Origin of the sequence: Nonomuraea sp. 3N208 (assembly GCF_052245935.1) — a bacterium.
Classification (GTDB): domain Bacteria; phylum Actinomycetota; class Actinomycetes; order Streptosporangiales; family Streptosporangiaceae; genus Nonomuraea.
In genome coordinates, this window is record NZ_JBQQBR010000056.1 from 1 (window position 1) to 55,743 (window position 55,743).

The following is a 55,743-nucleotide window of genomic DNA, read 5'->3' on the forward strand; positions in this document are numbered from 1 at the left end:
ACGGTAAGCGGCACGGGTGTGCCTTCCCGACCGACGTTGGCGCGTCGGCCTTATCTCGAAACCACATCGGATGATCCGGGAAGGTACACCCCTTCCCGGCAGATCCACAGGTTTCGATCATTGCTCCACCTCTCCCGCTGGTTCGGCAAGCCCGCCAACTGATTTCGCCCGAGCAACCGAAGTAGCCCGACGAGAGCAACGTCCATCTGCTGCCTGCCGGTACTGAGGTCGCAGGCAACGCACCCGCCCCACTCGCTCAGGAACAGCGGCAGGTGCCAGATGCCCCAGAGCGGGCCGGGTCCACGGCGCTGGCCATCTCCAGGAACGACACCCGCTCTGGTGGCCTTCCTCCCCGGCCTGCTGCTCCAGATGGTCACTACGCTCGCGCCCTCACCGAACCGGTCGTAGAAGCAGACGAGCGCGGCCATGGTGCCCGGGAGCAGGGTGACGCGGGATGCCCTGTGCGGCCTGCTGGTAGCGCTCGTCGGCCCATACGTCGCGGTCTGTCACGCGCGCCCGGTCGTGTGCGATGGTTTCCAGCGCCGGTACGGCCGCGGCCGCCGCCGCGCCCATCATGCCCAGCGCCTCCACCGCGAGTAGTTCGGATGCGGGCCGCCGATGTCCCCAATCGGGTAGCGGCCTGGCAGTGATGGCCTCCAGCAGCGGTGTGACGAGCCCGTCGCTGTCGCGGGTGATCGCCCAGAGCGTTCGCGCGATCGCTACCCGGTCGTACAGGTGGCCATGCTCGGCGTCGTGGAAGTGCTCGCGCAGCACCGGGACGGCGATGGCGGCGGCGGGACCGAGCTCTTCGAGCATCGGGGCGGCGTCGCGCGCCGCATGGCCGCCGTTGCGTGCGAGGTGCTCGGCAAGCAGCGCCGGGGCCTGGCCCGGCTCGCCGGTGATCCGCCACAGCGTCCAGGCCGCCTCGTGGCCGTCTTGCTCATCGTCGAGCAGGGCACGTACCTGCGACTCGACGTCGGCGGCGGCCGGACCGATTGCCCCGAACAGCGGCAGCGCGACCGAAAGGAACCGCTGGGACACGCGGGCGGCGATCGCCGGCACCAAGGGTGCCGCCGCCGCTCCCCACGAGACCAGCGCGTCCAGGCAGTCGACAATCTTCATGCCGTCGTACCGCTGGGAGGGGTCGAGATAAGTCCGCAAGGCGGGCATCAGCGCGTTCGCGTGCTCCACCAGGGCCGGAATCATGTCTCGGACGTTGAGATGCTTGACGTGGCCGTATTCGTCAAGGAAGGCGGCGGCAAACTACGGGACGCAACGGCCGTCACCGAGCCGTGCCAGCCCTTCCACCGCGGGAGCGGCCACGTCCGGCCACGGCTCGGCGGGGTCCCCGGTCAGCATCGCGGCCAGCAGGTCGGCGTACGCCGAGGCGGCCTGCCCGGAGTCGGCGATCAGGCTGACCGCGCTCACCAGCGGGTCCTGATGGCCGAGCCTGCGCCTGCGTCGTGGTGATGGTGAGGGCTTCGTCGATCTTATGCTGCCCGGGACGGGTCAGCAGGTCCCGAGCCAGCGCCCGCTGCCAGTGCTCGGCCCGCAGCAAAGCCGAACTGGGGGGCGCGGAAGAGGAGGGCCAGGCTTGCCAAATGCAGGAGGAGAATGACGATGCCTGTGGTTGATACCGCGGGCTGGTTCCACCAGGGTGTTTCGATCTCCGTGGCCACGTAATTGTGGAACCCGCTTGTGTCGCTGTAATGCAGGGCGGACTCCAGCAAGGCCAGTGTGTAGGGCAATCCGAAGAATCCAGCGATCAAGCCGGCCCATGCCCGTGCGCGCCCGTGGCTGAGCAGCAGGATCAGGCCGCCCACCACGACAGCGATGGCCGGGATCGCAAGGTACTTGACGTGGACCTGCATGTCGAGGAGAAAGGCGCTGGGGAGGAGCTCTGGTTCGCCGCGCTCGTTGATCAGACCGGCCAGGCAGCCGACATAGTTCACTGCGGCGTAGATCAGGAGCAAGGCCGGGGTGAGCAACATCAGCACGGTTGCCTGGCGGGACGGGCTCGCCCACAGGGGTGGGGATTCCTGCTCGACGGGTTGCTTCTGATGTCTGGTCAACCATGATGTGGACGCTCACGTAATTCCCCCGGGGTCGGCTCACGTAATTCCCCCACCCCTTGTCTCGTGGGCGAGTCGATGAGGTATCACGGCCTTGTCGACGGCGGGACGAGCGGGCGGTTGTTCGGTGGCAAGGTGACCCGGACCGCAGGCGCTCCAAGCGCCGAGGACCGGAAGCACCGCGGCAGTCATTCCCCGTAGCTGCGGTGCTCCCGGAGTCAGAATGACGCGAGCCCTACGTGGTGGCGTTGGTCGCCTTGGGTCGCTTGTTCGGCCGGTAGGACGGGCCGTTCATGAACACCTGATGACTGGTATTGATCAGCCTGTCCAGCAGCGACTCTGCGACGACCGGGTTCGGAAACAGTGGATACCAGTCCTGAGGCGCGCGATTGGCGGTGATCGCCAGTGAGCGGCCTTCGGCGATGCGCTGGGAGATGAGCTCATAGAGGTCGTCAGCCTGGGTGGGAGTGAACTCGCGCATGGCGAAGTCGTCGAGGATGAGCAGGTCGGTCTTGACGTGTCCGGCCAGGCGCTTGGCGAAGGTGTTGTCGGCGTGGCCGCCCGCCAAGTCGGCCAGGATGCGGCTGGTCTTGTGGAAGCGGATCTCGGCGCCGGCGCGGATCGCCAGGTGGCCAAGAGCTTGGGCGACATGGGTCTTGCCGACACCGACGGCGCCGTAGAGGATGATCGACTCTCCGGCTTGCAGCCAGCGCAGCGCGGCCAGGTCGCGGATCTGGGCGGCGGGCAGCTTGGGGGAGGCGGTGAAATCGAAGGCCTCCAGGGTGGTCTCGGTGTCGAAGCGGGCGCGGCGCAAACGGCGGGCCATGCCCTGCTGCTCGCGGCGGGTGATCTCGTCGTCGCAGAGGATCTGGAGGAACTCCAGGTAGCCCAGGTCACCGCCTTGGGCCTGGGCCAGGCGGGCGTCCAGGGTTTCCAGCATCCCGGATAGTTTCAGGGCTCGTAGGCTGTCGGCCAGGCCGGGGCGCAGGATGGTCATGGTGTGTCAACCTTCTGTGGTGGAGTGGGGGCTGCTGGTCAGGAGGGCATCCAGGCGGTCGGCGTGGATGGCCAGGGCGGCGCTGAAGGATTCGGCGACGGGGTGGAAACCGAAGTAGTCGTCCAAGGCGTCGGCGACGGTCTCGTCGCAGTCATCGAGGAAACGTTCAAGCTCACGAAGCAGCCCGGCCAGGGCGACAGCGTCCGTGCGGCGCAGATGGACCGCGCTGTCGTTGTCGGTGTCGGGAGTCACGAGGCGGCGTTGGTCGGCTCGTCGTCGCCGGGTTCGCCGTCCTGTTCGTCCGCCGTATCGACCTCGGGGCCGGGGAACGGGATCACGTCGGCGAACAGGGCGTCCGGGCCGTGCAGGAACGCTGGAGCTCCAGCGTCCCCGGTGGGCCGCTGCTGATCGATGTCCTCCAGGCCGGCGACCAGAATGTTGCGGATGGTGCGATAGGAGGGGTCGCCTGCGGTGGCGGCCTTATGACAAGCCGCCTCCAGTCGCACGTCGGAGTGCTTGGTGGCCAGCCCCAGGATTGATTGCGCGGAGCGTAGCCGGTGCAGCGCTGGGCCGTCCAACAACTCGGCAATGATGCCCGCAGTGGCCGGGCCGATCTGCTCGGCCCGCTCATGGCACCATGCCGGGGTGCGCATCGCGAAGGCGATCTTCTCCGGCGGGTAGTCGGCGACATCGGTGCGCCTGCCCTGGCCGGTGCGGACGTGGGTCTTGACCAGTTCGCCGCGGTGGAAGATCTGCACCATCGTGGGCGTGGCGCGGATGTCGACGTGCTCCCCGATCAGCCGCCACGGCACCGAGTAGAACGCCTTGCCGCACTTGACGTGAACGTCCGGAGCAACCTTGGCCCGTGTCCACTCCGCCAGCGTGAACGCTGCGGCTGGAAGCGGGATCAGGCATCCGGCCTCGGCCTGCTCGAACACCTCGGCCGGGGTCCGCCCGTCCAGGCTGCGGTGCTTGCGCAACCCCGCGACCTGGCGGCACCAGTGCAGCGCCGAGGCCTGCATCCCCGCCACGGAGGAGAACTCCCGGCCCCGCCACCAGGAGTCCCGGATATACGGCATCTGCCGCTCCACCCGCGGTTTATCCCGAGGCTTGCGTGAGCGCGCCGGGTCGATCAGGACGCCGTAGTGTGCCGCCAGCTCCGCATACGCCCGGTTGATTTTCGGGTCGTAGAGGTCAGGCTTGTCCACCCCGGTCTTCAAGTTGTCCGGCACCAGCCGCGCCGGAGCGCCGCCGAAGAACGCGAACGCCTCCACGTGGCTGGCCGTCCACGAGGCCTGATCCATCGACACCACCGGACGGACGAACATGTGCCGGGAGTGCGACAACACCATGACGAACGCCCAGATGCGTTGCGAGCGGCCGGTGCGTGGGTCTGTCCAGGAGCCCAGCAGCCCATAGTCCACCTGCGCCTCGAACCCCGGCTCGGGGTCCGGCCGCAGCACCGTCACCTTCTCCCGTGCCGCATCCTCGGCCAGGTTCGCGGCCACATACCGCTTGAGCGAGGCCAGCGAGCCGCTCACACCGTGTTCATCCCGCAGCCGCTGGTGGATCGTCGCCTTGGTCACCCCGGCGCGCAGCATCTCGACGATGTAATCGCGGTGCTTGTCGAACTCCGGCCAGGTCACTTGCCGCAGCCGGGTATCGCTCAACTGCGGGAACCACTCCTTGACCAGCCTCGCCCACTCTTCCGGGCTCACCGGCGGGCCGCCAGGCACAAACCCCGCGACGATCGCCGGCTCCACGTACCGGCGGATCGTCTTGCGGTCCACTCCCAGCGAGCCGGCTACCTCGTGCTGGGACCGGCCCGCATACCAGTGCACCAAGATCTCGGTTATGTCGATCACGTAGAAGGTCCTCCTCGCCATCTGCTCCCCAGACGTCTGGGCGCCTGGAGGGCGATCATCGATGGGAGAGGTCCGAGCCAGGACAATGCCGCCGGAACGTTCGTCATCCCCTGGACGAACATCACGAGCGACATCCGTGGTCCATGACGAGCGGGCAGTGGGGGAATTACGTGAGCGAATCACACCCCGATGGGGGAATTACGTGAGCGCTGACAACCATGACACTCCGTGGCTGCTGGTGAGCAGGGCGAGGCCCTGTACTTGTGCGACTGTGCCGGCAACGAGCAGGGTTCCGCGGAGGGGGGCGTACCAACCGGGCTGACTCCGCTTGATGACGTGCGTCAGTTCCCTGCCGTTGGTCACGATAAAGAAGGAGGACGGCTGCTTGAGGAATATCCAGAGCATGGCCACGTAGATGGCGGTCAGTCCGGCGGCCACCGCGAGGAGGAGCGTGGGCCGGCGTGTGCCACGCCATAACTTCCATGCTGTCATGCCGAACGCGACGGTGGCCACCGCGGTGAGTATTCCCAGCCCGAGTAGCTGGTCACGGATGTCCGTGCTGGACTGGCTTGCCGCGGAGTGCCACATCGCTGCCGAGATCTCCCGCGGGTCCTCGTAGTACGGCAGGGTGAGTGAGCTCTGCGCGTGGGCGAGCAGCGTGATCAGTGCCAGCACGGTTCCGGCCGGGGCCGGGGAAAGGATCAAGGCGATCGCGATTTTGATCCTTCGTGGGGTAGCCTCCATGTGATCTTCGACGTGAGGGGCTCACCCGGCGTTCCTCCCGTAGTAATGGATCGCCACCAATTCCACCAACCCTTCAGCGGGCGTGCGAGGCAAGGCGCTGAGTTCTCGCGGCGCGGTCAACCACGCCCTGGCCTCTGCCGTACAGCACACGGGTACCGCAACGCCCCCCTCGCACAGGCTCCTCACTCCGTACCCCTTCACACGCCTGACCAGCGCGGCGACCCTTCGGCCACTGCTCTGCCGTTGACTCGTAATGAAGTGCTCCGGGCGTAGATGCCGTTCCGGGCCGGGGGATCTGCGTCTTGTGCTCCTACCGGGTCGGCGTGAAGGACGAGACGACCAGGCAGACGGCGCCGGCCACGATCACAATCGCCATGGTGAGATCCCTCGTCCGTCTGGAGATCACGCCTTTCAACTGTCCGCGGATCATGTTTCGCGCCAGGTGGACGGTGCCGGCCCAGGAGATCCGTACCCGGGGGTGCCAAGCGGCCGAGGCGACGAGGACGGCCGCGAGAAGCAGGCGCCAGCGCACCGAACCGGCGAAAAGCAGCCCGAAGGCGTCGCTCTCCAGGCTGGTGTACGTCACGATGTCGAGCAGTATGAAGGAAAGAAGAGCCGCTGCGGCCGCGATGCCGGCTATGCGTTTCCACCGTGTTGGAGCGGTGGCTGTCGCGGCCGCCGCCAGTGCAACGATGACGACCGGCAGGCCGATCATGTCGGCGTCACCGGACCACCACGCGAGGCCGTCCCAGGAGGACGCCTTGGTCACGTAGACGACGCCGGCCACGAACATGTCGTATGTGGCCGGAAGGCGGTGGAACATGGCCGCCCATGCTGCCGCGACGGCGGCGCCTGCCCAAAGGATCATCCCGTACTTCCTGCGGGGCAGGGGTGATCGGGCCGCCAGGAGCAGCCCCCCGCGGCCATCGGATAGCAGATGATCAGGAGCCAGGGCGGTGCGACCGCATGTTCCCGCCCGGTGCATGGATCGGGGCCCTGCAGGAGAAACGCGACGACGAGCCCGTACGCGAGCACTGCGGCGATCGCGGCGACGGCCGTGAGCGTGGCTCGGCGTGAGCCGTTCAGGACAAGGCCGGCTGCGACGATCGGCAGCAGGAGAACGCCCCAGAACAGTAGCTCTCCCGGCAGGTTGTCCGGCGCGTACGAACCCAGCCCGTACGGACCCGCCAGCGCATACGGACCTTCCACGAATGAATAGGGAGCGGGGGCCGCCGAGGAACAGAACCAGCCGACGCTCTGCCTGCCAGCCCCGAAGGTCGTCAGGATCACCGGTCCAGACGCGGCCGCAACCGCACCGAAGCGCAACACCGCCGCCACCGGGGACAGCGCTTCTGCCGCGGGCTCCTGCATCACCGCACCTTTTCCCGCAAATGATCAATCCAAGTCAGGATAGTGGATGACCGTCCGCTGAGCGGGGCCGCTTTCAGGGGTTGGACACGTCTGCTCCAGGTCTAAGGGAAGTCTCCGAATTACCTGACTACGGTCGGTCCAGGTGGGGGTTGCCCCAAGGCTCACATACCTGGGTCCACTTCACGTCCACCACCGAAGCTGGCGCCCGCCGGGCGAGCAGTCCGGCCACTGGGATCGCCACAGAGCCGACAGTTCGGGGAAGACTGGATCAGGTCGTTCGCGGGTGGACGTGCGTTCTAAGGTAGATCCTCAACACCCGCACTACGATCTTCCTGATGCGCATGACGACAACGGCCTCGAATGATCTCGCCCCCTTGGGGGTAGATCCGCCCGTCACGCCAATCGGGTTTGGCTCAAGCGGGCCCTTCGGCGGGGATGCCGAGCCTGCCTCGGTACGGGTGCGACCGCTTGGCAGCCTCCTCCCATGACAGCAACTCGGCCCAGGCCCAGGGCAGGTCGGGACGGTAGAGATACGTAACCCCGGGCGGGCGATAATTGCGGTGGGCCAGGAGAAGCTCCCAGTACGTTTCTGCGGCGTCCTTTAGCAGTGACACCGGGCGGAACTTCCGCTTGGTCTTCTTCCAGAAGGTTTTCCTGAAGATGGCGCGCTCGCGAGAGATCTCGATCGTGTACGAGCCGAACTCGAAATCCGCTCCGGACGACCGGCAGGACAGCGTGTCGTCTATCGCTGCGAGGACGCTCAGAGCGCCGTCGACCCTCCCATCTCGCGGGTCAGGAGGATCCCTATGGCGGCTTCGATCTCGTCGTCCGCCTCGTAGGTGACATCGTCATCGGTCGCCACAAAACGCATGCGCCTCATGCTAGTAAGTGACGGCAGCAGGGGATCTTGATCTCGGTGGTGTCGGCGTAATGGTCACCGACGATCTACGGGGTGCGGCGGACCGCCAGACAACGCATCAAGTGCACCGCTGCTGAAGATGAAGATCGGGCTGGCAGTAGCGGTGACAGCAACGTCGGGCACCAGAGGCATCCCCCGAGCGCCGCCGACCACCGTCTGGCCAGGCCTTGCCGTACGCGATCTGAGTGGTTGTGCGGCCTGAAAATCGGACGGTCGGCGGTTCGCCCTCGCCCGTGACCGCAGCAACTGACCAGCCAAGATGTCCCGAAAGCGAAGATCGCTCCGGGGCGTTTTGCGTCCGCTGACGGCAACGTTTGGCGGACGGTCGTCACCTCCCAGGCCTTGCGGCTGGGAGCACGGTTTTGCTCGGCGGCCATTCGAGCGCGTGTGGGATCAGATAATCTGATTACATGAAGGTGATGACTGCCACTGAAGCGTCACGAAGCTTCGCAGCGGTTCTCGATGAGGCCGAGCGAGGCGAGACCATCATGGTCACCCGTGGTGGGAAGCGGATCGCGATGATCGGCCCCGCGCCTACCGCGCCCGGTCGTATGGTCAAGGCGTTTCTCGCTAGAAGTGCGGGAACGCTGGATGCCGATTTCGAGGCTGACATCGAGGCGGCTCGGGAGTCGGTCGAGGATGAGATGAGGGGCACGTGGCCCGACGCCTGATCCTGGACACTGGTGTGCTCATCGCTGCCGAACGGGGCAAGGCGTCCGTGGGCGCGGTGATCGGGGATGCCGATGATGTGGCCATCGCCGCGATCAGTGTTGCGGAGTTGCTCGTCGGGGTGGAGCTGGCCGATGACGCACGCCGCCCTAACCGCCAAGCTTTTGTGGACGAGGTCCTGGCCTTGGTTCCAGTTGAGGAGTACACCACGGACGTCGCCAGGGTTCATGCTCGGCTCATGGCATATGTCCGGCGCGAGGGCAAGGCGAGGGGAGCGTATGACCTCTTGATCGCCGCTACGGCTGCCACTACCGCGAGAACCATTCTCACTATGGACTCATCGGCGGCTTTCGATGATCTTCCGGGCGTGCGGGCTCAGGTCGTTCCCCGCTGATCGGTGACGGCAACCTTGACGGCAACGTCCACTACCACGCTCGTACGTGAGGCGCCTTGGGCATCACCATTTGTCGTGTCCCAGACGAACGAGCGGGACGATCGTCACACCTGAAAAGCGGGAGGTCGGCAGTTGGACCCTGCCCCTGACCACCAGGCTTGAACAGCCGAGATGCCCCGAAGCGAAGGCCGCTCCGGGGCGTTTTGTTGTTCTGACGACAGTCACAGCAGTCTGACAGGGAGGTCATGGAGATACTTCCTAGTGGCATCCGACCCGCATCGGCGAATCCCTCCGTGCTCAGCACGGTTATAGCTGACACACTGATGGCGGTGGCGGATGAGATCGAGAAGGTAGCGACCGCCTCACACGTGACCAGGGAGGCGTGACACCTTGAGCGCCCACCAGTGCGTCCGTCCCACCTCCGAGAACGACAAGTCGTGGAGGTGCCCTGACTGCGCTCTGTTATGGGAGCCGCTCCGGCTGACGCCGGTAAAGCAGGCCGGAAGAACAACCAGGGCGCGGGCGAAAACCTCAGCCTGGGCGGTCCTGTTATGCACAGGGTCATTCATGCTGGCGTTCGATGGCGGCGTCCCCGCTCGTTGTGCTCGGCTTGTGCGTGTTCTCGCTGGCGAGTCTCGCCTGGTGGCATCGCCGGCATCGCAGATCATGAGGTTGCTTCGGCAGAGCCTGCAGGACTCCGTGGCAGCGACCAGGCCACACCCACGGGTATGCCGAGCTGGACCTCGAGGAGCTCGCGCCTTTCGAGATCACTGAGTAGGAGTTCCGCGGCGATCTTGTTGAGTTGGCGCTAATCAACCGATGAGCTCTGAGTGACAAACTGGCGCAGTGACGATCGACACGTACACCTACGGACGTTCGCGGACCTCACCTGACTGTTCGCGCAGGTCAAGCTAATTTATGTGCCTGATCAGGCTGAGGATCCAGTGGCTTCGCATCGAAGAGGTCCGCCGCAGCGGAGGTGCTGTACAGCAACGCCGTCTCACACAGTCAGGCACCACCGGCCTGGTCCACCGCATCACCAGGGTGGCAGGTTACTGACGAGGCGCCCGCCCTTCACTACGGATCGTCAGAAGGTAGGGATTCGAGTTCACCCGGCCGCGCACCTGATCAAAGGTCCTCTGGGAACAGCCCGGAGGACCTGGTCCTTGAGTGATAAAGGAGTGTCGGCGCTGCTCGGCTGGTCCGTGGAGGCGGTTCTTGGGATTCAGGCCAGGGAGTTGGGTGGCAGGGCGAAGGGGTCCTCGGGGAGGAAGCAGCCGTAATCCTGCAGCGGCATTTGGTCCTCGAGCACGATCCGCTGGAGTTCGCCGGCGGGGGACAAACCGTCCGGGCGGTCCAAAACGCGTTGGCCCGGCTGTAGGCCGCCGTGGCCGCATCTGATCACGGCCTCCGGTGCATCGGCTGCTAGCCGACCGAAGCGGTTCAGCAGAATGTGTACCGCGTCGTACAGGTCGCGGACGTTTTCGGCGGCGCATTCCTCGCTGGCCTCCGGATAGAGATCACGGTACGCCGCGCGGGCCGACGCCAGGAAACGCTCCGGATCCACGATCACCACGTCCCGGCGCGTGCGGACGCTGATCGTCATTCCCGCCGTTGGAGCCGTCTGCTCATCCACCGTCTGAAGGTAGCCCACCCCGCCAAAGGTCGACCCCAGGGCTTTGGAACGGCCTTTCGCGTTGCTGGGTGACTACGTACGTGCCGCCCTGGAGATTGAGTCCATGGCCTCTGTGCCCTGTAGACACCGAGAATAGATGGAACCAAGGCGCATGGAGATATTTCCTAGCGCAGGTGTGTCCCTCGCCAAGGTCGGCGATCAGCGAAGTGAAGTTGAGAGTCGGATCGGCGGCCCAGTGCATGAACGCCCGAGTAGCAGGGACAGTCTACGACACTGCACCCATGCTGGTACTGCACTACGACCCGGATGACAAGGTTGAACTGGTGGAGATCGGCTACTCCGGCAACGGTGGCGAGGAGGTGTTCCTTGATGGCGTCCAGCTGACGCCCGTGATCATTACTGGCCTATGCGTCCGTCGATCCGCTCGCGCAACAGGTCGACGTGACCCATGTGGCGGCCATACTCCCAGATCATCCCGACCAGCACCTCGCGCAGCGACATCGACCCTCCACCGCTGCCATGCAGATTCAAGGGATCGTCGCCGGTGGTGTCGAGACTGGGCGCCTCGGCCACAAACCGCTCGGCGAAGTCCACCTCCGCACGCCATGCGTCCCACGCCTCCCTAAGCACCTGAGGGTCGGGAACAGCACCATCGAAATCACCGTCACGGTCGGTCTCGGAGGTGAACAGCCGGGGCACGTCCTGTCCCGCCATCATCACCCGGAACGTCGCACGCTCCCCCTCGGCCAGGTGTCGCACCAGCCCCAGGAGCGACATCGTCGACGGCTCAACGGAACGCCGCGCCATATCCTCCGCATCAAGACCTGAGCATTTCATCTCCAACGTGAGGCGTGCACAGCGCAGGGCTTCGACCAGCGTGGTGCGCTCGTCGCCCAACGTTGGTCCGTTCTCACGCGGGTCGTCGTCCGACGGCTTGCCGTCCGCGGTGAACATGTCAGCTCGTCGTGTCGTAGCCATGGCCGCAATCATCGGCGATGCGCATAGCGGCGACAACTGATTAACGAGACCGGCACTCACGGTCTCTCCGGGGCCGGTCCCGCCCGACAGCCCGCCCGCCCGCCGCATCATCGAACGCCGTCGGCATGATGTACAGAATTCCCTGCACGCGTCCAGTTCGCGGCAATGCCGCCAGCGTGGATAATGGCCGCCGTTGATCATACGGGAAAGGGAGGCCATGCTCCCGTGGCGCTATCTGCGATGGTGGTTAGCCGCACTGGCGGCGTGCGTCCTGAGTTTCCTGTCCCTGTGGCTGCCGAGGTTCTTTCCCGATGATGCGGGCGTGTTTTGCGCCGGCCCGCTCTCGCTCCACCCGGTCGAGAAGTACTCCGATTTCCAACGGACGTGGGAGCGTCTGCGCGAGCCCATTACGTCCACGCTCGAGCAGATTCTGATCCTGAACGCCCTGCCATCCATGAGCGCTCTGCTGTCAGGCGCGGTCGCCGCTTGGGCAGGGCGGCGGCTCAGCACGGCGGTGGGAGCGCTGGCTATTTCGGTCATGCTGGTGGTCGCACTTGACTGGGTGTTCCTCGCACTCTCCTACTCCATGCTGCTCGACTGTGCGGGATGGGGCGGAAAGCTCCCGTGGTTGCTGTGGCATCTTCTGCCGGTGCTTGGCAACGGCAGCGCGGCCGTTCTGCTGATCTCGGGAATTCGGGCCCGCTGGAAGATAGGGCAGGGCAGCAACTCCGGTCCGGAGCAAACAGTCGACCGTTCCTGATGCCTCCTCGTTTCGCCTCGGGCTGATCCTCCGCTGCCGGCTTCACCCGACCGGGCGCCATCGCATACCTCCCTCCGCCCCGCGAACGACGTTCCCCGCCGATGGGAAAGACGTCGATCCCGTACCCATAGGTCCGCCGGTTCAGGGTCTCGTCGTCTACACGAAGGGGAATGGCCCAGATCGACACCCTCGCCAAGCCGCCCACATCGGGTCTGGCCCCCGACATCGCGGCCGCCATCGACCGCTACCGCGCCTTCCGTCAGGAGTGGTCGTTGCGCAGGACCGTCCGCCGGCCGTCGTCGCCCGGGATGGTCACGATGAGGCGGCGCGCCATAGCGGTGGCGTCCTCCTTCGTGAGGCTCGCCCCCATGGCAGTCGCCTCGTCGTACGCCTCCGGCGAGAGGGTGGCGCGCACGGCGGCCACGTTCCGGGGGCCGTCCAGCGGGTCCATGAGCTCGGGGGAGTAGCCCACCCGGGTGCCGATGGCCGAGACCGTGCCGAGGAGCACCGCGCCGTCCACTGCCCGGCCGGCCATGCCGAGGGCGCCGGCGAGCACGTGGGCACAGGCAAGCCAGGAGGTCACGTCCTGCACGCGGTCGAGGTGCACGACCAGCCGGGCCGCCTGCTGCACCGCCCGGTGGGCGTCGCCCAGGTCCATGGCGACCTTCGCCCCGATCCAGCCGGAGGAGCAGTACGCCCAGTCGTGGCCGCAGGCCTTGGCGATGTCGGCGGCCTGCACGAGCTGCCCGGCGGCGAGCTGCGGATCGCCCGCCACCCTGGTGATCTGTCCGCGCACCATCATCAGCTCGGCCTCGACCCACGGCAGCCCCGCCGCCCGTACATGCGTCCAGCCTTCGGCGAGCGTGAGCTGCGCCTGGTCCGGGTCGCCGCTGAGCTGGAGGAAGTACGCCCGGTACGGCAGGGCGCGGGCCATGACCTCGACGTCGCCGATGGCCTCGGCCTGCCGCAGCGCCAGCTCGACGTCGTCGTTCCCGGAGAACGGGTCGCCCGCGAGGTAGCGGAGCAATGCCCGCCCGATCAGCGCCTGCCCTCGCCCGGGGTGGTCGGCGCCTGCGCGGTCGAGTGCCTCGGACAGTCGCGCGATGCCTTCGTGCACGTCACCGTTGCGATACCAGAACCACGACAGCGCGGTGGCGATGCGCAGCGCGGCGTCCCCGTCGCCCGTGGCCAGGGCGTGACTGAGAGCGGCACGCGTGTTCGCCTGCTCGTGCCGGAGCCTGCGCAACCACAGCTCCCCGTCGAAGGTGCGCAGGCGCCGTTCGGCCGTCTCGGCCAGCTCCACCGCCCACGCGAGATGGCGGCCGGCCCATCGGGCCCGTTCGTCGCCGGACAGGGTGCGAAGGGCGTACTGCCGGATGCTCTCCAGCATCCGGTAACGCCGAGGCATGGCGGTGCCGTCCACAGTGACCAGCGACTTGGCGACGAGGCCACCCATTCTGTGCAGCACCGCCGGAGGTCCCGCCACCCGTTCGGCCGCTTCCAGGTCGAACGCGCCCTCGAAGAGGCTCAGGCAGCCGAGCAGTTCCCTCTCCGGCGGGGTGAGCAGGCGCACGCTCGACGCGATGGCCGCCTCCAGGCTCCGATGGCGCTCCGGGGCGGTACGGGAGCCGGTGGCCAGCAACGCGAACCGATCGTGGAGCCCGTCGGCGATCTGCTCGAGGGTCAGGACTCGGGTCTGGGCCGCCGCGAGCTCGATCGCCAGGGGGAGGCCGTCCAGCTCCCGGCAGATCCGGGCGATCAGCTGCCGCTCGTCGTACCGTGGAGTCCGGCCCGGACGGACCGCGAGGGACCGCTCCACGAAGAGCTCCGCGGCCGCCCCATCGGCGTCCAGTGGCGGCAGATCCCAGGTCGCCTCTCCCGCGACGGCCAACTGCTCCCGGCTCGTGGCGAGTAGCCGCAGGCCGGGGCAGCGGGACAGCAACGTCTCCGCCAGCGGGGCGACCGCGTCCACCAGATGCTCGCAATTGTCGAGGACCAGCAGCGTCTCCCGGTCGCCGATCGACGCGGCGAGGTGGTCGGTGCTGCCCGTGATGGCCGTGCCCATCGCCGCGCCGACCGTGGCCGGCAGCAGCTCCGCGACTGTCACGTCGGCGAGGAGGGCCAGCCACGGGCCGTCCCCGTGCTCGTGCTCCCGGGCGATCTCCAGGGCCATGCGGCTCTTGCCCGCGCCGCCGGGGCCGGTGATCGTCACCAGCCGGTGGACGGTGAGCAGGTCCTTCACCGCGCGCACGGCGGCATCACGCCCGATGAGGCGGGTCAGCGGCGCCGGAAGCCGCGGGCGGGCGGGCCCGCTCGGCTCGGGAGGCTCGATGATCGCCGCCGTTTCCTTCGGGGTCTGCCAGTCCAGGGCGGGGTCCTGCCGGAGCACCGCGGCCTCCACGGCGCGCAGGGAGGGGCCGGGGTCCACGCCGAGTTCCTCGATCAGCCGCTCGCGCGCCGTGCGGAGTGCGGCCAGGGCGTCTCCTTGCCGCCCGGTCCGGTACAGGGCGAGCGCGAGCAACTCCCAGGACCGCTCCGCCAGGGGGTGCTCGCGGACCAGCGACTCCAGTTCGCCCACCGCCTGGACGGCCGTGCCCATCGAGAGGCGGGCCGCCGCATGGTCCTGGCGGGCGGCCAGCTGGGCGTTCTCCAGGCGAGCGATCTCGGCGCCGGCCACGTCGGAGTCGCCGAGGTCGGCGTACGCGGGGCCGCGCCACAGTGCGAGCGCGGTCGCGAGGCTTTCCGCCGCCGCCGATGGATCGCCGGGCAGCAGTCTCGCGCCGCGCTCCGCCAGGGCGGCGAAGCGTTCGGAGTCCACCGATTCCGGCCTGACGCGCAGGACGTAGCCCGGACCCTGGCGGTCGAGGAGGCCCGTGGCCGCACGTGGGGGCCGGTCTGGTTCGAGGGCCCTTCTCAACCTGGTGATGTACGAATACAGGGTGGCCATGGCGCTGTTCGGAGCCTGTTCGCCCCATACCGCGTCGATGATGCGGTCGGTGGTCACCACCTTGCCCTGCGCGATGAGCAGTGTCGCCAGCAGGGCTTTGACGCGGGTGCCCCCGAGGTCGAGTGGTTCCCCCGCGCGCGTTACCGCCAGCGGACCCAAGACGGAGAACTGGAGCACGGCTGGTTCAGAGCTCACTTATGGACCGTTCCCTCTGTATCCACCTCCGCCCAAATGCGGACATGCGGCTGTTATACCCCAAAGCATATTTTTCGCCAATCGAACACCACTACGCACGATATGAGCTAGCGGTTCAGCGGGAGCTGGGCAGCGGTGTGGTGTGGAGGTGGCCGATGCGGAGGGACGCGTACGGTCCGCTGATCGCGGCGAAGGCTGCGGCCACAGCGAGAATAATGATCACGTGGGCGCCTCGGCCGCATTCGATGATCTTCCAAGCGTTCGCGCTCAGGTGGTTCCTGGCTGAGCGCCAACGGCAACCCCGCCGGTTCGGGCCCGTCTCATCGCTGACGGCGGCTTTCCTCTTGATGACAGCAGGGCTGGTTCGGCAGAGTTGGCCACTGTCTGCGTACTGATTGTCAATCGCGAATCGATTTGGAGAGCACATGGTCGCAGCGGGATGGCGGATAGGAGGTTTGCTGGCGGCGCTCCTGGCTATTGTCGCCCTGACTGGGTGCACCACAACCCCGGAATCTCCGAAGATCCCGCGGTCGCAGCCGTCATGGTATCCCCATGCCGATAGCGAAGCACGTGCCGCGGACGCTCTCTGCCCCGAGGGGAATGGGCCGAGGGGATTGGATTGCCGGTCGGAAGCTCCAGGATATAAGGCTTGCGTCAAGCGTCATCAGGCGAAAAACGCGGCCACGTTATGTCAACAAGCGTTGATTGTCCGAATCGAATGTAAGTTTGGCCAGCGGGGCGCTCATCATAACGACGCGGGCTGTGCCGCGTCGACCGAATCATATTTGTCGTGCCGGACCGGGAGTCCCAGCCGGTCTGACGACGTGTGCGCGGCGGGTGAGAGAGAATACTGGCGTTGTCCGGATAACCTGGATCCGGCCAGCGATTTCGACTGTGTGAAGGCGCGAGGCGCCTACTATGAGTGCCGCGACGACGCTCGAGGCGATGACGCGTTCTGCCCGACATACCTCGAGGTGCTCGGTCTGTGTCACACGCTGAGGGTGAGCTGCTCCGACCTCCTCGACAAATATCTTGTGTGCCAGCCCGAGGGCCTTTCCCCGAATGAGTGCGCATTCGGGTTCAACATGAGAATCAATTGTTTGCGGGATCTCTCGGACGGCGTCTTCCAGAAGATCGCGACATGTGACTCTATGTGGCAAAATGTTATTAGAAATTGTAACGGCAAGCAGGGGCTCAATGCGGACGGCCCTACACCTTGTACGGGCGGCGCAAATTGGGATGCGGCGAGCTACTCGATCTGCGAAAAACAGGGCGACCCCGCTGAAGTGGTCGGTACGGCCTACGTGTATTCATCGAGTGGATTCTTTGACCGAATGCCTGCCTGCTGGGCGTCCGAGGATGAGAAACGTCGTATGGCCGAGGAGGCCATGGAGGCCTCGGGCGCATGGGGTGTTCGCGTCGTACACCGTCATGGCGAAACCACCTATGAGCCCTTGTGACCCTCGCAACTCCGATCCTGACCGAGTAACCGTCGGGTCAGGCGGTGCCGGTTCGCATGGCGGTTACCACCACGGCGGTGTAATGCACCATGAAGCCGCCTTTCGACGCGTCGATCGCGGCCCCGATGCCCGCCAGTAGTTCTTCCAGCTTGGCCGGCGGGAGCCGGCTGAGGCCGCCGTGAGTGGGCACCTGGTCCAGCCACTCGTCCCGGGTGTAGGACCGCTCCCACTCGAACCGCCACTGCTCCGGCTCGCTGAACGCGCCCGACTCTTGTATGCCGTCGGCTGCCTTGGTGAACAACACCGAGTACCCCTCCATGGGCGACATCGTCAGGCTGTACGTCGGCACGTCGGGCACCACCTGGCGATAGACGGCGGCGAAGGCGTCGGAGACTTCGGGCGGCGGCTGGGCCACGTTCCAGAAAAGCGCCAGCCGGCCACCTGGCCGCAGCACGTCAGCCGCCTTGGCCGCTCCTGCGGCCGGGTCCACCCAGTGCCAGGTCTGCCCGGCGATGACAGCGTCGAAGGTCCGGCCGGCAGGGTCCCAGGCTTCGAACGCGGCCACCTCGACCTCGAGCCCGCTCTGCCGGGCCCAGTCCGCCATCCGGGCGTCGACGTCGACTCCTAGCACCCTGCAGCCGGCCGCTTGGAACTGCCGGGCGGAGATGCCGGTGCCGCAGCCGACGTCGAGGACGTCGGGCCCAGGGCTCGCGGTGACGATGCGGGACACCATGGCGTCGGGATACCGGGGGCGGGTCCGGTCGTAACGTTCGGCGTCCACGCCGAAGGACTCCGCGATCTGCCGGTGTTGATGGGGCTGCTGCTCGGAAAGCCGCTCTCGTTCAGGAGGTAGAGTGGGCATGTGCCCACCATAGTGGGCAAGTGCCCACTCGTCAACGAGCGGGACCCGGCGAGGGAATGGGAGGATGCGCGTTATGCCGACTGGGGTGGCCATGCGTGACGCGCGGACGCAGCTGTTCGACGCCGCCGAGCGCGTGCTGCTCAGGGACGGACCGAACGCGCTGACCAGCCGGGCGGTCACCACGGAGGCAGGCTGCGCCAAGGGCGTCCTGCACCGGCGCTTCGCCGACTTCGACGCCTTCCTCGCCGAGCTCGTGCTGGACCGCATCGCCCGGATCGACGATCAGGCTGCCGCCCTGCGCGAGTCCGCCGGGACCGGCACCGTCGACGGCAACCTCACCGGCGCGCTGATGGATCTGTTCGGGTCGGTCGCTGTGGCGATCGTCGGTCTCATCATCTCCCGGGATGAGCTGCGTGCCCGGCTGCGCCAGGTCAGGCCGGCCGGTGTCCCGGTCCTGGCGGAAGCCGCGGCCATGATCGCCTCCTACCTGGCGAGTGAGCGCGAGTTCGGCCGCATCGCGGCCGACGCGGACGTCGACACGCTCGCGCTCACTCTGATAGGGGCCGGGCACTTGCTCTTCGCCGATCGCAAAGGCGCTCCGCCGGAGGCTGAGGCCGTCGGCAAGGTCGTGACCACAGTCATGGCCGACGTCCTGCAGAGACGGCTGCTGTGAACTAGAGAGACGGCTGCCGTGAACTGCATAGAGACGGCTGCTGTGAACTGCAGAGACGGCTGCTGTGAAACGGCAGCCCCTGCTCGCCGGGACGGACTCGATTTGTGCTGGAGACCACATCGCGATCTCCGGCTGCCATCGTCTGGCCTCGTGATCCGTCACCCACTCGCGGTCGTGTGCCTGGCGGGCGCACTGCTCGGCTGCGGCGCCTCCTTCGCCGGTTCCGGCGAGCCGGCGTCCTCCACCGTGACGTCTCCGCCCGGCCCTTCGGGGGAGACCATGCACCCCGCCGCGGAGCGATTTCACGCCACAGAACTGCGGCCCGGTGACTGCATCGAACCGCTGCCCGTGGACCTCATCGTGACGGTGGTGCCCTGTACGGTGCCGCATTCGGCGGAGTTCGCCACCACGTACGTGGTTCCAGAAGGCCCATGGCCGGGGGTCGCCGAGGTGCGGCGGCTGAGCCGGAACGGGTGCCGGCCCATGATGCGGTACGTGCCGTCAAGGAGAGACGAGGTAGGAATCGGCGTGCTCGCCCCGGCGGCGGAGGACTGGCCGAGGTCCAGGACGTCGTACTGCCTGGCTGTCCCGTTGGACGGTGGGAAGCTCGCCGGGCGGGTCATCTTGTGATCGCGGCCCGGCCTGCCCGGCCGGGCCGCGCGTTTGCTAGGTGAGCCCGCAGACGGTTCCGTTGAGAGTGAAGACGGTGGGAAGGACGTTCGGACCGCTGTAGTTGCCGACGAAGCCGATCGTGGTGGACCCGCCGGTGGCGAGTGAGCCGTTGCCGGACTCGTTGACGACCTTGACGTCCGACCCGGTCTGCGTCCAGACGGCGCTCCAGCCGCTGCCGAGGCTCTGCCACGGCCTGGGCCAGGTGAAGTTCAGGGTCCAGCCGTTGATCGGCGCGCCGTTGTTGGTGATCTCGATGGCGCCGACGTAGCCGCTGCCCCAGTCGTTCTGGTTGGTGAGTTTCACGGCGCAGGAGCTGGCGGCCGGGGTGCCCGTGGTGAAGGTCAGCGGTGCGGAGGACCACGAGAGGCCGCCGCCGCTGTCGCGGGCGATCACGTTGACCGTGTAACGGGTGCCCGGCTTCAGGTTGTGCACAGTGAACGACGTGCCGGTCGTCTCGCCGAGTTGTTCGCTGATGACTCCGTTCTGGCGGTGGATCTCGTACTTGGCGATCGGGCGGGCGCCTGGGGAGGCGGCGGGCCAGGAGATCGTGGCGGTCTTGTCCGTGATGTTCGAGGCGGCCGGCTGCCCGGGCGCGGCCGGGAGGCCGGTTGGGGAGGAGGCGGGGCGCAGGACGAGCGTGGTCAGGGAGAGCGGGGGCAGCGTCGGGCTTTCCGCGGTCGAGGTGGTGATGCTTGTGGCGCCGTTGGTGTGGGTCAGTACGGTGGCCGCATCCGACGCCGGGCGGAAGCCGGAGTAGTCGACCGCGATCGGGTACGACGTGTCGGACGAGGTGTTGATCAGCATGACCGCCAGGTCGCCGTTGGGGCGGCGGGCGGCGTGCGCGGTGACCTTCGGCTGGTCGGTCGCGGCGCGGACGAACTGGTCCCCTGGGCGGGCGAACCTGCTCATCATCTGGAGCGCGTAGTACGGCGCGAAGGGCGTGTTCAGCGCGGGTTCGCAGACCGTGCCGTCGGAGCTGCACGTCGCGCTCGACAGCAGGCCGAAGTCGCCGTAGTCGGTGTGCCCTTCGACCTCCTTGACGGGGCCGATGCCGTTGTGCACGTTCCACCAGTCGACCGTGAACACCCCGTTCGCCAGCAGCGTCGCGTACGCGTCGGCGGCGGCCAGGGCACCGGGCTGGGTGGTCGTGCCTGCGCTGCTGCTTCCGGTGTTGAACTCGGTCATCGCGATGCCGATCCGCTCGGAGCCGGGTCCGGCGTACTTCGCGATCTGCTCGCGGGTGAGGTGGATCATGTCGGGTACGTGGCCCGCCTTGTCCAGCGAGCCCGGATACCAGTGCACGATCACGAAGTCGATCTTCGGACCCGCCATGGACAGGACGACCTTGTTCCAGGTTCCGGCGTCCCCTTCGCCGACGAGCCCGTCGGGCCAGTTGGCCGAGGTCGTCAGCACCGCGCCGATCTTGATGGTCGGGTCGACCGCCTTCATGGCGTCGGAGTAGGCCACGACATGGCGGGCGTACTCGGCCGGGCTCTTGTCGGCATGATCGTCCGCCTCCCAGGCGGAGCCGTAATGGCCGTTGCCGTAGTTCTCGTTGCCGATCTCCCAGTACTTGATGCCGTAGCCCTTGGTGACGTTGGCGTGCCGTACCCAGGCCGCGGCCTCCTCGGCGGTCCCCGTGCCGTAGTTGGCGGTCACCATCGCCTGGGCGCCGGTGCGGCGCACGCCGCTCATGAAGGTGTCGAAGTCGGTGTTCGGCGCCACATAGCCGCCGGGGGCGGTGTGGTCGGCCCAGTGGTAAATGTCGGAGTAGGAGCCGCCCGGATACCGCAGCACCTTCGTGCCCATGTCCTTGAGCAGGTCGGCGGTCTCGTTGGTACCCAGGTTCGTGTCCCAGATCGCATGGTTCGTACCGATGCCCGTTTCGGGGACGGTGGCGAGGGCGGCGCGGGCGTTGACGGTCACCGCGACGGGCGCGATCTCGTCGTCGGCGTACGCAGCGGGGGCGGACATTGCGGTCAGCGACAACAGGATCGCGGACGCGGCTCGTAACAGGGTCTTCGGCATCGGCGCTCCTCGCCATGGACAGCGGTCACCTCGACGCCCCCTCCTGACCAGGAGGCACGATGATCATGAGGGGAGGGCGCCGGACCCGTCAACCAGACGTGAAACTTTCACCGCCCGGGCTGCAGGAGCACGGATCTCAGCGCGATCCACGCTCGCGACTCGGCGTACGCCTATGATCGCGGTCGGACCGCTAACCGGACGTAAGGACAGCATGCCGTTCAACCACAACGATCACTACCACCGCACGCTCCTGCGCCGGGTGCCGAAGGGCTGCCGGACCGCGCTGGATGTGGGCTGCGGGACCGGCCGGTTCGCGCGGCGGCTCGCCGGCCTCGGGATCGAGGTCGACGCGGTGGACCCGGCGGCGGAGGTGATCGAGGCCGCCGTGGCCGAGGGTGGGGGCCCGCGGTTCCACCACGCGGACATCACCAGGATGGAGCTGCCCGAGAGCCGCTACGACTACATCTCCTGCCTGGCGAGCATCCACCACGTGCCGTTCGGCACCGTCGCCGCGCTGCGTGACGCGCTCACCACCGGAGGCGTGCTGGCCATCCTGGGTTGCTATCCGGAGCGTTCGGCCGTGGACTACGCCTGGAGCCTGGCCGCCATCCCGGCCAACGCGACCGCCCGGCTCGCCGTCACCGCCACGGAGCCGCGGGAGCGGGCGGAGGCAACGCAGGCGCCGGTCAAGCACCCCGAGATGTCGTTGGAGGAGGTCCGGAGGGAGGCGGCTACGCTGCTGCCCGGGGCCACCATCCGGCGGTTGCTCTTCTGGCGGTACCTGCTCGTCTACCGGAGGCCGAGCTGATGGATCCGTTACTCGCACGGCTGCGCGCAGCCGGATTCGAAGCCGTCTCCGCCGACCCGGCCCCCGGCGGGGTGGTGGCCATGGCGGGCATGGCGACGCTGCGGGACGGCTCCCGGGTGTTCGCGAAGACGCTGCCCGGCGCCGGGGCCGACCTCTTCGAGATCGAGGCCGAGGGGCTGCGTGTGTTGCGCGGTGCCGGCGGCGGCACCCCCGAGGTGCTGGCGGTGACACCCGACCTGCTCGTCCTGGAGCCGCTGCGTCCGCGTCCGGACGACGACGAGCGGTTCTGGGAGGAACTCGCCCATACGCTCGCCGCCGTGCACACCGTCACCGGTGAGCGATTCGGCTGGCACCGGGACGGCTGGCTCGGGCGGCTGCGCCAGGACAACACCTGGGACGAGGACGGGCACGCCTTCTTCGCCCAGCGCCGCATCCTGCGCTGGCTGCCGGAGCCGCTGGTGGAGGCGGCCTTCGACAGCGAGGAGCGCCGATCGCTCGAACGGCTCTGCGCGGCGCTGCCCGACCTCCTGCCGCCCCAGCGCCCGGTCCTGACGCACGGCGACCTGTGGCGCGAGAACATCCTCGCCGACCGCGCGGGTGGCCCCGCGCTGATCGACCCCGCCGTCTCCTACAGCTGGGCCGAGGCCGACCTGAGCATGCTCTGGTGCTCGCCCCGCCCACCTGCCTCCGATCGTTTCTTCGCGGCGTACGCCGAGGCGGCGTCCCTGGCCGATGGCTGGCAGCAGCGCATGCGGGTGTTCCACCTCCGGGAGCTGCTGAGCGACATCGCCCACGACGACAACGGCTGGGGCGCCGCACAGGAGGTACGCGAGATCATCGCGCCCTTCCGGCCACGTTAGTTGTACTTGTAGAGCTGGTCGGCGATCCGGCGGTTCTGGTCGAACACCGCGGCGCGGTACATGCTGATGGCGAGCTCGCCGTGCTCGGCCTTGCCGCAGGTGTTGACGCCGGCCAGCTGATGGATCTCGAAACGCGCGGTCGGGTCGCCGGCCACGAAGTATTCGGCGCGGGCCTGGTATTTGTCGGCCCGTGTGTCGCACGCGAAGATGTACGTGTTCCGCTCGGCGAAGCAGGTCACGGCGCCTCTCGTCGAGGTGCAGATCTTGGCCCGGGCGCGAGCGGAGGCCGGGGTGACACGCGTCTCCCGCTTGACCGGATATTTGGCGATATTCTGCACGGTCTTCCAGCGGCCGAAGCGCACCCGGTGGTTCCCCTTGTACACCGCCACGCGGAAGGTCACGACCTTCCCGATCTCCCGGCTGCCGCGGACCTCGCCCTCGCGGGCCAGGTTGTGGATGACGTACTGGGTGCCGAGGTAACCGTTCAGGTAGTACTCGACGGCGGGATGGAGCTTGTCACTCGCCGTGTCCTCGATCGTGATGCCTGGCCGATCGCTCTCGTCCGGCCCCACGCACGCCTCCGCCCCCTTGATCCGGACGCACACGGGCTCCTCGTCGGCATCATCGCTCACCGACGTGGGGGCGACCTGTGTAGGAGCGACCTGAGCGGGGACGGCCTGCGCGGGGGCGACCTGAGCGAGGGCGGCCTGAGCGGGGGCGGCCTGCGCGACCACACGAGGCTCCGCCGTCGCCGCGGCCCCGTCGGCGCTGAAGGCGACGGCGATCGTCGCGACCGCCGCGAAGAATGTACGACCTAACGCCACTAGAACCTCACCAGTCTCAGAAGTCACATGGGTTGTCTGAATGTGACGCAGAGAACAGCAGATAAGTTCGATTTGGGATAGATCGCGTTCAGCAGACGTTCAAAGTCATGTGTGTCACGGGCGCCGTGCGGACCGGCGTGGCGCCGTGACAGCTCAGGTGCCGAGTCCGGCTGGTTCCCGCCTCTTCGGCGTCAGGGAGGCCAGCAGGAGCATGAGCGCGCTCTGGGCGAGCATGCCGGGCGCGAGTGGCGGGGCGAAGCCGACGGTCTTGGTGGCCGCGTACCACCACTGGGTGAGCGGCGAGAGCGTGCTCCACTCGCCGTCGGACCCGCCCGCGCCGTGGTTGACCGAGATGTGCACGAAGACGCCGTACGCCGCCGTGAACAGCACGACCAGGGCCAGGACCCGGACCACGGTGACCGTGCGCGGGGAGTCGCCGAAGGCGGCCATGACCAGAGCGAGCGCGAGGAGCGCGAGCGCCGCCCAGGGGATCAGCTGGGTCAGGCTTCCCCAGTGGCGTTCGAAGGCGAGCTCGAAGGCGGCGCCCGCGATGCCGATCGCGACCAGTGCCAAGAGTCCGAGACGCAGCGAGATCGTGCCTGCTTGGGCGAGCCTGCGGTGGCCTGGCGCCCGCTCCGTGGTTGAGGTCATGCCACTGACCCTTACCCGGCTGATTCAGAGGATCCTGTGCGCTTTCTGAAGAACTGGTAAGAACCTCGATCAGCTGGCCGCACGCCGCAGAACCTGTTCGAAGATCCGAGCCAGCTCGACCGCGTCCTCTCCCGCGTGATGCGTGTGAGGCAGCCCTCCGAGGCCCAGCTCACGCTTGATGTCCCCACTGTGGGTCCCGGCCCACTCGCGGCCGGTCAGGCCCATCCAGTAGCTCCTCAGATCGACCCCGGACCCGGTCGCCCCGAACGGGCTCTTGCCTGTGAAACGGGTGAAGTACCAGTGCACGAACATGCCGTCCCACACCGCGGGCGCGGCCAGGAACACGGGCCGCCCGATCTTCCGCAGCCCGTCAACCCACCGGGCGGCCGCCGCCATCGCCTCCTCTGGCGGGGGCGCCTCGCGCAGCAGCCGGTCGCGGTCGAGCCCGGAGACGGCCAGCGCCTCGGGCACGTACTCGTCGGAGATCGGCCGCAGCTCCGTGTAGAACGTCAGATCCGCCCGCCCGGCCACGGCCATGCCCAGGGAGATCATGCTGTACGGGCCGGGAATGGGCCCGTCGGCCTCCACGTCGACGGCGACGTACAACTCGGGAAGTCGGGACACGGCCCCCAAGGATAGCTGCACGACATCTTCACGACATCCGCACACCAGCCTGGTGGATCGGCCCGTCCCGGCGCGGTGTGCTCGAAGGGCGTCGCGGGTCGTGCCTGGGGTGGGCGCGACCTGCCCCGGTGTCCCACCCGACGGAGGTGCCGCCCATGGGCGACTGGATCAATGAGCCGATCGTGGATCCGACGCTTCCCAAGCGGGACCGCGCGCGCCGCCTCAACACGCCGTCGCCGCTGGTCGGGACGCCTGACCGCGACCCGCCGCCATGGGTCCGGTGGTTCTTCCGCGCCGGCATGGTGGTCACCGGCGCGGGGGGAGCCCTGTTCACCGCGGCGGTCTACCGGACCGACCACGAGGCGGCCGCGCTGTCGGCCGTGATGGTCCTGATCATCACGATGCTCTTAGCCGGCGTCGCCCGGCCCGGCATGGGACACCGCCAGCCCTGGACCTACGCCGGCCGCTACGTCGTACCGGCCAAGCTGGACGGCGCCGCGCTCGACCTGCTGGCCAGGGCGCGGCAGGCCGTCATGGACGTGTCCGGCTCCCGGGTGCACCGCTTGGGCCTCCTCGACGCCATCGCCAACGACGTCGTGCTGCCCGAACGGCTGTGGGAGATCGCCTGCCTCCTGCGTACCCACACCGAGCTGCGGGCCGAGCAGGCCGCGGCGCTGGCCGAGGTGATGACGCCCGAGCTCGCCGCCGTGCTGGAGGCCCAGCGGGAAGCGCTCGACCTGTCGGTGGCGGCGGTCGCGGGACGGGTGCGGGAGCTGGAGGCGTACGCGAGCCGCGTCCGGGAGGCGGACGCGGCGCTGCGCGTGCAGGAGCTCCAGAAGAGCAATGAACGATACCGGGACCTGCTGGCCCAGACCGGCGACACGGAGGGACTGCGTCACCTGATCGACCAGGCCGACGCCCTGACCAAGAGCCTGCGCGAAGCGATCGCCGCCGGCCAGACGCTCGACTCGGAGATCGCCGTCGGCGACACGAACCGCACACCCGGGGCCGCGTCCCCTGAGCCCGGAAGTCACATGTTGATCATGTGGCCGGCCAGGCCGTGGATCGCCTCCTTGACCGCCTCGCCGAGCGTCGGGTGCGCGTGGACGTTGCGCGCCACCTCGTGCACGGTCAGGTCCCACTGCTGCGCCAGGGTCAGCTCCGGCAGCAGCTCGGTGACCTCGGGCCCGATCAGGTGGGCGCCGAGCAGCTCGCCGTGCGTGTCATCGCTGATGATCTTGACGAACCCGACCGCGTCGCCCAGGCCGTGCGCCTTGCCGTTCGCGGTGAACGGGAACTTCACCACCTTCACGTCATAGCCCAGGTCCCGGGCCTGCGCCTCGGTGTAGCCGAAGCTGGCCACCTGCGGCTGGCAGTACGTCGCGCGCGGGATCATCACGTAGTCCAGCTCCATGGTCTCCGCGCCCGCGATCGTCTCGGCGGCGATGATGCCCATGGACTCCGCGGCGTGCGCCAGCATCAGCTTGGCGGTGACGTCGCCGATGGCGAAGATGTGCGGCACGTTCGTCCGGAGGCGCCCGTCCACCGCGATCGCGCCCCGGTCGGTCAGCGCCACGCCGGTCTTCTCCAGGCCGTAGCCGTCCACCCGCGGCTGGAACCCGATGGCCTGCAGGACCTTGTCCGCCTCGAGCACCTGCTGCTGCCCGTTCTTGGTGACGGTGACCTTGACCGAGGCACCGGTGTCGTCGATGCCGTCCACCCGGGTGGAGGTCATCACCTCGATGCCGAGCCGCTTGTAGCGCTTGGCCAGCTCCGCCGAGACCTCCTCGTCCTCCAGCGGCACGATCCGGTCCAGGAACTCCACGATCGTCACCTTGACGCCGTAGTTGTGCAGCACGTACGCGAACTCCACCCCGATGGCGCCGGCGCCCGCGATGATGATGCTGCGCGGCAGCTCCTCGGTGAGAATCTGCTCCTCGTACGTCACCACCCGCTCGGACAGCTGCGTGCCAGGGATCAACCGAGTGGTCGCGCCGGCCGCGATGATGCAGTGGGAGAAGGTGATCGTCTCGCCGTTCACCTGGATGGTGTTCGCGTCCAGGAACGTGCCGCGGCCGTCGTACTCCGTGATGGCGTTCTTCTTCATCAGGTAATGAACGCCCTTGACCCGTCCGTCGGCCACCTTGCGGCTGCGCTGGAAGGCCGCTCCGTAGTCGAAGGTGACCTCGCCGCTGATGCCGAAGGTCTTGGCCTCGTTGTGGAAGATGTGGGCCAGCTCGGCGTTGCGCAGCAGTGCCTTGGACGGGATGCAGCCCACGTTCAGGCAGACGCCTCCCCAGTACTTCTCCTCGACGACCGCGGCGCGCAGCCCGAGCTGGGCGGCGCGGACCGCGGCCGTGTATCCTCCCGGACCCGCGCCGAGAACGACGACGTCATAGTGAGTGCTCATGAGTCGGACCATATCGTCCGCCCGAAGTCAGCTCTTCGCTAGACCTCCACCTTGTACGACAGGGTGAGCTCATCAGCGGGAACGCCGCGAATTCCCCAGTTGACCTTGGGCATCTCGATGATCGTGATCTCCAAGTCCTCGGGGTCGTGCGGCCACTTGTCGTAGAGCTCCCGGATCAGCGCCCGTTTGGCGTCGTCGCTGCGCCCGGTGAAGCAGACCACCTCGACGATCAGATAATGCTCGCCCCGCTGCGGGCACACGAAGTCGTCGGGGTCCAGCAGCAGGAACCGGTGGAACCGCTTGTCCTCGGGCAAGCCCCACGCGCTCACCAGGCAAGACTGCATCAGGTCCGAGATCTCCCGCTGCCGCCCGGACCACACGTCCCTGCGGCCGTACATTTTCACCTGCGCCATGTCGGCCACTATAGAGTAGTGACCCGTATTCTCCTCGCCGACGACGAGGCCATGATCCGCGCCGGGATACGCGCGATCCTCGCGACCGACCCGTCGCTCGACGTGGTCGCCGAGGCGGGCGACGGCAGGCAGGCCGTCGACCTGGCCATCGGCCACCGCCCGGACGTGGCGCTGCTCGACATCCGCATGCCGAGGCTCGACGGTCTCGGCGCCGCGGCCGAGATCCGCAGGGTGGCGCCCGCGACGGCCGTGGTGATGCTGACCACCTTCGGGGAGGACGACTACATCGCCAAGGCGCTCGACGTCGGGGCCGCGGGTTTCCTGCTGAAGTCGGGGGACCCGCGCGAGCTGATCGCCGGAATCCACGCGGTGGCCCAGGGGGCGGCGTACCTGTCGCCGAAGGTCGCGCAGCGGGTCATCGCGCAGTTCTCCGGCGGCAGGATGGCCAGGGGCGCGCGGGCGCGCGACCGCGTCGAGGCGCTCACCGAGCGCGAACGCGAAGTGCTCGCCCTGCTCGGCGCCGGACTGTCCAACGCCGAGATCGCGGCCAGGCTGCACATCGTGGAGGGGACCGTGAAGGCGTACGTGAGCGCCATACTCACCCGGCTCGGCGTACGCAACCGCGTCCAGGCCGCGATCGTCGCCCACGAAGCGGGGTTGGTAGCCTGACCCGTGATGTATCGCCTCGTGTTCACGCAGGTCTTGCGGCGTTTCGACGCCGAGGCCGTGCACCATCTGACGGTGAGCGCCCTCGCGCTCCTCGTGCGGCTGCCGCTGCTCAAGCGGCTGCTGCACCGCGTGCTCGCGCCGCACGACCCGGTCCTGCGCCTGACCGCGTTCGGCGTGCACTTCCCCGGGCCGCTGGGGCTGGCCGCCGGGTTCGACAAGGACGCGGCCTGCGCGGAGGCGATCGCGGCGCTCGGCTTCGGGCACGTGGAGGTCGGCACCATCACTGCCCACGCCCAGCCGGGCAACCCGCGCCCGCGCCTGTTCCGCCTCGTCAAAGAGCACGCGGTGATCAACAGGATGGGCTTCAACAACGCCGGCGCCGCGGCCGCCGCCCGCCGCCTGCGCCGCACCCGGGGCGTGCCCGTCGTGGTCGGGGTGAACATCGGCAAGACCAAGGTGGTCCCCGAGTCCGAGGCCGCGGCCGACTACGTGGCCAGTGCCAAGGAGTTGGCCACACTGGCCGACTACCTGGTGGTCAACGTCAGCTCGCCCAACACGCCCGGGCTGCGCAACCTGCAGGCCGTGTCGCTGCTGCGGCCGCTGCTCACCGCGGTCAAGGAGGTCGCGGACGACACGCCCCGCCGCACTCCGCTGCTGGTGAAGATCGCCCCCGACCTCGCCGACGAGGACGTGGACGCGGTCGCCGATCTGGCCCTGGAGCTGGGGCTGGACGGGATCATCGCGACCAACACCACGATCAAGCACGGCGGCGAGACCGGCGGCCTGTCAGGACGCCCGCTCAAGGGCCGCTCGCTGGAGGTGCTGCGCCGCCTGCGCGCGCGGGTCGGCGACCGCCTCACGCTGGTGTCGGCCGGTGGGGTTGAGGACGAGGACGACGTCTGGGAGCGCCTACTGGCGGGCGCGACTCTGGTCCAGGGCTACACGGGCTGGATCTACGGCGGCCCGCTCTGGGCCGCTCGCATCCACCGCCGGCTTGCCAAACGCGTACGCCGCCACGGACTGAAGTCGATCACAGAGGCCATCGGCCGCACCGCCTAGCCCACTATCGTGGGACGGTGATCGAAGCGGTGTCACTCACAGACGACGTCGTCCTGCGCCTGGCCACCGAAAAGGACTCCGAGGCGTTGCATCGGGCCTACGTGCGCAACCGCGACCACCTCCGGCCGTGGGAGCCCCGCAGGCCCGAGGAGTTCTTCACGCGGCCCGGGCAGCGTCGCCGGCTCGAGGACGTCCTGGAGCAGCAGGCCAAGGGCCGGGCGGTGCCGTGGGTGTTCGCCGACGGCGAGGAGATCGTCGGGCGCATGACGCTCAGCAACATCGTCCGCGGGCCCTGGCTCAGCGCCGACCTCGGCTACTGGACGGACGCCCGCTACACCGGCCGCGGCCTGGCCACCAGAGCCGTCACGGAGGTGTGCCGGATGGCCGATCAGGACATCGGCCTGCACAGGATCGCGGCCAGCACGCTCCTCCACAACGCCGCCTCGCAGAGCGTCCTGCTCAAGTGCGGTTTCGAGCCCTACGGCGACGCGCCCCGCTACCTGGAGATCGACGGCAAGTGGCAGGACCACCGGCTGTTCCAGCGCATACTCAACGACCGCCCGGCCTTCTGAGCTACATGCTCGGCCGGGTGGACTCCGGGTCGTGCGTCATGTCCTCGATGCGGGCCATCACGTCGGCCACCCGCACGCCGCTCGGCCGGTGCGGCCGCCGCCGCTGCCACGGGTGCGGCCCGGCGAGCGGACGATACTCCACCCCGATGGCGTCCAGCCGCCCCAGGTGCTCTTCCAGTCGTCCGGAGAAACCCTCCTGGCCGGTGCCCGACCAGGCCACCTCGGCGAGCGCGCAGGCCCGCGGCCACATGCGGTAGTCCACGGTGCGGGCGTCCGGCACTCGCTCGGTCCACAACTGCGCCTGAGCCCCCACCACCCGCGCGCGTTCCTCATCCGTCCATTCCCCGGGCGCCGGCCGGAACGCGGCCACGTCCTCGACGGTGATCGCGTCCCCGATGGCCATCGGCTCGTCGGCCGTGGCCGACTCGGCGTAGTCGAAGTACAGCGGGAACACCGGCGTGGCCACCACGTCGTGGCCGGCGGCCGCGGCGCGCCGGCCCACGCCCATGCCGCGCCACGGCATGACGACGGTGTCCTGCCGTAGCCCGCCGCTGACGAACGCCTCATCCCACACCACGGCCCGTGCCCCCCGCTCGGCCAGCACGTCCGCCAGCCGCCGCAAGAACCACGCCTGCAGGTCGTTGGTGGTGGCGAGGCCCAGCGAATCCCGGTACGCGGTGATCTCCGCCGACCCGGCCCAATGGTCGAGCACCACCTCGTCCCCGCCGATGTGCACGTACGGCGTCTCGCCCAGCGCTCCCATCAGCTCGTCGAAGATCGTGGTCAGGAACTCGACGGTGGGCGGCAGCGGCGACAGGATGGCGGGGGAGATGCCCCACCGGTCCAGCACGTCGTGCCGCTCGCCGGTGGCCCCGAACGCCGGGTACGCCGCGAGGATCGCCGACGCGTGCCCCGGCACGTCAATCTCGGGAACGATCGTGACGCAGCGCGCCCGGGCGTAGGCCCCGATCTCCGCCAGGTCGTCGAGCGTGTAGTAGCCGCCGTGCGGGACGTCGTCGTACGCCGCCGGCTCCCGGTAATAGTTGATCGCCGTACGCGGCCGGTACGAGGCGACCTCGTGCAGCAGCGGGTAGGCCCGGCTCTCCACCCGCCACCCCTGGTCGTCCACCAGGTGCAGGTGGAGCCGGTTGAGCTTGTGCATCGCCATCAGGTCCACCAGGCGCAGGATCTCCCGCTTGGGGAAGAAATGCCGGGCCACGTCCAGGTGCAGCCCTCGCCAGGAGAACCGCGGCGCGTCCTCGATCCGCACCCCGGGCACGGGCCCGATGAATGAGCCCGACACCGGCCCAGCGGACCGGTAAGAGCTGCCGGGCAGCAGCTGGTGCAGCGACTGCGCCGCGTAGTAGGCACCGGCCCGCCCACCGGCCACGATCTCAATGCCCCGCGAGCCGACCGTCAGCCGGTACGCCTCCTCGCCCAGCGCGGGATCCCGCCGTACATCGATCTCACCGGAGTCGCCGGGACGCAGGTCGAGCACGGGGAGGGCCAGGCGCACGGCGTCCACCAGATCGCCGGACACGGTCGCGCCCGCGGTCAGTTCATAAGAGGCGGACAAGTGGGTGAGCAGCTCAGGGCGAGGAATCATGCTTCGAGATAGTGCTGCAATCCGTTCGCCAGCGCCACTGCGATCGTCTGCCGGAACTTCGGGTCCCGGAACTTGGCGGCCTCGACGGCGTTGCGCATGTTGCCGGACTCGATGAAGACCTTCGGCACGGTCGACAGGTTGAGCCCGCCCAGGTCGTTGCGGTGACTCAGGGCGTCGCGGCCGATGTAGGTGGAGTACGGCAGGCCGGTGCCCTTCGCGAAGGCGTCGCGTACGGCCAGGCCGAGCTTGTTGGACTTGCCCACGACCTTGTCCACGGGCCCGTTGATCTTCTTGGGAATGATGACGTGGAAGCCGCGGTTGCCCGGGGCCGAGCCGTCGGCGTGCACGGAGATCGCGGCGTCCGCCTCGGCCTTGTTGCCGATCGCGGCGCGCTCGGTGATGCACGGGCCGACGCCGGTGTTGCTGGACCTGGTCAGTTCGACCGTGGCGCCGCGGCTCTTGAGGATCTTGGCGAGGCGGGTGGAGACGTCCCACGTGAAAGCGGCCTCGCTGTAGCCGTCGTTCGTGGCGGTGCCGGTCGTGTCGCAGGGCTTCCACTTGGTCAGCACGTTGACCTTGCGGTTGATGGCCGCCGGGTCGCGGCGGTTGCCGCCGTTGTGGCCGGGGTCGATGACCACGACCTTGCCGTCCAGCGGCTTGCCCTTCGGCAGTGCTTCCTTCGCCGGAGCCTGCTGCTGCACGGCGGTCGCGGGAGCGGCCTGACCCGCCGCGGCGCCACCGGAGCCGGTGCCGCCGCACGCGGAGGCGATCAGGCCGCAGACGGCGAGTACTGACGCTGGAAGAGCACGCATGGGCTCCAAGTTACGTCAAACCCGGTACTCGAACCGTGTTTATGAGAACCCCGGTGCGCCCTTATGAGAACCCCGGTGCGCCCTTATGAGAACCCCGGTGCGCCGACCTCCTGACGATCCAGCAGGGCGGCCAGCTCCCGTGCGTCCTCGGCGTCGAGACCGAGGACGACGCGGGGGCGGCCCCACGGATGGTCGAGGGAGTGGGCGACGTAGCTGGCGACGGATTCGGCGCCGGCGTCGACCGCCCGCCCCCTGCCCGCGCGCCAGTGCCCCCAGGCGCGCTCGAGTTCGGCCGCCGCGCGCTGTGCGCAGGACACCAGTTCCGGATCACGCATGACTGTTCCCCCGGATCAGATCGTGGCCGGATGGATCCAGCCACAAATAGCATGACCCTGCCGAGTAAACCGCCGCGCGGCCACGGCGCCACGCGGCTTGACCCAGCCTTGGGCGAATCCTGCTCTAGCAGGCCCCCGTAGCGGCAGCCTGCTTTGCAGTTTCCTCAATCAGCCTTGCCGGTGCTGCGGCGGACGATCAGCTCGGGGCGGATCTCGCGCATGCGGGCGACCTTGGCGGGGTCTCCGATCCGGTCGCTCAGCAGCGCGGCTGCCGACCTGCCCATCGCGCGGCGGGGCTGGTCGACCGAGGTCAGCGAGATGTGCCGGGAGGCCGACAGGTGCGTGTTGTCGTACCCGACCACGGAGAGGTCATCCGGCACGGTCAGGCCCAGTTCGCTCGCGGCGGACAGCACGCCGAGCGCGACCACGTCATTGGCGGCGAAGATCGCCGTGGGCCTGGGGTCGCGAGTCAGCAGCGCGATCGCCGCCTGCCGGCCGCCGTCCTCCGAGGAGTCCGCGGCCTCGACCATGATGTACGGCGCCAGCGAATGCCTGCGCATCGCCACGAGATATCCCTCGCAGCGCGACGAGCGCGGGCCCTCGATGTGCGCGATGCGCTTGTGGCCGAGCTCGACCAGGTGGTCGATGGCCAGGCGGGCGCCGAGCTGATCGTCGTCGACCACGATGTCGACGCTGTCTAGCTCGATGTCACGTTCCCCGACGACGACGGTCGGCGTGTAGGCGGTGGCCTCGATCAGCGTCTCGCTGGTCGGCGGGATGCCCAGCAGGACCAGCCCGTCGACCCTGAGCTCGAGGAAGGCCTCCACGGCCTCGTCCTCGAACGCCGGGTCCCACTGGCTGTTCCCGATCAGCATGCGCAGGCCGTCGCCGTGCAGGCTCTCCTGCAGGCCGTCGAGGAACTCGGCATAGAAGGGGTTGTGCAGATCGGCGACGAGCGCGCCGACGAGGTGTGTACGGCCTTCGACCAGGCTGCGTGCGACCGCGTTCGGCCGGTAGCCGAGCTCGCGGGCGGCCTGTAGCACCGCCTGGCGCCGATGCTCGCTCACGTGCGGGGATCCGCGCAGCACGAGAGAGACCAGCGATTTTGAGACGCCGGCTCGCTCGGCGACGTTACGGATGGTGGGTCTGGGCCGAGGCAGGGCATCTACCTCTCTGAGCTCAGCGATAGTTGAAGTGTTGACGGGCGGTCCTGACATGTGTCTCCCCCGCGAGGCGGATACGGGCACCTGTCTGACCAAACGATCGAGTTAGCCGCAGGGTACGGCCTCCGTCACTGATTGACGCATGGATGCCGATATTGACCGGATATCCACACGTCAGCCATTCGATACTGTGCAGATGTGACAAGCGGGAAGTCCGGCGAGACGGTACGGCCGACGCGGCGCAGGCTCAGCGTGGACCGCCGGCGTGAGGAGCTCATGGCGGCCGCTCTGGAGCTGTTCAGCACCCGCGACGCGGAGGACGTCTCGATCGATGACGTGGCATCGGCGGCGGGCGCCTCGCGGGCCTTGGTCTACCACTACTTCGGTGGCAAGCAGGAGCTCTACGTGGCCGCGCTGAAGAGCGCGGCGGAGCAGCTGGAGTCCCGGCTGCGCCCCCAGGGGGGCGGCCGGCCGCTGGACGAGCTGGCCTCCGGGCTCAAGCGGTATTTCGACTTCGTCGAGGAGCACGCGGCCGGATTCGCCGCGCTGCTGCGCGGTGGCCCCGCCAACAGGACGGGCGAGGTCGGCGAGATCGTGGACGGCGTGCGGCGGCGGCTTTTCCGCCTCATCCAGAAGCAAATGGGCGTCGAGGAGCCGAGCCCGGTGCTGCGCACAACGCTCCGGTCGTGGATCGCCTCAGTGGAGACGGCCGGTCTCGACTGGCTGGAACACCGCGACATCGAGCGTCCGACGCTCGAGCGGATGCTCGTCGCCCACATGGTGGCGCTGCTGGGGGTGGCCGCCACCCACGACGACGCCGTGGCGGAGTTGATGCAGCGTCTGGGGTGAGGATGGCGCCGGGCGGGCGGCGCCAACTCTCCAGCAGTGGTGGACCGGGCTCAGTGTCAGCCTGGTCCACCCCTCAACCCCCCTGAGGTTCGTCAGTGACGACCCTCTGGTTACTCCGAACGCTGCTGCGGGATGCCCGCGAGCAGTGCCCGAACCTCGGTCTCCCGGTAACGCCGATGACCGCCCAGGGTGCGAATCGACGTCAACTTGCCCGCCTTGGCCCACCGCGTGACGGTCTTGGGGTCGACCCTGAACATGGTGGCGACCTCAGCGGGCGTAAGCAGTGGCTCGGCCTCGGGTGTACGAGCTGACATTTGTGCGGCCTCTCCTCCGTGTGGACCGGCTTCGCGATCCTGTGACTGCCTTTTGCGCGTGTCACGGATGTCCACCTACGGCCCAGAGCGTGCGGCTTTTCTGGGCCATATGCGGTATCACCCGATGTGACCATACCGCCACGCTGAGCGATTGGCGAGCCCTTCTTTGACCCAACTGCCCGCCCCCCGTGGCCATGTCACGCTCGGTGATTCTAGCGACACGGTTCGTGGTATCGCAGTGAAAACGGCAAACTACTCAGTTCGCAGAAGAGAGCAGCCGTGAGACGTGACCTACTCATGCAGGTCAGACGGCCGTATTGGGGCTCAGTTGGCAGATTCCAGCAGTTGCATTGACTTCCACCGGAGGATCACCCTCTGGTACATGGCGTAGGCAAGTTCTTCTTGACCCGTGTCCAGGCCCGTCAGAGCCGCCGAGAGCTCCGCCACCGACTGGTCGGCCTGCAGCGCGTCGTCGTCCATGAGGTGCACGAGACCGCCGTAGTCCAGCTCGACCAGCGAATGCGGGTGGAACTCCTCCAGCCACCGCGCGATGTCCTCCACGTCGAAGTTGGCCGCCACGTCGCCCAGATGCTTGCGCAGCACGTTGAGTGCCCGCGCCGCCCGTCTCCTGGCCTGCGCCATGGACGTGACGTAGATGAGGTTGCGTCCGGTCGCCGTGGTCTTCACGTCCTGTCCAGGAGTGGAGCCGAGTACCAGCCAGCGCTCGTTCCCATCAAACGGCACGAACCACGATGGCGGCACATGCCACGCCGTAGTGCGAATGTGCGTGCGCAACGCGGACGACCCGGCCTGACGCTTGAACCGGTCGAAGTCGTCGGCGATCTGCTCGGCCACGCCCTTGGGCACGAGGCGGTCCATCAGCTTCACGGGAGTGGTCCCGCGCAGCCTTGAGAACGCCAGCCATGAGCGCAGACGGCTCTGCCAGGGGCAAACGTACAGACGGTCTTCAACACGCCGTAGATAGGCGTTGGGGCTCTCCTGAGCGGGAACGGGTTGAGGGGGCATGCCGAGGAGGCGCATGACCGACTCGCCGTGCTCCGCATTGAGCGCGTTCGCGCGGCGCGGGCGGTCACGTGAGTCGGCGTAATCGGCCCACACCTTGCGCTCGGACTCGGCGAACGCGGTCAGTGGCTCATAGACACGGAGGTAGGCGGCATAGGGCAGCACGGAGGCATCGTGTCACGAAGCGACCCTGCATGCATCGTTGTGGCTTACTACTCTGTGAGGTGATCTCCGCCGCAACGGTGCGGCGGACCGGACAGGGAGTCACTACCGTGACCGACGTCTTCGGCACGTCCCACAAGGACGTCCACGAGCAGGTCGTGTTCTGCGCCGACGAGCAGAGCGGCCTGCGTGCCATCATCGCCATCCACAACACCGCCCTCGGGCCGGCGCTGGGAGGCACCCGGTTCTATCCGTACGAGAGCGAGCAGGCGGCCCTCGCCGACGTGCTCAACTTGGCCAAGGGCATGGCGTACAAGAACGCCCTTGCCGGACTTGACCTGGGCGGCGGCAAGGCCGTCATCATCGGCGATCCGGCCCAGGACAAGAACGAGGCGCTGCTGCGCGCGTACGGGAGGTTCGTCGAGTCGCTCGGCGGGCGCTACATCACCGCCTGCGACGTCGGCACCTACAGCGAGGACATGGACGTCGTCGCCCGCGAGTCGCGCTTCGTGACCGGCCGTACGCTGGCCAACGGCGGGGCGGGGGATTCGTCCATCCTGACGGCGTTCGGCGTGTTCCAGGGCATGCGTGCCTCGGCCGAGCGGGTGTACGGCACACCGTCGCTGCGCGGCAAGCGGGTCGGCGTCGAAGGGGTCGGCAAGGTGGGTCACCGCCTGGTCGAGCTCCTGCGCGAAGACGGCGCCGAGGTCGTGATCTGTGACGTCAGCCCGAAGGCGATCGAACGGGTCCGCCTGCGGCACCCGGAAGTGGACGTGGTGCCCGACGCCAGGGCCCTGACGTCGGCCGACATCGACGTGTTCGCGCCTTGTGCGCTGGGCGGCGCGCTCGACGACGACACCGTGGCTCGGCTGAAAGCGACAATCGTTTGCGGTGCGGCCAACAATCAGCTCGCCCACCCGGGTGTCGAGAAGCAACTCGCCGAACGCGGGATCCTGTACGCGCCCGACTACGTCGTGAATTCCGGCGGGGTGATCCAGGTCGCCGACGAGATCCAGGGCTTCAACATGGAGCGGGCCAGGTCCAAGGCCGCCCAGATCTATGACACGACTCTGAAGATCTTCCGAATCGCGGCCGATGAGGGCGTTCCTCCCGCGGTCGCAGCGGATAGGCTAGCTGAGCGCAGAATGTCGGAAGTCGGGCGTATTAGGGCTATTTGGCTGGGCCACTGACGCCCCACGCCCATACGGCGTACCGAGCTGAGCACAAAACAGGTACGGTAATAGGCGAACGATAGGCTGACGCCCAAAGTCAGGCGGCGTCAGTGTGTGGTGCGTTAGCGACGAGGGGTCGGGGACGACCCCACACGAGGGGGTCGAGCCAATGGGGCGCGGCCGAGCAAAGGCCAAGCAGGTCAAGGTTGCTCGCCAGCTGAAGTACAACAGCGGTGGCACGGATCTTGACCGTCTTCGCGACGAACTCGGGGTCGGAGACTCCAGCCGCAATGACGACGCCGACGACCTCAACGATGAGCTGGCGGATCGCTATGCCGATTACGCCGATGACTATGACACCGGAGACGACGACGATGGCCGTCCGTCCGGCCGTCGATAGCCACACTCCTGGTTGACGTGGCCGAGGGCCCGGCGTGCCGGATCCTCGCCCATGTTCGTCGGGCCCCACGGGCAACCGTGGGGCTTTCGTCACGCTTGCCGGGCAAGGAATCCGGCGATGAGCGGGGCGATCTCTGGAAGCTTCTCCTCCAGCGCGAAGTGCCCGGTGTCGAACACGTGTACCTCGGCCTCGGGCACGTCGCGCCGGTACGCGTGCGCGCCGGTCTCGAGGAAGATCGCGTCCCCCCGTCCCCAGAGCACCAGCGTGGGCGGGCGGTGCTCGCGTAGCCATGCCTGCCAGGCGGGATACAGCTCCAGGTTCGACCGGTAATCGAGCGCGAGCGCCAGTTGTGCTTGCTTGCGTCCAGGCAGCTCGAGGAAGTGCTGGTCGAGCGTCCATCCATCGGGCGCGATCAGTGATGGGTCCGTCGTGCCGTCCTCGTACTGACCTCGCGTGACCGGCAGCGTGAACAGATCCGCCACGGGGGCTTCGATGGTCTTGCGCGCGAGCTCGGAGAGGCCTTCGTCGTAGGCATTGGCGTTCTGGACGATCAGGGCGGCGATCCACTCGGGATGCCGCGCCGCCACCCGGAAGCCGACCGGGCCGCCGAAGTCGAACGCGTACCACACGAACCGGTCCAGGCCGATCTTCTGCACGAACCCCTCGACCACGTCGGCGAGCCGGTCGAAGGAGTAGACGAAACCGTCCGGCGCCTCGGTGTGCCCGAAGCCGGGGTAGTCGGGCGCGATCAGGCGGTAGCGGTCGCCCAACGCGTCCATCAGCCGCCTGTACTGGTGTGAGGCGGAGGGGAAGCCGTGCAGCAGCAGCACCGGCAGCGCGTCCCCCGGACCCGCCTCCCGGTAGAAGACTCGCACGCCGTCCACGTCCACGAACCCGTGCCGCACCTCGGGAATGTCCACGACTAATGCCTCTCTCGGTTGAAGATGCATTAGTTATACGTGTCTCCCATCTAATGGGTCAACCCAGGGATGTACCATTAGATCCCATGGAGCTCCTCATCGGTGAGCCGCTCGCGCTGGACCTGGTCAACACCCGTACCCGGGACTTCGACGCCCTCGACGCGCCCGGGGACTTCCAGACCTGGCTCACCCGCCAGGCCGACCGGCTCACTCCGCCGTCGGCCCCGCTCACGTCCGCCGGACTGGCGGCCGTCCGCCGCCTGCGCAGCCAGGTGGAGCTGGCGCTCAACGCCGTACGCGAGGGCGCCGCGCCGCCGGACGCGGCGGTCGCCGCGCTCAACGAGGCGGCCCGCGCCGCGCCGCCCTACCGCGTGCTGGAGTGGCGGGACGGCACCTTCCGCACGGGCAGGGGCCGGGATGGCGACGACCTGGCCCGCCTGCTCTCCCAGCTCGCCGAGGCCGCCGCCGACCTGCTCACCGACCCGGCCGTGGGCCGGATCCGGGGTTGCGAGGGCCCCGACTGCCGCATGGTGTTCCTGCCCGCACACCCACGCCGCCGCTGGTGCTCACCCGATCTGTGCGGCAACCGGGTGCGCGTGGCCCGCTACTACCAGCGCCACAAGAGCACCTGAGTCGCAACACATCGCGTGACCGCGACCGTGAGCTGATGCCCAGCTTGGGGAAGAGCCGCTAGAGGCGCATGCCAACCTGGCCGCGTCGGCGAGAAGACGTGAGGAGGTGTGGCGGGGGTCAGCGGTAGCGGGCCTGGCCGGTGCCTGGGACGACTTCGCCCAGGACCCAGGCGCCCAGGCCGCGGTCGCCCAGCAGGCGGATGGCGGCGTCGGCGGCGTCAGGGGCGACGATGGCGGCCATGCCGACCCCCAGGTTGAAGGTGCGGTCCATGTCCTTCTGGGCCACCCGCCCATGCCCGGCCAGCACGCCGAAGATCGGGGGAGGCGTCCAGGAGGACCGGTCGAGCAGCGCGTCCAGGTGGCCGGGGAGTGAGCGCGACACATTGCCCTCGATCCCACCGCCCGTGATGTGCGCGAAGGCGTGGACCGTGCCCGTACGGGCCAACTCCAGACAGTCGAGCGAATAAATACGGGTCGGCTCGAGCAGCTCCTCACCCAGCGGCCGCCCCAAGTCGGGCACCACGGTGTCGAGCGACAGCGAGGCCTCGCGCAGGATGTGGCGCACGAGCGAGTAGCCGTTGGAGTGCACGCCAGAGGAGGCCAGGCCCAGCACCACGTCGCCTTCCTGGACGAGGGAGGGCCCGAGCATGGCGGACGCCTCCACGACCCCCGTGCCGGCCCCCGCCAGGTCGTACTCGTCCGGCCCCATCGCACCCGGGTGCTCGGCCGTCTCGCCGCCCACGAGCGCGGCCCCGGCCAGGCGGCAGCCTTCGGCCACGCCGCCGACGATCTCGGCGATGCGCTCGGGCACCACCTTGCCGCAGGCGATGTAGTCGGTCATGAACAGCGGCTCGGCCCCGCACACCACCAGGTCGTCCAGAACCATGCCGACCAGGTCGATGCCGATGGTGTCGTGCTTGCCGTACTGCTGGGCGATCATGACCTTGGTGCCCACACCGTCGGTGGAGGTGGCCAGCAGCGGCCGCTCGTACCGCAGCAGGGCCGAGGCGTCGAACAGGCCCGCGAAGCCGCTGGCGTCGTCGACCACCTCGGGGCGGCGCGAGCGCGCCACCTTGCTCTTCATCAGGTCGACGGCCCGCTCACCGGCCGCGATATCGACCCCGGCGGCCTCGTAAGTGCTCACGCAGCCTCCTTCGTCGGCAGCGTGAGCACTTGTGCTGCTGTGTCTATGGTTCGCTCGCTACGCTCGCTCACGCCTTGCTCTCCAACACGAACTTGCCCACGTTGTCCTGGTCGATGGGGATGGGGTAGGAGCCGTCGAAGCAGGCCCTGCACAGGCGGTCGGCCGGGATCGTGGTGGCCTTGGTCAGCCCCTCCAGAGAGATGTAGCCGAGCGAGTCCGCGCCGAGCGAGGCCCGGATCTCCTCCACGGTCAGCGAGCCCGCGATCAGCTCGGCCCTGGTGGCGAAGTCGATGCCGTAGAAGCACGGCCAGGCCACGGGCGGCGAGGAGATGCGTACGTGCACCTCGCGAGCCCCCGCCTCGCGCAACATCTTGACGATGGCGCGCTGGGTGTTGCCCCGCACGATCGAGTCGTCCACGACCACCAGCCGCTTACCCTCGACGACCTCGCGTAGCGGGTTGAGCTTGAGCCGGATGCCGAGCTGGCGGATGGTCTGGGAGGGCTGGATGAAGGTGCGGCCCACGTAGGAGTTCTTGACCAGGCCCTGCCCGTACGGGATCCCGCTCTCCTGCGCGTAGCCGACGGCGGCCGGGGTGCCGGACTCCGGCGTGGGGATGACCAGGTCGGCCTCCACGGGGTGCTCGCGGGCCAGCTCGCGGCCCACCTCGACCCGGGTGACCTGCACGCCGCGGCCCGCGATGGTGGTGTCGGGACGGGCGAGGTAGACGTACTCGAACAGGCAGCCCTTCGGCTCGGCCAGCGCGAAGCGGCGCGATCGCACGCCGCGCTCGTCGATGGTGAGCAGCTCGCCCGGCTCGATCTCACGGACGAACGTGGCGCCCACGATGTCGAGCGCGGCCGTCTCCGAGGCGACCACCCAGCCGCGTTCGAGGCGGCCGAGCACCATCGGGCGGATGCCCTGCGGATCGCGGGCCGCGTACAGCGTCTTCTCGTCCATGAACACGAGCGAGTACGCGCCCTTGACCTGCGGGAGCAGCTCGGCGGCCGCGTCCTCGACGGAACGGGTGCGATCCTGGGCCAGCAGCGTGGTCAGGACCTCGGTGTCGGTGGTGGCCCTGGTCGACCCCGGAGCCAGGCGCTGGGCCAGCACCGGGGTGTTGATCAGGTTGCCGTTGTGCGCGAGCGCGAGGCCACCGACGTCGGTGGAGCTCAGCGTGGGCTGCGCGTTCTCCCACACGCTCGATCCGGTCGTGGAGTAGCGGCAGTGGCCGATGGCCAGGTGGCCGCGGAGGGTGCCGAGCACAGACTCGTCGAAGACCTGGGCGACCAGGCCCATGTCCTTGTAAACGAGAATGCGGCTACCCTCGCTGACTGCGATGCCCGCGGACTCCTGGCCGCGGTGCTGCAACGCGTACAGCCCGTAGTAGGTCAGTTTTGAGACTTCCTCGCCTGGAGCCCACACACCGAAGACGCCACAGGCGTCCTTAGGAGCGCGGTCATGGGGGTCCAGGTCATGGCCGAGCCGGCCGTCGCCCTTCAGCACATGGCTCAGTCTAGGTCGGCCGAATCCGTGCTCGCACCCCGGGTCGATATCACAGGGCGTGGGATGACCTGCCCGCATTCGACCCGTCGCGGACGAACTCCCCGGTGACGTTGCGGTTGGCGGCGGAGCCGAGGAAGACGATCAGCGCGGCCAGGTCGTCTGCCGTGGACAGGCGGCGGCTGGGCGTACGGGCGGCGATCTGGTCCAGGACCGGCTGCGGGATGGGGCGGGAGACGCCGGTGACCGTGAGGCCGGCGACGACCACGTTCACCAGGATGCCGTCCCTGCCGGCCTCCCAGGCGAGGGCGCGGGCCATGCCGTGCAGGGCCATCTTCGCGGTGCCGTACGGGCCGGGACCCGGCAATCCCTCCTCGGCCGCCCCGGACGACACGAACACGATCCTGCCGAACCCGCGCCGCCTCATCTCAGGCAGCACGGCCTGGGCGAGCAGGGCGTTGCCGACGACGTTGGCGTGCAGGGCGGCCGTCCATTCCGCGGCGGGCACGTCCTCGAAAGGAATGCTGTTGGGCATGATCGTGCCCCAGCGGACGGCGTTTGCGACGAGCGCGTCCACCGGGCCGGCCTGGGCGACGGCGGGCGCGATCGTCGTGTGGTCCTCCAGGTCCAGGTGGACTGCCGCCGCCTCGCCGCCTTCCGCCTCGATCCGCTTGACGATCTCGGCCGCCCGGTCCGCGCCGGAGTTGTAGGTGATCGTGACGCGCGCGTCCGTTTGGGCGTACGCGAGCGCGGTCGCGGCGCCGATGCCCGACGAGCCACCGGTGATGAGAACGTGCATGTAAATTTCCCCTCAAAATCTAGATTAGCCGACTAATTAGCCAGCTAACTCGATGATGTGTTGCCGCGCAAGGGTGGTTCGCTGGAAGTGAAAGGGTTAGAGGCGCTTGCGGACGAGGCTGGCGAGCAGATCGCGTTCGGCGTCGGCCAGGCCGCGCTGGAGGTCCTCGTCCAGCTTGTTCCAGATCTCCTCCACCGGCTCGCGCAGCGCCTTGCCGGCGTCGGTGAGATGCACCCGGCCCACTCGCGGCCGGTCCGGATCGGGCGCCCGGTAGACGAAGCCGGCCCGCTCCAGCCGCTGCAGGGTCTTCGTCACGGTCGGCGGCTCGACGCCCAGCCTGGCGATGAGCTCACCCTGCGTCAGCCCGTCCTCGCGCCACAGCTGGTTGAGCAGCATCTCCTGTCCCACGTGGAGGCCGAGCGGCGCCAGGGACGCGGCCAGCTGGTTGCGCTGCGTCTTCATGAGCTTGATCAATGCGTACGACAGGGTCTCGTCCAGCATGTCCTCATCTTGCCCGTCACCTTCTGCTTTGGCGCATGGAGACCCAACTATGGACGTCCTCTTACCGTGTCATGTGGTTTAACCGACGCCCTCCGCGAAAGGGTGAAGTATCCGGCATGCAAACCCGTCGGGAGACGCAGACGTGACCACATCTGGGGATCCGAACGAGCCTCGCCAGGGCAAGGACCCGCGCGAGGACCGTACGGAAGAGGGCGAACACGAGCCCAGGCCCTACGAGCCCGGGCCGACGGGCGGCGACGAGACCCCGCCCGGATGGTCGGCCGGCGGCCCGCCCGGCACCGGACCCACGGGCGGTGTCGTGCCCGAGGAGGAGCCTTCGGGCACCCCTGCGCCGGGACCGACGCCGCCGGACGTCCCCGAGCCAGAGCCGGAGCCGCCGGCTCGCGAGGACGAGGAGCCGATCGCGCCGGCGCCACCCGTGGTCCCGCAGCCTGACGTGCCGCCCACGCACGAGCCACGACCGGCCGGCGAGCCCAGGCACCCCGACCTGCCCACCGCGCCCGAGACACCGGAGCCGGCGGGCGGCGACGCCGAGACGACTCCGGCGTACCCGATCCCGGGGGCCACGCCGCGGTATCCCGGCTGGGAGGGCGCGCCGCCGCAAGAGGAGCCGGGGAGGCCGGAGCCGTCCCGGTACGAGCAGGGTGCGCCGCAGGAGGAGCCGCCGAGCAGGCCGGCGCCATCGCGGTACGAGCACGGGGCCCCGAGCGGCGGGCCGCCCGTCACCCCGTACGGACAGTACGCCGCAGGCTCACAGGAGCAACCGCCCAGCGTGCCCGGCACCACCCCGTCCAGCCCGTACGGCGGCCCTCCGGGTTACGGGCCGCCCCCGTCCGGAGCCCCGTACGGGGCCCCAGGCCCTCCCTACCAGCCTGGGCAGCAGGACAGGACCGGCCAGGGCCTGGCCACGGCCGCGCTGGTCCTCGGCGTGGCGAGCCCTTTCCTGGTGTTCGTCTGCTTCACCGGCCTGATCACCGCGATCCTGTCGATCGTCTTCGGATGCGTGGCACTGGCCAGGCGCGCGGGCAAGGGCCGCGCCATCGCCGGCATCGTGATCAGCGTCCTGTCCCTGATCCTCTTCGCGATCGTGGCCCTCTGGTTCTGGAACGTGGTCCAGCAATGCGCCCACCTCCCCAGTGAGCAGGTCGACCGCTGCTTCGAGGAGAGGTTCCCCTGGATGAGCGCGAGCAGCCGCTAACGCAGCGGCAGGTGGCCTGACAGATCGGCGCGGGACCCGCTGGCGGAGATCGCGCCTTTCGCCATGGCCTCCTCCCACGTCAACCGGCCGAGCGCGAGCTCGATCCAGGTCCGCCCGTCGGTCTCGACCACGTTCGGGGGCGTGCCCCGCGTGTGCCGGGGCCCGGCGATGGCCTGGACGGCGGCGTACGGTGGGACGCGGATCTCGACGGTCCGGCCGGGCGCGGCGGCCGCCAGCTTGTCGAGCAGGTAACGCACCGCCTGCCTGGCCGCGTCACGCTCCGGCCGCAGCCCCTGGTCGTAGGCGGCCAGCACGGCCGCGACGAGCGCGTCGGGCAGGGCGGACGCCGGCCCGTCGTAGGGAGGCTCGTCGAGGGCGACCAACTGGCCATCGAGGGCTGCTCTCAGCCGTTCTGGATCTACTTTGCGTGCAGGCACCCCACCATTGTCTCCCGGGAAGCGTTCATCGAGACGGAGGTCTTCGTTCACCTTCGGTTTCAGCGGTGGCCGTAGCGTCCCCGCCGTACAACCGCGCACTTATCTGGAGGACCTGTGGCGAACCTCATGGGGGGCCGGCAGCTGCTGCCGCTGCTTTCCACCCCGCACAAAGGTGGCCGATCCGCGCTGACCTGTCAGTTCCGCTGCGGCAACGCGTGCGCGCACGATGACGGCAACACGACGGACAACACCTATTTCGGGGATGTGGTCAAGGAGGCGCTGTCGCGCCGGGGCATGTTGCGGGCCGGCGCACTGGGCGCCCTCGTGGCGGGCGTGGGCGTGGCCGGTGCGACACCGGCATTCGCCGACCCCGAGGCCGGGGCCGAGGCCAAGGGCCGGCCGAGCGGTGGCAGCGGCGATCTGCGCTTCACCCCTGTGCCGCCGAACAAGGAAGACGCGTTGCGCGTGCCTGACGGCTACAGCTCCTCCGTGGTCGTGCGCTGGGGCGACCCGGTGCTGCCCGGTGCGCCCGCTTTTGACTTCGACAACCAGACCGCCGACGCCCAGAGCAAGCAGTTCGGCTACAACTGCGACTTCGTGACGCTGTTCCCGATGGGCCGCGACCGTGCGCTGCTCTGGGTGAACCACGAGTACAGCGACGAGACGCTGATGTTCCGGGGTTACACGGGCGGGGCCGCCGCGACCGAGGAGCAGATCAAGATCGGGCTGGCCGCGCACGGCGGCTCCATCGTGGAGATCGAGCGCAAGGGCAGCGGCGAGTGGAAGCTGGTCACCAGCGGCCGCCGCCGCTACAACCGGCGCATCACCGCCCAGACCCCCATGAAGTTCAGCGGCCCGGCCGCGGGCAGCGCCCTGCTGAAGACGGCCGCCGACCCCCAGGGGGTCAAGCCGGTCGGCATGCTGAACAACTGCGCCGGCGGCACCACCCCGTGGGGCACGGTGCTGACCGCCGAAGAGAACTTCGACCAGTACTTCGTCAACGCCGACAAGGTCCCCGCGGAGCAGAAGCCGTACGCCACCCGCTACACGCTCATCACCGGCACCCCGTCGGGCAACCGCCGGTTCGACCGCGTCGAGGAGCGCTTCGACCTGGCCAAGCACCCGAACGAGGCCAACAGGTTCGGCTGGATCGTGGAGATCGACCCGTTCGACCCCGACTCCACGCCGATCAAGCGCACCGCGCTCGGCCGCTTCAAGCACGAAGCCGCGACCACCACGATCGCCAAGGACGGCCGCCTGGTCGCGTACATGGGTGACGACTCGCGCTTCGAGTACGTCTACAAGTTCGTCTCCAAGAAGCGCTACATCCCCGGATTCGACCGGCACAACCGGACGCTGCTGGACGAGGGCACCCTGTTCGTGGCCAAGTTCACCGGCGACAGCCCGAAGACCGAGATCGACGGGTCCGGCAAGCTGCCCTCCGACGGCCTCTTCGACGGCTCCGGCGAGTGGATCCCGCTGGTGTCGGGCGACAAGTCGTACGTGGACGGCATGACTGCCGCGGAGGTGCTCGTCTACACCCGCGTGGCCGCCGACAAGGTGGGCGCCACCAAGATGGACCGCCCCGAGGACGTCGAGCGCAACCCGGTCACCGGCGCGGTCTACGTGGCGCTGACCAACAACAGCAACCGCACCGCGGCCCAGGTGGACGAGGCCAACCCGCGTCCCTCCAACAAGCACGGCCATGTCCTGGAGATCGTCGAGCAGCGGAACGACGCCGGCGCGACGAAGTTCGCCTGGTCGCTGCCGCTGGTCTGCGGCGACCCGAACGACGCCTCCACCTACTTCGTCGGCTTCGACAAGACCAAGGTCTCCCCGATCTCGTGCCCGGACCAACTGGCCTTCGACCGCGACGGCAACCTGTGGATCGGCACGGACGGCAACGCGCTGGACAGCAACGACGGCCTGTTCGTCATGCCGGTGAGCGGCAAGGAACGCGGCTACCTGCGCCAGTTCCTCACGGTCCCCGTCGGCGCCGAGACCTGCGGCCCGATGATCACCCAGGACCAGCGCAGCGTGTTCGTGGCCGTGCAGCACCCGGGCGAGACCGACGACGCGAGCCCGGAACAGCCCTCGAGCCACTGGCCGGATGGCGGGGCCGGCCAGCCGCGCCCGTCGGTCGCCGTGGTCTGGCACAGCAAGGGCAAGAAGATCGGCGCTTGACCTCAACTTAACTTGAGGAACTAGCGTTCCATGCCATGAGCATGGAAGTGACCGCCTGGCACCAGCTGTATTCGATGAACAACCGGCCGGAGCGTCGCCCTCTGTCCAGGGCGACGCTCCGGCGCATCAGCGGCTTCGCCCGCCCGCACCGCCGGAAATTGGCGCTGTTCATGCTGCTCAGCGTGGTGCTGGCAGGTCTGGCAGTGGCATCTCCACTACTCGCGGGCCGGGTGGTGGATGCGATATTCAACGCCGAGCCGCTGGACGTGGTGGTCGTGGTGGCGCTGGCCATCGCGGGCCTGGCCATCGCCGAGGCAGGGCTGGGCCTGGTCAACAGGTGGCTGTCGGCGGGCATCGGCGAGGACCTGATCCTCGGCCTGCGTACGGCCGTCTTCGACCACGTACAGCGGATGCCGGTCGCCTTCTTCACAAGGACCCGCACCGGCGCGCTGGTCAGCCGGCTCAACAACGACGTGATCGGGGCGCAGCGGGCGTTCACCGACACCCTGTCCGGCGTGGTCGGCAACCTCGTGACGCTCGCGCTGACGCTCACCGCGATGATCGGCATCTCCTGGCAGATCACGCTGCTCGCGCTGCTGCTCCTGCCGATTTTCGTGCTGCCCGCCCGGCGGATGGGCACCAGGATCGCCCGGTTGCGCCGGGAGGCCGCCGACCACAACGCCGCCATGGGCACCCAGATGACCGAGCGGTTCTCCGCGCCGGGCGCGACGCTGGTGAAGTTGTTCGGCCGGCCCGCGCACGAGTCGGCCGAGTTCGCGAGCCGGGCCAGGCGGGTTCGGGACATCGGCGTGCGCTCCGCCATGAACCAGTCGGTCTTCGTGACCGCGCTGACCCTGGTCTCGGCGCTGGCGCTGGCCCTGGTGTACGGCCTCGGCGGCTTCTACGCGCTGCGCGCCGAGCTGGCGCCCGGCGCGGTGGTGTCGATGGCCATGCTGCTCACCCGCCTGTACGCCCCGCTGACCGCACTGGCCAGCGCCCGGGTTGACGTGATGAGCGCGGTCGTCAGCTTCGAGCGGGTCTTCGAGGTGCTCGACCTGAAGCCGCTCATCCAGGAGAAGCCGGACGCCGGGAAGGTGCCCGACGGGCCGGTCTCGGTCGAGTTCGAGGACGTGCGGTTCGCGTACCCGTCGGCCGACAAGGTCTCGCTCGCCTCGCTGGAGGAGGTGGCCGCGCTCGACACGCGCGGCGGCGTCGAGGTGCTGCACGGCGTCTCCTTCCGGGCCGAACCCGGCCAGATGGTGGCGCTGGTCGGCTCGTCGGGCGCGGGCAAGTCCACGATCGCCCAGCTCCTGCCCCGGCTGTACGACGTCGACTCAGGCGCCGTCCGGCTCGGCGGCGTGGACGTGCGCGGCCTGACCTTCGACTCCATTCGCGACACGCTCGGCATGGTCACCCAGGACGGCCACCTGTTCCACGAAACGATCAGGGCCAACCTGCTGCTGGCCCGGCCGGAGGCGACCGAGGACGAGATCTGGGACGCGCTAACCAGGGCCAGGCTGGCGACCCTGATCGAGTCGCTGCCCGACGGCCTCGACACCGTGGTCGGCGAGCGCGGCTACCGCCTGTCGGGCGGCGAGCGCCAGCGGCTCACGATCGCCCGGCTGCTGCTGGCCAGGCCCAGGGTCGTGATCCTGGACGAGGCCACGGCGGCGCTCGACTCGACCTCGGAGGCGGCCGTGCAGGCCGCGCTCGGCGAGGCGCTCGCGGGCCGGACCGCCGTGGTGATCGCGCACCGGCTCTCCACGATCCGCGCAGCCGACCTCATCCTGGTGATCGAGGACGGCCGCGTGGTGGAGCGCGGCACGCACGCCGAGCTGCTCGCCGCCGGCGGACGCTACGAGGAGCTGTACCGCACTCAGTTCGAGGACCCGACGGTGACGGAAGTGGCCGCCTGAGGCTCCTGCGGGGTCCGTGCGGTCCGCAGGGCGTAGAGCGCGACCGGGATCCCGGCCAGCACCACGATCGCCGCGATGACCAGCGTGAACTGGTAGGCGTCGAGGAAGGCCGGCAACGGCGGCAGGTCACTGGCGCTCTGCCTGGAGGTCAGGATCGCCCCCAGCACGGTGATGCCGAGCAGCCCGAACACCTCGCGTGAGACGTTCAGCATGCCCGAGGCCACGCCTGAGCGGTCCTTGGGCATCCCGCTGAGGATGGCGGCGGTCAGCGGCACCAGCAGGCCGCCGCCGAGCCCGTACAGGATGAACCAGGGCGCCACGTCCGCGTAGTCGCCGTCGGCGCCGACCCCGGAGAGCAGATAGATGGACGCGCCCATGAGCGCCATCCCGAGCGCCACCGTCGGGCCCATGCCGAGCCGCGCACTCACCCTCTGGGACAGGATCGCCACCACGGCCATGACCAGGGCCATCGGGACGAACGACGCGCCGGCCTCGGTCGGGGAGAAGCCGAGCACGTTCTGCAGCCAGAGGGCGCTGAAGAAGTAGATCCCGAAGACGCCGAACGACCAGATCCCGCTGGTGAGCAGCCCGCCCGTGAACGTCCTGGACCCGAACAGCGACATCACGATCATCGGCTCCGCAGCCCGCGTCTCGACCAGCACGAACGCCACGGCCGCCGCCAGGAAAACGCCGAACGCGGCCACGATCTCCGGCGAGCTCCAGCCGGCCCGTTCGCCTTCGATGAGCGCGTACGTCAGCGCGAACAGCGCCAGCGCCGACGTGACCAGCCCGGGCAGATCGAGGCTGTGGCGCACTCGCCGGAGCTCGGTGATCGCGGGCCGGACCGCCCACAGGGCGAGCCCGAACGTCACCAGCCCGATCGGCACGTTGATCAGGTAGATCCAGCCCCAGTGCAGGTTCTCGCTGATGAAGCCGCCCGCCACCGGGCCGAGCGCCATGGACAGCGCCCCCGAGGCGCTCCAGATGCCGACGGCCCGGCCCCGCTCGCCCGGATCGGGGAAGATCTGCCCGATCAGCGCAAGCGCGGTGGGCGTGAGCAGAGCCGCCCCCACACCCTGCACACCGCGCGCCGCGATCAGCACGCCCCCGCTGGTGGCCAGCCCGGCGGCCAGCGACGAGACCGTGAAGACCGCCAGGCCGCCGAGGAACACCCGGCGAGCCCCGAACACGTCCGCCAGTCGCCCGCCGGCCAGCATGAGCCCGGCGAAGACCAGGATGTACGAGCTCACGATCCACTCCAGCCCCGAGATCGTCAGCTCGAGCTCCCGCTGGATGGTCGGCAACGCGACATTGCCCACGTTGTTGTCCAGATAGGTCATGAAGGTGCCTAAGGTCACCGCGACCAGCGCCCACCAACGCATGACAAACGCCTCCTATACGCTGTACTTGTACGTCGTATAGTTCAACTTGTACGGCGTATAGTTGTCAACCGTGATGGGAAAACTGAGCGCGCAGGCCATCGCCGAGCGGGCCCTGGAAATCGGCGACGCCGAGGGACTCGACGCCGTGACGATCAGGCGTCTGGCCACGGACCTCGGCGTGACGCCTATGGCCCTCTACTGGCACTACAAGAACAAAGAGCAGCTGCTCACCGGCATGGCCGACCACCTGATCGCCGGCTTCGTGCCGAAGCCCGCCGACGAGCGCCCGTGGCAGGAACAGCTGCGCGACCTCATGGTGGGTCTGGTCAGGACGCTGCGCGCGCACCCGTGCGCCAAGAATGTGTTCGAGCAGGTCGACGTGGTCACGGTGCCGAACTTCCTGGCCGTCTGGGACCAAGCGCTCGGCCTGGCCCGCAGGGCGGGGTTCGACGTGGAGGAGAGCTGCCTGATCAGCAAATATCTGCTGCAGAGCGCCGTCGCCATCGCCGACGCCCCTGTGCACGTCCGGCCCGGTGAGGAGTACATCGTCAGGGCCAAGCAGGCCGGCCTGCGGTCATTGCCCATGGAGAAGTACCCGTACCTGGTGGAGATGGCGGGGCCGCTGGTCGACACGCTGGACCCGATGCTGTACGACACGTTCGGCGTCGATCTCGTGCTCAGCGGCATAGAGGCGCTGGCGGCCAGGCGTTAGGGTCGTGTTCGTGACCTTCGAGCTGATCTGCGAGATCGAGCCCCCGACCAAACCCGATCTGAAGCACGTCAGGCACCAGATCGGCACGCTGGGCAAGATCGCTCACTCGTTCCTCATCCCCGACAACCACATCGGCCGTGCGACGGTGTCGAGCGTCGCCGTGGCCCACGAGGTGGAGGCGATGGGCGGGCGCGGCATCGCCTGCCTCAACTCCCGCGACCGCAACCTGCTCGGTTTCCAGCGCGACCTGCTGACGGCGGCGGCGTACGGGGTGGACCAGTTCCTGTTCGTCTACGGCGACAAGCCCACGAGCGGCAACCGCACCAGCGACCTGACGGTCCGCTCGATGATCGAGGAGGCCAGGCAGTTCTCGCCGGACTCCCGCCTCGGCGCGGCCGCCGCGCTGCGCCCGCTGCCGGCCTGGAAGCGTACGGCCGACTTCCTGTTCGCCCAGGTCAGCTTCTCGTTGGAGGCCCAGCTGCGCTGGCGCGAGTCCCACCCGGTGGACGTGCCCGTCTACGCCGGCGTCATGGTGTTGGCCAGCGAGCGCCACGCCCGCACCTTGGCCGCCGCGATCCCGGACATCGCCATCCCCGACGACCTGGTCGCCCGAGTGGCGGCGGATCGCATGGCGGGCGTCGAGGCGGCCTGCGAGCAGGTGCTCGCGCTCCGCGACTCCGGCGCCTTCGCCGGCGTCCACCTCATCCCGGTCTCCCGCTACCGCGACGTGGAATCCAGGCTGGCCGCCGCCCTCTAGATGAGGCCGAGCTTCAGCATCAGGGCTCGGTCGAGATCTGCGATCTCGTGGGCTTCGAGCGCCCCCTTGAAGTCGCCGAGCCTCGATGGCGACACGGAGTAGATCTGATCCGTGAGCACGCGCGACTTCGTCCCGTTGAACTCGACCTCGGGCCGGTAGACCGCAGGCCCGGCGCTCGCGGATGTCATTGCTATCGTGATGGTGCTGGTGGAGAAGTGATCCGACTGGATGATCATCGCATAGCGGCGTCCCTGTTGCTCATGATCCCGAGTCCCTGGAAGCGCTTTGATCTCATAGATCGCGCCCCGGAATATCACTCCGCGACGCCCATGAACCGCTGGATCGCCAGCATCTCGGCCTGGTCGTCAGGATCGTTCCGCAACCGGTCCGCATCCGCCGCGGCCTGCTCCAGCAACATCTCCTTGTAGGTGCGAAGGATGGCGTAGCGGACGGCCTCGGACCGGCTTCTCGTCTCTCCTGCAAGCGCGCGGAGGGCCGTCTCCATGGCCTCATCGGTGCGTACGTTGAGAGTCCCCATGTGAGGAGTGTAACACATTTTGTAACACACTAACGGAGACGAGGCCGTGCCAGGGCGGCCAGGAGCGCGCCCGCCACGGCCACCGTGAACAACACCGCGTACGCGTGCTGGAACCCCTCCATCAACTGCCCCACCGCCACCGGTGACAGCTCGGACAGCGTGCCCGCGTAGACCTGGGCCCGCAGCCCGGGCCCCACGCTGCTGGTCAGGACGCTGAGCGACAGGCCCACGCTGATCACGATCCCGATGTTCATGACCATGACGCGGAAGCCGTTCACCACGCCGAGGCTGTCCTGCGGCAGCGCCCGCATGACCTGCGTCGTGTTGCCGGTGAGGAACGTCCCGCTACCGCACCCGGCCACGAACAAGCCGATCCCGATCACCCAGTACGGCGTGCGCGGGTCCGCCGTGAGCATCAGCGTGCCGAGCCCGGCTGCGCTCAGCACCGCCCCGCCGATGGACAGCGCGTACGGTGACACCTTCCTGCCCAGCATCCCCACGATGGGCGAGGCCAGCCCGATGCCCAGAGGCACCGGCAACACGCTCAGCCCTGCCTGGAAGGCGTCCAGCCCTCGCGCCGCCTGGAAGTACAGCGCCACCACCAGGATCAGCGCCGAGCGGGCCAGCGCGTTGCAGAACGAGGCCAGGTTCGCGTACGCCAGCAGCCGCCCTCCGAACAACCGCAGATCCAGCACCGGATTGGCGGATCGACGCTCGGCCAGCACGAGCAGCGGCAGCAGCAGCACGAACACCGCCGCCCCGGTCAGTACCACGGGGCTGCCCAGCCCGCCCGAGCCCGCCTCCGACAGCGCCAGCAGCAGCGCCGACAGCGCCGCGAACACCAGCACGTTGCCCAGCGCATCCACCGGCTGCCGGGGCCGCCTGGGCATCTTGCGTAAGACGGCCGCGCCCCAGCCGAGCGCGATCAGCCCGGCCGGCACGTTCACCCAGAAGATCCACTGCCAGCCCGCGGTCTCCGCGATCAGCCCGCCGAGCGTGGGCCCGGCCAACTGCGCCACCGACAACGTCCCGATGTAGACACCCATGCCCTGGCTGAGCCGCTCCGGCGGGAACGCGTCGGTGATGATCACGGTGCCGTTCGCGAGGATCATGGCCGCGCCGATCGCCTGCAGCACCCGCATCCCGACCAGGAACCACACGTCCGGCGACAGCCCGGCCAGCAGCGAGGCCAGGGTGAACAGGGCGAACCCGCCCAGATACACCTCGCGTCGGCCCAGTAGGTCGGCCACCCGGCCGAAGAACACCAGGCTGGCCGTGTTGACCAGCAGGAACGACAGCAGGATCCACCCGGACTCCAGCGCGCCGGCGTGGAAGTGCCGCACCACCGTGGGCAACGCGACGTTGAGCGTGCTGCCCGCGATGCCGATGAGGAGCAGCCCCAGGCCGGTGACCGAGCACACCCGCCAGGCGTACCGAAGGCGGCTGTCGTCTTGGGAGTCTTGGGGGGTGACCGCGACCATGCCCTCCACTATGACGTACGACGTACGTCCGTTTTGTGATGGGGGTTACCGGGCCCTCTTCCTCAGCCCGTCGAGGTCGTGGATCACCACGCGCCGCCGGCCGGTCTCGATCAGGCCGCGGTCGCGCAGGGTGCGCAGGGCCTTGCTGACGGCCTCCCGGGACGCGCCCGTCCATCCCGCCAGCTCGTCCTGCGACAGCGGCAGCGCCACGCGTACACCGCTGTTGGTCTTCTCGCCGTAGCGTTCGGCCAGCTCGATCAGCCGGGTCGCCACCCGCCCTGTGGTGTCGAACGCGCCGTACTCGATCCGCTTGCGGTCCGCGTCCCGCAGCCGCCCGGTGACGAGCTGCATGAGCAGCACGGCGATCCGCCCGTGAGCCTCCAGGAACGCCGGGAAGTCGCGCACCACGATGCCGGTGATCGGTTCCAGCGCGGTCACCGTGGCCGAGCGCGGGGAGCCGTCGATGGCCGACATGTCGCCGAGCAGCCCACCGGGGCCGCGCACGGCGAGCACGACCTCGGTCCCGCTGCTCGTGTGCGAGGAGACCTTCACCCGGCCTTCGAGCAGTACGAGCACCCAGTCGGACGTGTCGCCCTCGCTCATCACCGCCGTGCCGCGGTCCCAGCGCCGGATGCGACCGGCCGCGCGGAAGGCTTGCGCTTCCTCGTCGGTCAGCATGGACAGGAACTCACCGGGCTCTGGAATCATGCGCCCGATTATGTCGGTACGTGGTCCGCACTTTCTATGACAATTCTGTCAGAACGTAGGCTGCCACGAGCTCTTCCTTACCCTTGAGGCTGAGCCTGCCGAGAGGGTTGACCGACGCGCCGCGGCCCAGTTGCTTGAGCGTCGTCTCCCCGATGACGACCGTGCCCGGCTCGGCGATGCCCTCGAGCCTGGCGGCCACGTTCACGCAGTCACCCATCGCGTTGAACCCGCGCAGCTCGGGGCTGCCGATGTTGCCGACCAGGGCCGGACCGGTGTTGACGCCGATACGGAACGTCGGCCACGGGATGTCGTCCACGCGCTTCCACGCCATCTCCTCGGCCACCTCGGCCGCTGCCCGCTGCATCTCCAGCGCGGCCTTGCAGGCGGCCCTGGCGTGCCCGGGCTGCGTGGCGGGGGCGTTGAACAACGCCAGCAACGCGTCGCCGACGAACTGCACGACCGTGCCGCCGTTGTTCAGGATGCAAGGAACGGCGGCCGTGTGGTAGCGGTTGAGCATCTCGACGATCTCACCGGGCGTGACCTGCTCCGAGAACGTCGTGAAGCCCTTGAGGTCGGCGAAGAGCGCGGTCAGCTCCTTCAGCTCGCCGCCGAGCGCCGCCTGCCCGGGGTCGGCCAGCAGGGCGTGCGCCACGTCGGGCGACATGTACTGGTGGAACAGCGTGTGCAGCTCCCCGTAGAGCCGGGCGTTCTCCAGGGAGATCGACAACTGCCCGGCCAGCGTGGCGGCCAGCGCCTCGTCCTGGCGCGTGCGCCCGACGGGCACCTCCAGCACGCCGGCCAGCTGGCCCTTGACGGTCAGGGGAAAGGCCAGCAGGTGCTCGCGTCTGATCGGGTCGCCACCGGCGAACCGGTACACGCGCGAGCCGATCTCCGTCTTGCCGTCCGAGACAAGGGCGATCTTGACGTCGCCGAACGCCTGCCGC

The 55,743-nt window shown here is 68.7% G+C and carries 57 protein-coding genes and 1 pseudogene (1 of these 58 only partly in view); 20 read left to right on the forward strand and 38 right to left on the reverse strand.

Translation table 11 applies throughout. From position 1 onward, the window contains the following. Positions 1-390: 390 nt before the first annotated feature. The 10 genes and pseudogenes from ACTWPT_RS51355 to ACTWPT_RS51400 all read right to left on the reverse strand — a co-directional run bounded on the left by ACTWPT_RS51355 (position 391) and on the right by ACTWPT_RS51400 (position 7,663). The gene (locus ACTWPT_RS51355) at positions 391-1,206 is read right to left on the reverse strand and encodes a hypothetical protein (protein WP_443184878.1); all 816 of its coding nucleotides are present in this window, start codon (positions 1,204-1,206) and stop codon (positions 391-393) included. 57 nt (positions 1,207-1,263) lie between these two features. After that, positions 1,264-1,428, reverse strand: coding sequence for a hypothetical protein (locus ACTWPT_RS51360; RefSeq protein ID WP_443184879.1), 165 nt, complete (start codon positions 1,426-1,428; stop codon positions 1,264-1,266). Between the two features lie 62 nt (positions 1,429-1,490). Beyond that, positions 1,491-1,997, reverse strand: coding sequence for a hypothetical protein (locus ACTWPT_RS51365; protein WP_443184880.1), 507 nt, complete (start codon positions 1,995-1,997; stop codon positions 1,491-1,493). Positions 1,998-2,307: 310 nt separating this feature from the next. Further along, positions 2,308-3,069, reverse strand: coding sequence for an IS21-like element helper ATPase IstB (istB, locus tag ACTWPT_RS51370; RefSeq protein WP_084965906.1), 762 nt, complete (start codon positions 3,067-3,069; stop codon positions 2,308-2,310). A 6-nt stretch (positions 3,070-3,075) separates the two neighbouring features. Further along, entirely contained in the window at positions 3,076-3,321 is a 246-nt protein-coding gene (locus tag ACTWPT_RS51375; RefSeq protein WP_443184881.1) for a hypothetical protein, read from the reverse strand. Between the two features lie 86 nt (positions 3,322-3,407). Then, positions 3,408-4,934 (reverse strand): annotated as a pseudogene (istA, locus tag ACTWPT_RS51380) (IS21 family transposase); the annotation flags it as partial. Between the two features lie 198 nt (positions 4,935-5,132). Beyond that, the gene (locus ACTWPT_RS51385) at positions 5,133-5,639 is read right to left on the reverse strand and encodes a hypothetical protein (RefSeq protein ID WP_443184882.1); all 507 of its coding nucleotides are present in this window, start codon (positions 5,637-5,639) and stop codon (positions 5,133-5,135) included. A gap of 349 nt (positions 5,640-5,988) precedes the next feature. Further along, positions 5,989-6,465 (reverse strand): hypothetical protein, encoded by a 477-nt coding sequence (locus ACTWPT_RS51390; RefSeq protein WP_443184883.1) that lies wholly within the window; start codon positions 6,463-6,465, stop codon positions 5,989-5,991. Between the two features lie 77 nt (positions 6,466-6,542). Beyond that, positions 6,543-7,049, reverse strand: coding sequence for a hypothetical protein (locus tag ACTWPT_RS51395; protein WP_443184884.1), 507 nt, complete (start codon positions 7,047-7,049; stop codon positions 6,543-6,545). A 413-nt stretch (positions 7,050-7,462) separates the two neighbouring features. Then, positions 7,463-7,663 (reverse strand): hypothetical protein, encoded by a 201-nt coding sequence (locus ACTWPT_RS51400; RefSeq protein WP_443184885.1) that lies wholly within the window; start codon positions 7,661-7,663, stop codon positions 7,463-7,465. A 715-nt stretch (positions 7,664-8,378) separates the two neighbouring features. Between ACTWPT_RS51400 and ACTWPT_RS51405 the strand changes: the two genes are divergently transcribed. Continuing rightward, the gene (locus tag ACTWPT_RS51405; RefSeq protein WP_443184886.1) at positions 8,379-8,639 is read left to right on the forward strand and encodes a type II toxin-antitoxin system Phd/YefM family antitoxin; all 261 of its coding nucleotides are present in this window, start codon (positions 8,379-8,381) and stop codon (positions 8,637-8,639) included. Then, positions 8,624-9,031, forward strand: coding sequence for a PIN domain-containing protein (locus ACTWPT_RS51410; RefSeq protein WP_443184887.1), 408 nt, complete (start codon positions 8,624-8,626; stop codon positions 9,029-9,031). The genes ACTWPT_RS51405 and ACTWPT_RS51410 overlap by 16 nt, the downstream gene beginning before the upstream one ends. Before the next feature lie 1,225 nt (positions 9,032-10,256). Here ACTWPT_RS51410 and ACTWPT_RS51415 read toward each other — a convergent pair. Both ACTWPT_RS51415 and ACTWPT_RS51420 read right to left on the reverse strand, forming a co-directional pair. Next, positions 10,257-10,667 carry a hypothetical protein gene (locus ACTWPT_RS51415; RefSeq protein ID WP_443184888.1) on the reverse strand — a complete coding sequence of 137 codons (411 nt, stop codon included), beginning with the start codon at positions 10,665-10,667 and terminating at the stop codon, positions 10,257-10,259. Between the two features lie 396 nt (positions 10,668-11,063). Beyond that, the gene (locus ACTWPT_RS51420) at positions 11,064-11,621 is read right to left on the reverse strand and encodes a DinB family protein (RefSeq protein ID WP_443184889.1); all 558 of its coding nucleotides are present in this window, start codon (positions 11,619-11,621) and stop codon (positions 11,064-11,066) included. A gap of 241 nt (positions 11,622-11,862) precedes the next feature. Here ACTWPT_RS51420 and ACTWPT_RS51425 point away from each other — a divergent pair, with 241 nt between their 5' ends. Further along, positions 11,863-12,405, forward strand: coding sequence for a hypothetical protein (locus ACTWPT_RS51425; RefSeq protein WP_443184890.1), 543 nt, complete (start codon positions 11,863-11,865; stop codon positions 12,403-12,405). Between the two features lie 259 nt (positions 12,406-12,664). Here the strand turns inward: ACTWPT_RS51425 and ACTWPT_RS51430 are convergent, their stop codons facing one another. Beyond that, positions 12,665-15,547, reverse strand: coding sequence for a BTAD domain-containing putative transcriptional regulator (locus tag ACTWPT_RS51430; protein ID WP_443184891.1), 2,883 nt, complete (start codon positions 15,545-15,547; stop codon positions 12,665-12,667). A gap of 1,100 nt (positions 15,548-16,647) precedes the next feature. Here ACTWPT_RS51430 and ACTWPT_RS51435 point away from each other — a divergent pair. After that, positions 16,648-17,007 carry a hypothetical protein gene (locus ACTWPT_RS51435; protein ID WP_443184892.1) on the forward strand — a complete coding sequence of 120 codons (360 nt, stop codon included), beginning with the start codon at positions 16,648-16,650 and terminating at the stop codon, positions 17,005-17,007. A gap of 37 nt (positions 17,008-17,044) precedes the next feature. Here ACTWPT_RS51435 and ACTWPT_RS51440 read toward each other — a convergent pair whose 3' ends face one another. Beyond that, positions 17,045-17,869 (reverse strand): class I SAM-dependent methyltransferase, encoded by an 825-nt coding sequence (locus ACTWPT_RS51440; RefSeq protein WP_443184893.1) that lies wholly within the window; start codon positions 17,867-17,869, stop codon positions 17,045-17,047. A 73-nt stretch (positions 17,870-17,942) separates the two neighbouring features. On the opposite strand from ACTWPT_RS51440, the gene ACTWPT_RS51445 reads away from it, so the two are divergent. Continuing rightward, complete coding sequence (locus ACTWPT_RS51445; protein ID WP_443184894.1) at positions 17,943-18,542, forward strand: TetR/AcrR family transcriptional regulator; 600 nt, start codon at positions 17,943-17,945, stop codon at positions 18,540-18,542. 150 nt (positions 18,543-18,692) lie between these two features. Continuing rightward, the gene (locus ACTWPT_RS51450) at positions 18,693-19,172 is read left to right on the forward strand and encodes a hypothetical protein (protein WP_443184895.1); all 480 of its coding nucleotides are present in this window, start codon (positions 18,693-18,695) and stop codon (positions 19,170-19,172) included. Between the two features lie 36 nt (positions 19,173-19,208). On the opposite strand, the gene ACTWPT_RS51455 is transcribed toward ACTWPT_RS51450, so the two are convergent. Beyond that, positions 19,209-21,242 carry a cellulose binding domain-containing protein gene (locus ACTWPT_RS51455; RefSeq protein WP_443184896.1) on the reverse strand — a complete coding sequence of 678 codons (2,034 nt, stop codon included), beginning with the start codon at positions 21,240-21,242 and terminating at the stop codon, positions 19,209-19,211. Positions 21,243-21,453: 211 nt separating this feature from the next. Here ACTWPT_RS51455 and ACTWPT_RS51460 point away from each other — a divergent pair, with 211 nt between their 5' ends. Then, positions 21,454-22,050: a class I SAM-dependent methyltransferase gene (locus ACTWPT_RS51460; RefSeq protein ID WP_443184897.1), complete on the forward strand. Its 597-nt coding sequence runs from the start codon at positions 21,454-21,456 to the stop codon at positions 22,048-22,050. After that, positions 22,050-22,910 carry a fructosamine kinase family protein gene (locus ACTWPT_RS51465; protein WP_443184898.1) on the forward strand — a complete coding sequence of 287 codons (861 nt, stop codon included), beginning with the start codon at positions 22,050-22,052 and terminating at the stop codon, positions 22,908-22,910. The genes ACTWPT_RS51460 and ACTWPT_RS51465 overlap by 1 nt, the downstream gene beginning before the upstream one ends. Here ACTWPT_RS51465 and ACTWPT_RS51470 read toward each other — a convergent pair. From ACTWPT_RS51470 to ACTWPT_RS51490, 5 genes are all read right to left on the reverse strand, one after another. Then, on the reverse strand, positions 22,907-23,734 hold the full coding sequence (locus ACTWPT_RS51470; RefSeq protein WP_443184899.1) for a hypothetical protein: 828 nt from the start codon (positions 23,732-23,734) through the stop codon (positions 22,907-22,909). The two genes, ACTWPT_RS51465 and ACTWPT_RS51470, sit on opposite strands and share 4 nt — an antisense overlap. Before the next feature lie 153 nt (positions 23,735-23,887). Then, positions 23,888-24,385 (reverse strand): hypothetical protein, encoded by a 498-nt coding sequence (locus tag ACTWPT_RS51475; protein ID WP_443184900.1) that lies wholly within the window; start codon positions 24,383-24,385, stop codon positions 23,888-23,890. A 69-nt stretch (positions 24,386-24,454) separates the two neighbouring features. Beyond that, on the reverse strand, positions 24,455-25,009 hold the full coding sequence (locus ACTWPT_RS51480; protein ID WP_443184901.1) for an exonuclease: 555 nt from the start codon (positions 25,007-25,009) through the stop codon (positions 24,455-24,457). A 1,030-nt stretch (positions 25,010-26,039) separates the two neighbouring features. After that, entirely contained in the window at positions 26,040-27,419 is a 1,380-nt protein-coding gene (lpdA, locus tag ACTWPT_RS51485; protein ID WP_443184902.1) for a dihydrolipoyl dehydrogenase, read from the reverse strand. A 38-nt stretch (positions 27,420-27,457) separates the two neighbouring features. Continuing rightward, positions 27,458-27,832 carry a tautomerase family protein gene (locus tag ACTWPT_RS51490; RefSeq protein WP_443184903.1) on the reverse strand — a complete coding sequence of 125 codons (375 nt, stop codon included), beginning with the start codon at positions 27,830-27,832 and terminating at the stop codon, positions 27,458-27,460. 18 nt (positions 27,833-27,850) lie between these two features. On the opposite strand from ACTWPT_RS51490, the gene ACTWPT_RS51495 reads away from it, so the two are divergent. Genes ACTWPT_RS51495 through ACTWPT_RS51505 form a run of 3 tightly spaced genes read left to right on the forward strand, consistent with a single transcriptional unit; the run spans position 27,851 to position 30,132 of the window. Next, a complete protein-coding gene (locus ACTWPT_RS51495) occupies positions 27,851-28,501 on the forward strand; it encodes a response regulator (RefSeq protein WP_443184904.1) in 651 nt (216 codons plus the stop codon). Between the two features lie 6 nt (positions 28,502-28,507). After that, positions 28,508-29,560 (forward strand): quinone-dependent dihydroorotate dehydrogenase, encoded by a 1,053-nt coding sequence (locus ACTWPT_RS51500; protein WP_443184905.1) that lies wholly within the window; start codon positions 28,508-28,510, stop codon positions 29,558-29,560. A 17-nt stretch (positions 29,561-29,577) separates the two neighbouring features. Beyond that, entirely contained in the window at positions 29,578-30,132 is a 555-nt protein-coding gene (locus tag ACTWPT_RS51505; protein ID WP_443184906.1) for a GNAT family N-acetyltransferase, read from the forward strand. 1 nt (position 30,133) lies between these two features. On the opposite strand, the gene ACTWPT_RS51510 is transcribed toward ACTWPT_RS51505, so the two are convergent. The 4 genes from ACTWPT_RS51510 to ACTWPT_RS51525 form a co-directional block, all read right to left on the reverse strand. Further along, on the reverse strand, positions 30,134-31,738 hold the full coding sequence (locus ACTWPT_RS51510; protein ID WP_443184907.1) for a beta-N-acetylhexosaminidase: 1,605 nt from the start codon (positions 31,736-31,738) through the stop codon (positions 30,134-30,136). Then, on the reverse strand, positions 31,735-32,550 hold the full coding sequence (locus tag ACTWPT_RS51515; protein ID WP_443184908.1) for an N-acetylmuramoyl-L-alanine amidase: 816 nt from the start codon (positions 32,548-32,550) through the stop codon (positions 31,735-31,737). Before ACTWPT_RS51515 ends, ACTWPT_RS51510 begins: the two co-directional genes overlap by 4 nt. 83 nt (positions 32,551-32,633) lie before the next feature. Beyond that, positions 32,634-32,885, reverse strand: coding sequence for a hypothetical protein (locus ACTWPT_RS51520; protein ID WP_443184909.1), 252 nt, complete (start codon positions 32,883-32,885; stop codon positions 32,634-32,636). 164 nt (positions 32,886-33,049) lie between these two features. Beyond that, positions 33,050-34,102, reverse strand: coding sequence for a LacI family DNA-binding transcriptional regulator (locus ACTWPT_RS51525; RefSeq protein WP_443184910.1), 1,053 nt, complete (start codon positions 34,100-34,102; stop codon positions 33,050-33,052). Positions 34,103-34,246: 144 nt separating this feature from the next. On the opposite strand from ACTWPT_RS51525, the gene ACTWPT_RS51530 reads away from it, so the two are divergent. Continuing rightward, on the forward strand, positions 34,247-34,897 hold the full coding sequence (locus tag ACTWPT_RS51530) for a TetR/AcrR family transcriptional regulator (RefSeq protein ID WP_443184911.1): 651 nt from the start codon (positions 34,247-34,249) through the stop codon (positions 34,895-34,897). Between the two features lie 110 nt (positions 34,898-35,007). On the opposite strand, the gene bldC is transcribed toward ACTWPT_RS51530, so the two are convergent. Both bldC and ACTWPT_RS51540 read right to left on the reverse strand, forming a co-directional pair. After that, on the reverse strand, positions 35,008-35,211 hold the full coding sequence (gene bldC, locus ACTWPT_RS51535) for a developmental transcriptional regulator BldC (protein ID WP_013133571.1): 204 nt from the start codon (positions 35,209-35,211) through the stop codon (positions 35,008-35,010). A gap of 324 nt (positions 35,212-35,535) precedes the next feature. Further along, positions 35,536-36,399 carry a hypothetical protein gene (locus ACTWPT_RS51540; protein ID WP_443184912.1) on the reverse strand — a complete coding sequence of 288 codons (864 nt, stop codon included), beginning with the start codon at positions 36,397-36,399 and terminating at the stop codon, positions 35,536-35,538. 107 nt (positions 36,400-36,506) lie between these two features. Between ACTWPT_RS51540 and ACTWPT_RS51545 the strand changes: the two genes are divergently transcribed. Both ACTWPT_RS51545 and ACTWPT_RS51550 read left to right on the forward strand, forming a co-directional pair. Then, positions 36,507-37,586, forward strand: a complete 1,080-nt coding sequence (locus ACTWPT_RS51545; protein WP_443184913.1) for a Glu/Leu/Phe/Val family dehydrogenase — start codon at positions 36,507-36,509, stop codon at positions 37,584-37,586. Between the two features lie 151 nt (positions 37,587-37,737). Then, positions 37,738-37,968, forward strand: a complete 231-nt coding sequence (locus ACTWPT_RS51550; protein ID WP_138666154.1) for a DUF3073 domain-containing protein — start codon at positions 37,738-37,740, stop codon at positions 37,966-37,968. Between the two features lie 89 nt (positions 37,969-38,057). Here the strand turns inward: ACTWPT_RS51550 and ACTWPT_RS51555 are convergent, their stop codons facing one another. Next, positions 38,058-38,888 carry an alpha/beta fold hydrolase gene (locus ACTWPT_RS51555; RefSeq protein WP_443184914.1) on the reverse strand — a complete coding sequence of 277 codons (831 nt, stop codon included), beginning with the start codon at positions 38,886-38,888 and terminating at the stop codon, positions 38,058-38,060. Positions 38,889-38,974: 86 nt separating this feature from the next. Here ACTWPT_RS51555 and ACTWPT_RS51560 point away from each other — a divergent pair, with 86 nt between their 5' ends. Continuing rightward, positions 38,975-39,520 carry a CGNR zinc finger domain-containing protein gene (locus tag ACTWPT_RS51560; RefSeq protein ID WP_443184915.1) on the forward strand — a complete coding sequence of 182 codons (546 nt, stop codon included), beginning with the start codon at positions 38,975-38,977 and terminating at the stop codon, positions 39,518-39,520. 118 nt (positions 39,521-39,638) lie between these two features. Here the strand turns inward: ACTWPT_RS51560 and purM are convergent, their stop codons facing one another. The 4 genes from purM to ACTWPT_RS51580 all read right to left on the reverse strand — a co-directional run bounded on the left by purM (position 39,639) and on the right by ACTWPT_RS51580 (position 43,465). Continuing rightward, entirely contained in the window at positions 39,639-40,664 is a 1,026-nt protein-coding gene (gene purM / locus ACTWPT_RS51565; RefSeq protein ID WP_443184916.1) for a phosphoribosylformylglycinamidine cyclo-ligase, read from the reverse strand. A gap of 67 nt (positions 40,665-40,731) precedes the next feature. Further along, a complete protein-coding gene (gene purF, locus ACTWPT_RS51570) occupies positions 40,732-42,168 on the reverse strand; it encodes an amidophosphoribosyltransferase (protein ID WP_443184917.1) in 1,437 nt (478 codons plus the stop codon). A 49-nt stretch (positions 42,169-42,217) separates the two neighbouring features. Further along, entirely contained in the window at positions 42,218-42,964 is a 747-nt protein-coding gene (locus tag ACTWPT_RS51575) for an SDR family NAD(P)-dependent oxidoreductase (protein WP_443184918.1), read from the reverse strand. A 96-nt stretch (positions 42,965-43,060) separates the two neighbouring features. Next, positions 43,061-43,465 (reverse strand): MarR family winged helix-turn-helix transcriptional regulator, encoded by a 405-nt coding sequence (locus ACTWPT_RS51580; protein ID WP_443184919.1) that lies wholly within the window; start codon positions 43,463-43,465, stop codon positions 43,061-43,063. A 142-nt stretch (positions 43,466-43,607) separates the two neighbouring features. Between ACTWPT_RS51580 and ACTWPT_RS51585 the strand changes: the two genes are divergently transcribed. Continuing rightward, positions 43,608-44,684 carry a hypothetical protein gene (locus tag ACTWPT_RS51585; protein ID WP_443184920.1) on the forward strand — a complete coding sequence of 359 codons (1,077 nt, stop codon included), beginning with the start codon at positions 43,608-43,610 and terminating at the stop codon, positions 44,682-44,684. On the opposite strand, the gene ACTWPT_RS51590 is transcribed toward ACTWPT_RS51585, so the two are convergent. Further along, on the reverse strand, positions 44,681-45,121 hold the full coding sequence (locus ACTWPT_RS51590; protein ID WP_443184921.1) for a sterol carrier family protein: 441 nt from the start codon (positions 45,119-45,121) through the stop codon (positions 44,681-44,683). The two genes, ACTWPT_RS51585 and ACTWPT_RS51590, sit on opposite strands and share 4 nt — an antisense overlap. Before the next feature lie 126 nt (positions 45,122-45,247). On the opposite strand from ACTWPT_RS51590, the gene ACTWPT_RS51595 reads away from it, so the two are divergent. Continuing rightward, positions 45,248-47,305 carry a PhoX family protein gene (locus tag ACTWPT_RS51595; protein ID WP_443184946.1) on the forward strand — a complete coding sequence of 686 codons (2,058 nt, stop codon included), beginning with the start codon at positions 45,248-45,250 and terminating at the stop codon, positions 47,303-47,305. 35 nt (positions 47,306-47,340) lie between these two features. Further along, entirely contained in the window at positions 47,341-49,221 is a 1,881-nt protein-coding gene (locus ACTWPT_RS51600) for an ABC transporter ATP-binding protein (protein WP_443184922.1), read from the forward strand. On the opposite strand, the gene ACTWPT_RS51605 is transcribed toward ACTWPT_RS51600, so the two are convergent. Next, positions 49,182-50,603, reverse strand: a complete 1,422-nt coding sequence (locus ACTWPT_RS51605) for an MFS transporter (RefSeq protein WP_443184923.1) — start codon at positions 50,601-50,603, stop codon at positions 49,182-49,184. The genes ACTWPT_RS51600 and ACTWPT_RS51605 overlap by 40 nt on opposite strands. 73 nt (positions 50,604-50,676) lie before the next feature. Here ACTWPT_RS51605 and ACTWPT_RS51610 point away from each other — a divergent pair, with 73 nt between their 5' ends. Both ACTWPT_RS51610 and ACTWPT_RS51615 read left to right on the forward strand, forming a co-directional pair. Next, a complete protein-coding gene (locus ACTWPT_RS51610) occupies positions 50,677-51,315 on the forward strand; it encodes a TetR/AcrR family transcriptional regulator (RefSeq protein WP_443184947.1) in 639 nt (212 codons plus the stop codon). 10 nt (positions 51,316-51,325) lie between these two features. Further along, complete coding sequence (locus ACTWPT_RS51615; protein ID WP_443184924.1) at positions 51,326-52,072, forward strand: methylenetetrahydrofolate reductase; 747 nt, start codon at positions 51,326-51,328, stop codon at positions 52,070-52,072. Here ACTWPT_RS51615 and ACTWPT_RS51620 read toward each other — a convergent pair. The 5 genes in view from ACTWPT_RS51620 to ACTWPT_RS51640 are tightly spaced (at most 45 nt apart) and all read right to left on the reverse strand, a layout consistent with a single transcriptional unit that may run on beyond the window. Beyond that, positions 52,069-52,389, reverse strand: a complete 321-nt coding sequence (locus ACTWPT_RS51620; RefSeq protein WP_443184925.1) for a type II toxin-antitoxin system PemK/MazF family toxin — start codon at positions 52,387-52,389, stop codon at positions 52,069-52,071. The two genes, ACTWPT_RS51615 and ACTWPT_RS51620, sit on opposite strands and share 4 nt — an antisense overlap. Next, positions 52,386-52,610 (reverse strand): hypothetical protein, encoded by a 225-nt coding sequence (locus tag ACTWPT_RS51625; protein WP_327587635.1) that lies wholly within the window; start codon positions 52,608-52,610, stop codon positions 52,386-52,388. The genes ACTWPT_RS51620 and ACTWPT_RS51625 overlap by 4 nt, the downstream gene beginning before the upstream one ends. 29 nt (positions 52,611-52,639) lie before the next feature. Continuing rightward, positions 52,640-54,091, reverse strand: coding sequence for an MFS transporter (locus ACTWPT_RS51630; RefSeq protein ID WP_443184926.1), 1,452 nt, complete (start codon positions 54,089-54,091; stop codon positions 52,640-52,642). 45 nt (positions 54,092-54,136) lie between these two features. Continuing rightward, positions 54,137-54,799, reverse strand: a complete 663-nt coding sequence (locus ACTWPT_RS51635) for a Crp/Fnr family transcriptional regulator (protein WP_443184927.1) — start codon at positions 54,797-54,799, stop codon at positions 54,137-54,139. A 34-nt stretch (positions 54,800-54,833) separates the two neighbouring features. Continuing rightward, positions 54,834-55,743 carry the 3' portion of an adenylate/guanylate cyclase domain-containing protein gene (locus ACTWPT_RS51640; protein ID WP_443184928.1) on the reverse strand. The gene runs 1,115 nt beyond the window's last position, so 910 of the gene's 2,025 nt are visible here — the last part of the coding sequence; its start codon lies off the right edge, out of view; the stop codon is at positions 54,834-54,836.

Excerpts from the sequence above, each read along its gene's own strand:
- ACTWPT_RS51355 (WP_443184878.1), bottom strand. The coding sequence starts at position 1,206 with ATGATTCCGGCCCTGGTGGAGCACGCGAACGCGCTGATGCCCGCCTTG.
- istB (WP_084965906.1), bottom strand. The coding sequence starts at position 3,069 with ATGACCATCCTGCGCCCCGGCCTGGCCGACAGCCTACGAGCCCTGAAA.
- ACTWPT_RS51395 (WP_443184884.1), bottom strand. The coding sequence starts at position 7,049 with ATGCAGGAGCCCGCGGCAGAAGCGCTGTCCCCGGTGGCGGCGGTGTTG.
- ACTWPT_RS51405 (WP_443184886.1), top strand. The coding sequence starts at position 8,379 with ATGAAGGTGATGACTGCCACTGAAGCGTCACGAAGCTTCGCAGCGGTT.
- ACTWPT_RS51420 (WP_443184889.1), bottom strand. The coding sequence starts at position 11,621 with ATGTTCACCGCGGACGGCAAGCCGTCGGACGACGACCCGCGTGAGAAC.
- ACTWPT_RS51425 (WP_443184890.1), top strand. The coding sequence starts at position 11,863 with ATGCTCCCGTGGCGCTATCTGCGATGGTGGTTAGCCGCACTGGCGGCG.
- ACTWPT_RS51440 (WP_443184893.1), bottom strand. The coding sequence starts at position 17,869 with ATGCCCACTCTACCTCCTGAACGAGAGCGGCTTTCCGAGCAGCAGCCC.
- ACTWPT_RS51445 (WP_443184894.1), top strand. The coding sequence starts at position 17,943 with ATGCCGACTGGGGTGGCCATGCGTGACGCGCGGACGCAGCTGTTCGAC.
- ACTWPT_RS51455 (WP_443184896.1), bottom strand. The coding sequence starts at position 21,242 with ATGCCGAAGACCCTGTTACGAGCCGCGTCCGCGATCCTGTTGTCGCTG.
- ACTWPT_RS51460 (WP_443184897.1), top strand. The coding sequence starts at position 21,454 with ATGCCGTTCAACCACAACGATCACTACCACCGCACGCTCCTGCGCCGG.
- ACTWPT_RS51465 (WP_443184898.1), top strand. The coding sequence starts at position 22,050 with ATGGATCCGTTACTCGCACGGCTGCGCGCAGCCGGATTCGAAGCCGTC.
- ACTWPT_RS51475 (WP_443184900.1), bottom strand. The coding sequence starts at position 24,385 with ATGACCTCAACCACGGAGCGGGCGCCAGGCCACCGCAGGCTCGCCCAA.
- lpdA (WP_443184902.1), bottom strand. The coding sequence starts at position 27,419 with ATGAGCACTCACTATGACGTCGTCGTTCTCGGCGCGGGTCCGGGAGGA.
- ACTWPT_RS51490 (WP_443184903.1), bottom strand. The coding sequence starts at position 27,832 with ATGGCGCAGGTGAAAATGTACGGCCGCAGGGACGTGTGGTCCGGGCGG.
- ACTWPT_RS51500 (WP_443184905.1), top strand. The coding sequence starts at position 28,508 with ATGTATCGCCTCGTGTTCACGCAGGTCTTGCGGCGTTTCGACGCCGAG.
- ACTWPT_RS51510 (WP_443184907.1), bottom strand. The coding sequence starts at position 31,738 with ATGATTCCTCGCCCTGAGCTGCTCACCCACTTGTCCGCCTCTTATGAA.
- ACTWPT_RS51515 (WP_443184908.1), bottom strand. The coding sequence starts at position 32,550 with ATGCGTGCTCTTCCAGCGTCAGTACTCGCCGTCTGCGGCCTGATCGCC.
- ACTWPT_RS51520 (WP_443184909.1), bottom strand. The coding sequence starts at position 32,885 with ATGCGTGATCCGGAACTGGTGTCCTGCGCACAGCGCGCGGCGGCCGAA.
- ACTWPT_RS51525 (WP_443184910.1), bottom strand. The coding sequence starts at position 34,102 with ATGTCAGGACCGCCCGTCAACACTTCAACTATCGCTGAGCTCAGAGAG.
- bldC (WP_013133571.1), bottom strand. The coding sequence starts at position 35,211 with ATGTCAGCTCGTACACCCGAGGCCGAGCCACTGCTTACGCCCGCTGAG.
- ACTWPT_RS51550 (WP_138666154.1), top strand. The coding sequence starts at position 37,738 with ATGGGGCGCGGCCGAGCAAAGGCCAAGCAGGTCAAGGTTGCTCGCCAG.
- ACTWPT_RS51560 (WP_443184915.1), top strand. The coding sequence starts at position 38,975 with ATGGAGCTCCTCATCGGTGAGCCGCTCGCGCTGGACCTGGTCAACACC.
- ACTWPT_RS51575 (WP_443184918.1), bottom strand. The coding sequence starts at position 42,964 with ATGCACGTTCTCATCACCGGTGGCTCGTCGGGCATCGGCGCCGCGACC.
- ACTWPT_RS51580 (WP_443184919.1), bottom strand. The coding sequence starts at position 43,465 with ATGCTGGACGAGACCCTGTCGTACGCATTGATCAAGCTCATGAAGACG.
- ACTWPT_RS51595 (WP_443184946.1), top strand. The coding sequence starts at position 45,248 with ATGGGGGGCCGGCAGCTGCTGCCGCTGCTTTCCACCCCGCACAAAGGT.
- ACTWPT_RS51600 (WP_443184922.1), top strand. The coding sequence starts at position 47,341 with ATGAGCATGGAAGTGACCGCCTGGCACCAGCTGTATTCGATGAACAAC.
- ACTWPT_RS51605 (WP_443184923.1), bottom strand. The coding sequence starts at position 50,603 with ATGCGTTGGTGGGCGCTGGTCGCGGTGACCTTAGGCACCTTCATGACC.
- ACTWPT_RS51610 (WP_443184947.1), top strand. The coding sequence starts at position 50,677 with ATGGGAAAACTGAGCGCGCAGGCCATCGCCGAGCGGGCCCTGGAAATC.
- ACTWPT_RS51625 (WP_327587635.1), bottom strand. The coding sequence starts at position 52,610 with ATGGGGACTCTCAACGTACGCACCGATGAGGCCATGGAGACGGCCCTC.
- ACTWPT_RS51630 (WP_443184926.1), bottom strand. The coding sequence starts at position 54,091 with ATGGTCGCGGTCACCCCCCAAGACTCCCAAGACGACAGCCGCCTTCGG.
- ACTWPT_RS51635 (WP_443184927.1), bottom strand. The coding sequence starts at position 54,799 with ATGATTCCAGAGCCCGGTGAGTTCCTGTCCATGCTGACCGACGAGGAA.